The organism is Acidovorax sp. (assembly GCF_046339755.1).
In the GTDB taxonomy this organism is placed as follows: domain Bacteria; phylum Pseudomonadota; class Gammaproteobacteria; order Burkholderiales; family Burkholderiaceae_C; genus Acidovorax.
Genome location: NZ_JBKDTZ010000145.1, coordinates 1 through 54,282 on the forward strand (window position 1 = coordinate 1; position 54,282 = coordinate 54,282).

A 54,282-nucleotide genomic window follows, 5' to 3' on the forward strand; every position below is an offset into this window, starting at 1 on the left:
GCGCCGCCTTGGCCAGCGCCTGCTGGGCCAGCGGCGCCGCAGCCTCCACCTACCCGGACCGGCCGGTGCGCCTGGTCGTGCCCTTCGCCTCGGGCGGCACGGTGGACATCGTGGCCCGCATCCTGGCCGAACGGCTGGCGCGCACCCTGGGCCAGCAGGTCATCGTGGAGAACAAGCCGGGCGCGGGCGGCACGCTGGGCGCGGATTTCGTGGCCAAGGCACCGCCGGACGGCCACACCCTGCTGCTGGCGGCATCGTCGCACCAGTCGTTCCACCCTCTGCTGTACAAGCGCCTTCCGTACGACGCCAACAAGGCCTTCGCGCAGGTGGCGCTGTTCGCCACGGTGCCCAATGTGCTGGTGGTATCCAACAAGATGCCGGCGCGCAGCGTGAAGGAGCTGATCACCCAGGCCCAGGCGGGCAAGCGCTTCTTCATGGGCTCGTCGGGCACGGGCGGCGTGAACCACCTGATCGGCGAGATGTTCGAACTGCGCAACCAGGTGGAGTTCGAGCATGTGCCCTACAAGGGCGCCGGCCCCGCCAACAACGACCTGCTGGGCGGGCAGATCGACCTGATGTTCGTGAACCTGTCCACCGTGCTGCCGCACATCCAGGGCGGCAAGCTCAGGGCCCTGGCCATTGCCGGGGCGGAGCGTTCGCCGTCGCTGCCGAACGTGCCGACCATGGCCGAGGCGGGCGTGCCCGATTTCGTGGTGGATTCCTGGTCGGGCGTGCTGGCCCCTGCCGCAACCCCCAAGGCCATCGTGGACAAGCTGTCGGCCGAGATCACCCGCATTGCCCGCGACAAGGCCACGGCCGACCTGCTGGCCGTGCAGGGCGCCGTGCCCCGGCCCGGCACCAGCGAGGAGTACGCCGCCCTGGTGCGCCTGGAGACCCAGCGCTGGGCCGAAGTGATCCGCAAGGCCAACGTCAGCATGGACTGAGCAAAGTCCTCGTCCCTTCCCCCAAACAAGCTTTCCGCTCGGCGCGCTGCGCCGCCCTCGCCGACCTTCCGCAAGCAGGTCCGGCTGGCGCAGCCCTGCCCCCTTCCCCATCCACCCAGACACCACCATGAAGATGAAACACGCAATGACCCCGCTGGCACTGCTGGCCACCTGCGGCCTGGCGGCCGCCCAGTCCTCCGTCACCCTGTTCGGCATTGCCGACGCCACCGTGCAGGTCGGCTCGGGCAGCACCGCCAACCGCACGCAGCTGGGCTCGGGCGGCAACTCCTCGTCGCGCATCGGGGTGCGCGGCACGGAGGACCTGGGCGGCGGGCTGTCGGCCGGCTTCTGGCTGGAGGCCGGGCTGACGCTGGACAGCGGCACTTTCGGCACCACCAATACCAGTAACCAGACCGCCGGGACCAGTGGCGGTGGTGGCCTGGTGTTCGGGCGCCGCTCCACCGTGAGCCTTTTAGGCACCTGGGGTGAGCTGCGCCTGGGGCGCGATTACTCCGTGCAGTACTACAACCGTTTCGAGTTCGACCCGTTCGGCAACAACGGCGTGGGTTCGTCGCAGACCAATGTGGGATCGCTGGGCGGGCCGGTGTCCTCGCGCGCTTCCAATGCCCTCATGTACTTTCTGCCGCCCGGGCTGGGCGGCTGGTATGGCGAGCTGCAGCACTACCGCGGCGAGAACCCGGGCAACGCGGGCGCCATAGCAGACGATGGAACCGGCAGCGGCGCGCGCCTGGGTTATCGCGCAGGGGCGCTGAACCTGTCGGCCGCCCATGCGCGCACCCGCTATGCACGCACCGCGACCACGGGGGACATCACCTCCAGCAACCTGGGCGCACGCTACGACGCCGGCCCCTTCACCGCCATGGGGGGCATCTACCGCGACCGGGTGGCGACGCTCACGGGCACGGTGGGCCGCGGCGTGCAACTGGGCGGCATCTACCGCGTGGGCACGGGGGAGGTGAAGGTGCAATGGTCCCAGTACCAAGCCACCCAGGCCGCAGGCGGCGGCAGCGAACCCGAGACGAAGAAGCTCTCGCTGGGCTACGTGCACCACCTCTCCAAAAGGACCGCGCTGTACGCCACCTATGCACGCGTGCGCAACAGCGGCGGCGCCACCACGGCGCTCAACGGGGCGGCCACTGCTGCCAACCAGGCTTCATCGGGCCTGGACCTGGGGGTGCGGCACAGCTTCTGAGCAGGGTGCGCAGCCGGGCCAGCCTGGCCGCAGGGAGTGGAAGGCGGCACAATGCGGCAGCACCGACCGCATTGCGCCCCCTCCAACCCATGGCCCGTACCCCTACCCTATCCCTGGCAAGGCAGCTGCTGCCTGCAGCCGCCGCCGCGCTGGCCCTGTCCGCCGGCACCGCCTTTGCCACCAACGTGCCCCCGGACATCCTGGAGCTGCGCACCCGCTGCGTCACCGGCACGGCCGGCATCGACCTGGTGTTCGAGCTGCGCAACCGAAGCGAGCGCACGGTCTGGGTGTCGGCCGACACGGCACCGTGGACGCCCGCTTCGCGCAGCCTGCGCATCACGGCAGAACGCCAGGGCACGAATGCGCAGCGGCTCCATGGGCCTGCCGCAGCGACGGCCCCAAGCCCATCGGGTTCGGTCAGGGTGCCGCCCTCGGGCAGCGCCGATGGCGTGGTCCCGCTGTCGCGCGCCTTTGCTGAACTGTCACAGGCAGCGCAGCAGGCGCCCGTGCGCATCCACTGGAGCTGGCAGGGCCTGGTTAGCGATTCGGGCCTGGCCGGGGCCTGGGGGCCTACCGCGCGGTTCGAGGGAGAGGCGACGGTGCAGGGTGGCGGGTGCTCGCAGGTGAGCGCCCGGCGCCTGTAGGCCGCCAGGGGCCTGCGCGCCGAAGTGCGGCAAGGTACTTGAGCGGCCCCGAAAAGATCGCAAACACGTTCTCAGCGCAACAGCGCCTCGTACAGCGCCAGGTCGGCCGCAGAGAAGCAGCAGAAGGTGATGTCCAACGGCATATCGCCCGCGGCATCGCGGCAGGCCTGCACCGCGATCTGCGCGGCCGCCTGCGCGGGGTAGCCATAGGCGCCCGTGCTGATGCAGGGGAAGGCGATGGACTGCACGCCGTGCTGCAGCGCCAGGGCGATGGATTCGCGGTAGCACGCTGCCAGCAGATCGGCCTCGTTGCGGTTGCCGCCGTACCAGACCGGGCCCACGGTATGGACCACGTACCGGGCTGGCAGGCGAAAGCCCGGCGTGGCCTTGGCCTGGCCCACCTTGCAGCCATTGAGCGAACGGCAGGCTTGCAGCAGCTCGGGCCCCGCCGCACGGTGGATGGCGCCGTCCACCCCGCCACCGCCCAGCAAAGAGGTGTTGGCGGCATTGACGATGGCGTCCACCTGCAGCCGGGTGATGTCGCCCTGGATGGCCTTGAACCTTGCCATGGTGATGCCCTTCGAAAAATCCGTTGACTTAGTTTATCTGTTGAACTTATGATAGTTTCACAACAGTACTAAGTCAAGCGGCATGCTGTTGCAAACGGTGAATGGCGCCATGCCGGGCACCGTACATGACAACAACAAGAAGAAAGGAAACCGTCCATGAACAACAACAACGATCAGAGCAAACGCATCGTGTCCACCAGCAAGTTCCTGAGCCTGGTGCTGCGCCACGAGCCCGGCCGCATCGGCATCAGCCTGGGCGAAGGCGGCTGGGTGCCGGTGGCCGAGCTGCTGGCCGCCTGCGAGCGTGCAGGCAAACGCATCAGCCCTGCCCTGCTCGGCGAGGTGGTGGCCAGCAACGACAAGCAGCGCTTTGCCTTCAGCGACGACGGGCTGCGCATCCGCGCCAACCAAGGGCACTCGGTGCAGGTGGACCTGGGCCTGGTGCCGCAGGTGCCACCGGATCGCCTGTACCACGGCACGGCCTCGCGCTTTCTCGCATCCATACTGAAGCAAGGCCTGCTGCGCGGCAGTCGCCACCATGTGCACCTGACCGAGAGGCAGGATGTCGCGGTGTCCGTGGGTACAAGGCATGGGCTGCCCGTGGTGCTGGTGGTGGACGCCCTGCGCATGCAGCAGGAAGGTCATGTGTTCTATCGCTCGGAGAATGGCGTGTGGCTGACGGACCAGGTGGGTGCGCAATACCTCACCCGGCTGCAGCAGGAGGGCACAGCATGAAGCTGACAATCGAGTTGCACAGCCTTCAGGACGCCGGGTGGCCCGTATCGGGTGAGCACATCCTTGCCCACTTCGATGACGAGAGCATCGTCGTCTACCAGGCGTACCGGCCCGAGACGGCGCTGTATGCGTTGCAGCATGGCCATTTCGGCGGCCCCACCTACAGCTTCAACCGCATGAGCTGGATCAAGCCCAACTTCCTGTGGATGATGTACCGCTGCGGTTGGGCCACCAAGCCCGGGCAGGAGATGGTGGTGGGCTTGCGCATCCGGCGTGCGTTCTTCGACCGCATATTGGCCAACGCCGTGGCATCCACCTGGCAGCCGGCGCAGTACGCCAGCCGCGAGGACTGGAAGGCCGCAGTGGAGGCATCGGACGTGCGCCTGCAGTGGGACCCCGACCACGACCCGCTGGGCGCGCCGCTGGAGCGCCGGGCCGTGCAACTGGGCCTGCGCGGCCAGACGCTCAAGGCGTTTGCCACCAGCGAATTGCTCGAAGTGATCGACATGACGCCCTTTGTGCATGCGCAGCGCCCGCTGGCCATGGCGCGTGATGCCCGCCTGCTCATGCCGCGTGAGCAGGTCTATTCGCCCCAGGCTTGTTGACCCAGGGCGGGAGGCTCAGGCCCCCGCCCTGCCCGGCTGCTCCCCGCGCGCCAGCCGCGCGGCAATCGCATCGAGCACGGGCGGCAACTCAGCCACCGAGTCGATGACGTAGTGCGCGCCGGCAGCGCGCAGCTTCGCCTCGGCCGCCGCGCGGCGCTCGGCCTGCTCGGCCGGGCCGAGCGCCTGCCATTCGGCCAGGGGCAGGCCCATGGCGTTGCCGCTGACGGCCAAGCCAATGGCCCAGGTGCCTGCGGCCAGGCCCTCCTGCACGCCGACCTCGGTGTCGTCGACCTTGACCACGGTGGCGGGCCAGCAGATGCCCAGGTCGGCAAAGCACTGCCACATCATCAGCGGGGTGGGCCGGCCGGTGGCCTGGTCGCCGGCGCAGACCAGGTTGTCGGGCACATAGCCGCCCCGGGCGGCGATGGCGCTGACGACTTCCATGATGGGGCGGTTGTAGCCGGTGGTGGAGCCGACCTTGAGGCCGCGTGCGCGCACGGCGGCCACGGCGCCGAGCGCGCCGGGGATGAAGTCGCAGAAGTCGGGCACCACGGCGGCGTTGAGCGGCGTGAACACTTCGTACAGTTCATCCACGTCGGCGTCGGTCAACGCACGGCCGTACTTGGCCTGCCACTGCGCGGCGACCTCGGGCAGCCGGCCCAGGGCCTGGATGTGGTCCCACTTGGCCATGCCCATGGGGCCACGCGCCTGGGCGATGCTGATGGTGATGCCGAACTGCTCGAACAGGCGCACGAAGGCGCCCATGGGCGCGCAGGAACCGAAGTCGAGGATGGTGCCGGCCCAGTCGAAGACGACGGCGCTCAATTGATCGCGCGCGGACGATACGGCGGGGACGGACGGGGTGGTGTTGCTCATGGTTCTGTTGTGATGGATGGGGGGCGCGTCACCAGGCGGCGAAAACGTCTTCTGCAATGCCAAAGGCGGTGCTGGCGCCGGTGCCACTGGTGACCAGCACCACGCGGGTGGCGTCGTCGGGGGCGTCGATCAGGCAGTCGGTGCTGGCCGACGAGGGGTAGGTGCCGACCCAGCGCGCGGTGACGGTGGCCTCCCGCAGGCGCAGGGTTTCGCGCAGGTGGCGCAGGATGAGCGCGTCCACGCGCTCGCTGGCAAAGGGCTCGGGCGCGGCGCCGTAGTGGTGCGAATCGCCCACCACCAGCGAACCATCAGCGCTCTGCACCACGATGAGGTGGATGCCGTGGTCCAGCGATTCGCCCTCTTCGCGGCGAATCTGCGTGAGCAGCGGCGCGGCCTCGGGCAGGCGGCTGTAGCCGTGGTAGCGCACCAGGCTCAGGTCGGCCATCACGGAGCCGGGGAGCTTGAAACCGGGCTCGGGCATTACGCGCAGCATCTGCAGCTGGCACAGGCGCAGGTCGTGTGGCGCCAGGCGCTCGGCGAACAGGCCATGCAGCTCGGTATTGGTACACACGGCCACGCGCTCGGCATGCAGCACGGCGCGCGACGTGCGCACGCGCGGTGTGGCCACTTCGAGCACGGCTTCGCCGAAGCGGAACTGCACGCCATGGGCTTCGGCCAGCCAGCGCGCCAGCAGGCCAATGGCGGTGCGCGATTCCACGCGCATCTCGTGCGGGCTGTAGAGCACGGACTGGGCGCCATCGAGCTGCAGCGCGGGCGCGCGGCGTGCGGCTTCGGCCGTGTCCAGCAGCTCGCAGCCCTCGGCCATCTCCGTGCGCATGAAGGCTTCGAGCACGGAGTGCGCCAGCGGGCGGAAGGCGCTGAGGTACAGGCCGTGGTGCACGGCGGCTATGCCGGCCTGCGGGGCGACAGTGCCCCACACCTCGCGCGCACGCTTGGCGCGGCGCCAGGTGTCGCCCGCGCCCTGGCCGGTGACGGTGATGAAGCCGAAGTTGCGGATCGATGCGCCCACGCAGGCGGCATCGCGCTCCACCACGCAGACCTTGAGACCGCGCTGTGCCGCGGTGTAGGCATGGGCCAGGCCGACGATGCCGGCGCCGACCACGATGAGGTCGAAATGGGGTTCAGAAGGGTTGCTTGTCGTCATGTTGTCTCGGTGGCAAGAAAATTGCGCGCCAGCCGCAGCACGGGCCAGGCGCGTGCCTGGGCCTCGGCCAGCAGGCGCGGGTCGGGGTCGACCACCACAGGGTGGCCCGCGGCCTGCAGCAGGGGCAGGTCATTGATGGAATCGCTGTAGAAGCTGGCGCTGGCCAGCGCGGCATCGGCATCGTCGTGGCGCGCGACCAGCCACTCACGCAGGCGGATCACCTTGCCTTCGCGCATGTTCAGCGTGCCCTCCGTCCAACCGGCGAAGCGGCCATCGGGCAGCAGCGCGAGTTCGGTGGCGATCAGGTGCGCAAAGCCCAGCGCCTGCGCGCTGGGTTCGGCCAGGATGCGGCTCGATGCGGTGCTCAGCACCAGCACATCGCCCGCATCGCGGTGGCGCTGCACCAGGGCGTGCGCGGCCTCGGGGATGCGCGGGGCGATCACATGGCGGAACCACCCGTCCAGCAGCGGCTGCCATTGCTGCGGCGTGCGGCCCGCGAACAGCGCGGCGTAGAAGCTGCAGAACTCATGGGGCGCCACGGTGCCGGCGTGGTAGCGCCGGTCCATGTCGGCATTGCGCTCGGCCATGGCGGCATCGAGCAGGCCCTGCTCGCGCAACCAGGCCAGCCACAGCACCTCGCTGTCGCCGGTGAGCAGGGTGTTGTCGAGGTCGAAGATGGCAAGGCGGTGTGTCATCGTCATCTTGCCGGAGCGCGCCAGGCCTGCGTGCGCTTGTCGACGAGCTTGCCCAGGCCCAGGTACGCCAGCGTGACCACGGCCGAGGTGGCGGCGATGAGCACGGCCATGGCGGCGGCAGGGCCGGTGTCGCCGGCTTCGTCGAGGTTGAGGATGGCCAGCGAGGCCAGGCGCGTGTCGGGCGAGTACAGGAACACCACGGCCGAGATGGTGGTCATGGCGTTGATGAAGAAGTAGCGCGACACATCGAGCAGCACGGGCAGGCAGATCGGCAGGGTCACACGCCAGAAGGTCTTGTACTGCGGCACCTTGAGCGAGGCCGAGACGGCGTCGAACTCCGCGTCGATGGACTTGAGCGCGGTGACCATGGTGATATGGCCCGTGGTGTAGAAGTGCACCACGGTGCACAGCACCATGAGCGGCAGGGTCTGGTACAACCCATTGAGCGGGTTGCCCGGCGCGTTGAAGAAGAAGATGTACCCGAGGCCCAGCACCAGGCCCGGCACGGCCATGGGCAGCGTGGCCAGCAGGCGCACCACGGGGCGCAGCGCGTCCATGCCGCGCGTCTTCTCCAGCAGGTAGGCCCCCACGAAGACCACCACGGTGCCCACCACGGCGGTGCCGGCGGCGAGCTTCAGGCTGTTGAACAGCGCGGTGGACACGCCCGCATCCACCAGGCCTGCGACATAGTGGTTGAGGCTGGGCGCCAGGTTGTAGGGCCAGAACTTGGCGAAGGAGGCGAACACCGCCATGCCGAACATGGCCAGCACCAGCGCCGCGATGGCCAGGCAGTACAGCAGCATCAGCGTGTCGAAGCCGCGCCGGCGCCGGGGCACCAGGGCCACGGCACGCGCAGTGAGCGTGGCGGTCTGCTTGCGCTGCACCAGCGCATCAACGCCAAAGGTCAGCACCGCGGGCAGCAGCAGCAACAGGGCCACCACGGCACCGCGCTGAAAATCCTGTTGGCCGATGACGAGCTTGAACACGTCGGTGGCCAGCACGTTGAAATTGCCACCCACCACCTTGGGGATGCCGAAGTCGGTGATGACCAGGGTGAAACAGACCAGCGCGGCCGAGATCAGCCCGTACTTGGCGCCTGGCAGCGTGATGGTGAAGAACTTGCGCACCATGCCCGTGCCCATGGCGTCGGCGGCCTCGTACAGCCGCGCATCGGCCAGCGACAGCGCCGTGACCAGGATCATAAGCTCATGCGGAAAGGTGGCGAAGCTCTGCGCCAGCTCAATGCCCGGCGCGCCGTAGATGCCGGTGAAGCCCAACCCCTGCCAGAAGTCCTTGGCAATGCCCTGGTTGCCGAACCAGTAGATCATGGAGATGGCCGACAGCAGCGAGGGCGCCAGCAGCGGCAGCAGCATGGTGGTGCGCAGCAGGCCTTTGCCCGGCATGCAGCTGCGCGTGAGCGCGTAGGCAAAGGTGAAGGCCAGCGGCACCACGATGGCCGTGACCAGCAGCGACACCCAGACGCTGTTCCACAGGCTGCCCAGCAGTGCGGGAGAAGCCAGGTAGGCGGTGAATGCCGAGAGGCCGGCGTTGGCCCCATTGCCCTGCAGCGACTGCGACAGAATGGCCACCAGCGGCGCCAGCAGGCCCAGGCAGAGCAGCAGCACCACGGCCAAGAGGCCCGCGTGGGCGATGCGGTCGCTCCAGTGCAGGCGCTGGCGCAGCGGGGGCGCGGCCACGGGCAGAACCATGGCGTTCATGCGCCCTCCCCTGCGCCCTGGGCCGCGAACACGCGCAGCCGGTCCATGCGCAGCGCAAAGCGCAGTGTCGCGCCTTCGCGCACGCCGAATTCGTCCATCTGGTTGAGCGAGTACTGCAGCTGCAGCGGCTGGCCGGGCAGGCCATCGACATCGACTTCGGCCAGGCAGTTGCCGCCCAGGAACTCGATGCGCAGCACGCGGCCCATGCACAGGCCCGGGGTTTCGTCGGCCAGCGCGCCGACCACGCGGTCCTCGGGCCTGAGGAACAGCTCCACCGGCCGGCCGGCCCGGAAATCGGCGCCCGCGCCAGGCGCGCACTGCAGGCGCTTGTTGCCGCAGCGAAACCAGTGGTCGCCTTCGGCCACGGCCTGTAGCCGGTTGACCTTGCCGATGAACTGCGCCACGAAGGGCGAGGCCGGCTCACGGTAGACCTGCGCGGGCGTGCCCACCTGCTCGATCACACCGTGGTTCATGACCACGATGCGGTCGGCCACGGACAGGGCCTCCTCCTGGTCGTGCGTGACCATCACCGTGGTCACGCCCAGCTCGCGCTGCAGCGCGCGGATCTCGTTGCGCAGGCGCACGCGCACGATGGCGTCGAGCGCCGAGAGCGGCTCGTCCAGCAGCAGCAGCCCCGGCGATGTGGCCAGTGCCCGCGCCAGCGCCACGCGCTGCTGCTGGCCACCGGACATCTGCGCCGGGTACTTGGTGCCGCTGCCGGGCAGGCCCACCAGCGCCAGCAGCTCATCCACGCGCGCAGCGATCTGCGCGCGCGGCTGGCGCCGGTTGACCAGGCCGTAGGCGACGTTGTCGGCAATGCTGAGGTTGGGGAACAGCGCGTAGGACTGGAACACAATGCCGTAGTCGCGCTGCGCGGGCGGCAGCACGGAAATGTCGCGCCCGGACTGCAGGATGCGGCCGGCGGTCTGCGTCTCCAGCCCGGCGATGGTGCGCAGCAGCGTGGTCTTGCCGCAGCCCGAGGGGCCCAGGAAGCACACGAACTCGCCGCGCGCAATCGCCAGGTCGATGCTTTGCAGTGCGGTGAAGCCGCCATAGCGCTTGTGCACGCCCTGCAGTTCCAGGTAGGTGCCGCTGTCAGGGGTGGTGGTGGTGTGCATGGTCGCCTTTGCCGGCAGCGGCTCGCCGCCGCGGCCCTCCATGGCCTCTCGGGGGGCAAACATCACTTCTTCGCTTCGCTCTTGGTGTCGTAGCGGCGCGTCCATTCGGCCAGCACGCGCTCGCGGCTGGTGGCCGACTGCTCGAAGTCCATCTTGATCAGGCGCGCCTCGTAGTCGGCCGGGATGTGGGCCAGCTTGGGCGCCACGCCGGGCTGCGCGGTGATGGCGAAGTTCTTGCCGTACAGGACCATGGCGTCCTTGGACGAGGCCCAGTCGGCCAGCTTCTTGGCGGCGTCGAGCTTCTTGGTGCCCTTGTAGACGGCAAAGCCCTCTAGGTCCCAGCCCAGGCCTTCCTTGGGGAACACCAGTTCGATCGGCGCGCCCTTGGCCTTGTTTGTGTAGCCACGGTACTCGAAGGAGATGCCGGCCACGAACTCGCCGGCCGCCGCCATGTTGCAGGGCTTGGAGCCCGAGTGCGTGTACTGGGCGATGTTCTCGTGCAGCGCGTCCATGTACTTCCAGCCGCCGCCCTTGCCGTTGTCATCGCCCCACAGCTGCAGCCATGCCGCCACGTCGAAATAGCCGGTGCCCGACGAAGCCGGGTTGGGCATCACTACCTGGCCTTTGAACTCGGGCTTGAGCAGGTCCTTCCAGGTGGTGGGCAGGGCAATGTTCTTCTTCTTGGCCTCGACGGTGTTGAAGCACACCACGGCGCCGAACACGTCCATGCCCCACCAGGCGGGCACCTTCTTCTTGTCGCGGTACTGGGGCATCAGCGCGTCGAGGTTCAGAGGCGCATAGGGCTCGAGCATGCCGCTCTTGTCGAACAGGGCCAGGCTGGAGGCGGCCACGCCCCAGATCGCGTCGGCCTGGGGGTTGGCCTTTTCGGCGAGCAGCTTGGCGGTGATGACGCCGGTGGAGTCGCGCACCCACTTGATGGAGATGTCGGGGTGCACCTTGTTGAAGGCCTCCTGGTAGGCCTTGAGCTGGTCCGTCTCGAGCGCGGTGTAGACCACGAGTTCGGTCTTTTGCGCATGGGCGGCAGCGGCAACAACCAGCCCGAGGGCTGCGGCGATGAGGTGTTTTGCAATTTGCATGGAAGAACTCCGGGTCAGAAAAACGGCGAATATGCCGACGCGACAAGTCATCTTCATGACACATTGCTGATGCAAAATGCAGGCCAACCCGGTTGATTGTCTATTGCATATCGCAGATTGTAGACAATCTGCACTCTGCAACGTACCATTGCATCCCATGGCGACACCCTCCTCCAGCACCCGCACCACCATTGCACAGCTTCAGGGCAATTCGCTGCCCAAGCTGGTGCAAAACGAGATCGAACGCATGATTCTGGACGGCGCCCTGCTGCCCGGCGCCAAGCTCACCGAGGCCACGCTGGCCGACCAGTTGGGCGTATCGCGCGGGCCGGTGCGCGAGGCGTTTCGCCTGCTCGAAGAGGCGGGCCTGGTACGCACCGAGAAGAACCGCGGCGTGTTCGTGCGCGCCGTGCCGATCGAGGAGGCGCTGGAGATCTTCGAGGTGCGTGCCGTGATGGACCTGTACGTGGGCCGCAAGCTCGCGCAGACGGCCACCGCCACCGAGGTGCGCGAGCTGCGCCAGTTGGTCGATGCCATGGATCAGGCCGTCAAGGGCGGCAACGCGCAGGACTACCACCGCTTCAACCTGCAGTTCCACGACCGGCTGCTGGAGCTGGCGGGCAATGCCAAGCTGGTGGCCACCTACCGCAAGCTGGTCAACGAGCTGTCGCTGTTCCGCCGCCAGAACCTCACCGAGGAATCCATGGCCGTGTACTCGCGCGAGCACAAGGCCATCGTCAAGGCCCTTGCCGCGGGCGATGCCGAGGCCGCCGGCCAGGCCATGCACGACCATGTGATGAACAGCCGCGAGCGCACACGCCTGAACTACGAGGCCCGGCACGGCAATCCGCAGTTGGCTGCAGCCGCCGCCACCCCAGGTACCCGGCGCACCGTCGCGGCCTGACCCCATACGAGGAGCACGCCATGGCACTGACACTGGACGATATCGGCAAACTGTTCGCCCGCAAGGGCGGTGCGCAGTACAGCGGCGAGCCGGTCACGCAGCTTGAGCATGCACTGCAGTGCGCGCACCTGGCCGAGCAGTCCGGTGCCGACGACGAGCTGGTCACCGCCGCGCTGCTGCACGACCTGGGCCACCTGCTCAATGAGCAGGGCGAGTCGCCCACGCTGCGCGGCATCGACGACCTGCACCAGTTCTACGCCCTGCCCTTTCTGCGCGGCCTGTTTTCGGACCGGGTGCTGGACGCGATCCGCTGGCACGTGGATGCCAAGCGCTACCTGTGCGCCGTGCAGCCGCACTACCTGGCGGCGTTGTCCGAGGACTCCCGGCGCAGCCTGCAGTTGCAGGGCGGCGTGTTCACGCCCGAGCAGGCGCAGGAGTTCCTGAGCAGCCCCCACGCCCATGAGGCGGTGCGCGTGCGCCTGTGGGACGACCTGGCCAAGCAGACCGACTTCACCACCCCGCCCATGGCCCACTACCTGGCACGCGCACGCCGCTGCATGCTGGAAAGCACTCCCGCGTGACGCTGGCCGCGCCCGTGGTGGCGGCCGTGCTGTTCGGCGCGCTGCTGCACGCCAGCTGGAATGCGCTCATCAAGTCGGCCGCAGACAAGGAGCTCGACACCGCGCTGATCCACAGCCTGGGGGTCTTCATCGCCGCACCGCTGCTGCTGGCCACGGGGCTGCCGGCGGCCGCGGCCTGGCCGTACATCGCCGCCTCCAGCGTGATCCACATCGGCTACTACCTGGCGCTGGCGGGTGCCTACCGCCATGGCGACCTGGGCCTCACTTACCCCGTGATGCGCGGCTGCGCACCGCTGCTGGTGGCGCTGGGCAGCCACCAGTTGCTGGGCGAATCGCTGTCGCTCCTGGCCTGGGCCGGCGTGGCGGGCATCTGCGCGGGTGTGCTGCTGCTGGGGCTGTCGCGCGCCAGCGCGGCGCCGCAAGGGCAGCGCGGCCGGGCGCTGCGCTTCGCACTCGTGAATGCGCTCATTATCGCGGCCTACACCGTGATCGACGGCCTGGGCGTGCGCGCCGCAGGCGACGCGGGCGCCTATGTGGCGGCGCTGTTCCTGTTCGACGGCATTCCCTACCTGCTGGTGGTGCTGTACCAGCGCGGGCCGCGGGGGCGCCGCGCCGCACTGGCCTACATGGCCGGGCGCTGGCGCATTGCCAGCCTGGGCACGCTGGCCTCTTTGGGCAGCTATGCCATCGCCCTGTGGGCCATGACGCGCGCACCCGTGGCCGTGGTGGCAGCGCTGCGCGAGACCTCGGTGCTGTTCGCCGCACTGCTGGGCACGCTGTGGCTGCGCGAGCCGTTTGGCGCGGGCAAGGCCATGGGGGTATGCACCATCGTCGCCGGCATCATGGCGCTGCGGTTCGGCTAGCCAGGAGCAAGGACCCCACGGCCAGCAACGCCACCCACGACAGGTGCTTGCCCCGTGTGAAGTACAGGGGAAACACGGCGGACACCAGCGCGGTGACGCCGATGGCCAGCAACAGGTGATCCCGTGACAACGGTCCGTTGCCCAGCGACAGCACCACATAGGCCAGGCCCCACCACACAACCGTGAGGAGGTGCCACACGAAGCGCAGCGTGCCTGCGGTGAAGGCGGTGCTGCCCAGCAGCCGGGGCAGAACCTCCTCGCGCCTGAACAGGCGCATGAGCAGATAGCGCTCGCCCAGCACGGAATGGGCAAGCCCGGTCAACCAGATCAGGGCGGCGGCAGTTACAAGCATGGCGGACATCTCGATCTCGCAGGAAGCGCGGTGGATCATAGTTGCTTACGAAATCAGCCCCTGGCTTGAACCGAAGCGACATGCCACGCGCACATAATGCCGGCTAAGAGATGGATTGCATACCGTCGCGACCATTGCAACTAGGAGGAACGAGACCATGACCCAACACCCGACCCGCATGCGGCGCAAGGCCTGGCTGCTGTGCGTGCCGCTGATGCTTGCCCAGACGCACCCGGCGGTGCAGGCACAGCAGCCACCGGACCAGATCGTGGAGCTGCGCTCCAATGGCGGCTACACCTCGGCCCGCCTGGCGGACGACGTGACCCAGGTGGACCTGGCCGAGCAGGTGCAGGGCGCCTGCCGCTTCAACCGCAGCTGGGGCTATGACCTCACCAACCGCGAGCTGTGGACCAACGATGGCTGCGGCGGGCGTTTTCGCATCACGCGCAGCTATGCGCAGGGCGGCGGCAACAACAACAGCTCCAACAACGCCGGCGCCGCCGTGGCGGCCGTGGCAGCGATTGCCGGCATTGCGCTGCTGGCCAACCAGCACAACCGCGACGACGACCGCAGGCCCGGCTACCCGGACTATGGCAATGGCGGCGGTGGTGGCCGGGGCGGCGAGATCCGCGTGGACGGCCGCCTGTGCCTGGACGTGAGCAAGGGCAACTTCCGCCCCGGCAATGCGCTGCAGGTGTATGAATGCAACGGCACGGATTCGCAGCGCTTTCGCGTGGGCCGCGGCGGCGAGATCCGCGTGCGCGATTTCTGCCTGGACGTGGAGCGCGGCGACCCGCGCGACGGCGCCCGCGTGGTGCTGTGGTCCTGCTCGGGCTCGCGCAGCCAGCAATGGACGACGCGCGGCGGCCAGATCGTGAGCCAGCTCAATGGCAAGTGCCTGGACGTGGTGGACGGCCGCTTGCGGCCGGGCAACCCGACCATGGTGTATCAGTGCAACCGCAGCCCCAGCCAGCGCTGGTGGTTCTGAGAGCATGTGAAAAATCTCTTCTGGCGTCGTTGCTGCGTCTTGTCGTACTACCCGTACTGCCTGCGACGCAGCGCCTAGCCAGAACCGCTTCGCTGAGATTTTTCACACGCTCCAAAGCACATTGATGATTCTGGAACACAGCCCAAAGGACCACCCATGACACAGATGAGCCGAGCCATCCCCCTGCTCTGCGCCGCCGCCTGCGGCCTGGCGCTGGCGATGCCCGCCACCGCGCAGACGACCGCCAGCACGCCGGGCGCCGCCCCGCCTGCCAAGCCCGCCCCCGGTGCCCAGCAGCAACGCCCGGCCGGCAAGCGCTCGCTGGACGAGCGGCTGCAGGCCATCTGCGCTGCCGCCGACCGGGACCACGACGGCAATGTCTCGCTCGACGAGTTCCACCAGGACATCGTGCAGAGCTGGCACAGCCTGGGCCCGGACGCCAGCGGCCACGTGGTGCTGGCCGAACTGGCCCAGGTGCCCGGCATGGGCAAGGGCCGCACCAGGCGCCTGGCCGCCGCCGACAAGGACGGCGACGGCAAGCTGTCGTTCAAGGAGGTCGTGGAAACCCGCATGGCCTACTTCGACGCGGCCGATGCGGACAGCAACGACCTGCTGTCGGTGCCGGAGTGCGTGGCTTACGAGAAGCAGCGGCGCAAGAGCAAGCAGTAGACAGCCAAGGCCGCAGCGCCAGTGAACGGCGGGGCCTCAGGGTCCCGTTTTTCATGGCGAAACTCGCATGGCTCTGCCGCCAGATGAAAGCAACGCCCGTCACCCCCGCCCCGCGATCTCCGCCAACACCCATATCCCCCCCGGCCCGGACAACAAAGCGCAGCCCGCAAATGCCATGTAGCCCCATGGCACCGGACGCGGAGACCTCCATGCCCAAAACAGGCCTACCGCGAATGTCGCTGCAGCCAGGACAGCCGCACCGGCCCATAGCGAACCCGCTCCCATGCCGAGCAAGCCGCCCCACACCATGCCGGTCAGGCACAGCCCCAGCGCCGCGAAAGGCCTTGAGATGCGTTCCCCTCGGGGGCGCTCCCCGGCAACGGCAGCCGAAGAAACCGCAGCAGGTGTGGCGCCTGCAAAAGCATCGCCATGCCACAGCATTCCGATACTGAGTGCCAAAAGCACCATCCAAAGGCCCATGCCCCCGGTGAACCAGGAAATTTGCTGGGCAAGCACCACGGCAGCCAGCAAACCAGCGGCCAAGCAGACCACCAGGCGCCAATGGCACAAGGCAACCAACGCGGAGAAAAGGCCGACCAGCAGGTCCATGATCCAATACGTCTTTCAGGTGGTGGCCGTTGGCTTCAATAGGCTCCGCACCAGCGTCACCGCATCCCCGGCACTGTGCCAGAACGCTTCATCCCGCACCGGCACGCCCCAGGCCTGCAGATAGTCCAGCACCGCCTCGCGCTGCAGCCGGTCGCGCACCCGCCGGGCGGTGTAGGCATGGACCGCTTCAAAAGGGAGTGGCGCCCCCTCCTGGTAGAAGTCCCAGCGCGGCGAGTCCTGCATCGCGCGCACGGCGCGCTGCATGCGGTTGTCGGCATAGGTGATGAACTCGTTGATGGGCTCCTCGGCCGCCTGCGTGGTGCTGCGCACGGCCACGCCATCGTGGCCAAAGCGCTTGCAAGCGTACTCGAGCACGAAATAATCACCCGAACCGACGCTGGGCATGACGGCCGTGAGCCCCGGGCTGCAGGCAGGCGACCACAGCAGCAGCGGCAAGCCGCCAGGAGCCCTGCCATAGGGCTGCGCAGGAAATGCCAGCGCCGTTACCTCGGCCCGCGACGCCACCAGGGGTGGCAGGCTGGCGAACTGATCGATCAGCTCAGCCAGCGGCGCGCGCACCACGGACAGGTTGAAGAACGGGCGCTCGAGTACGTGGGTCATGGAAGGGCGGCGCGCGCGGCTTGCGCAAGGCCAGCGCGCGCCGCACCCTGGCACCAGCAAGCGCCGCCGATCACCGCGCCGCGGTCTGCTTCCACCAGTTGGGCGTGGCGGCCAGCACCTCGCCGCCCGCCTGGAGGCGGTTGGCCAGCTCCAGCGCGGCGCTGCCGGGGGCAGTGGCAATGAGGTACCAGTTGTCCGTGGTGCCCAGGCGCTGGGCCACCGTGAGTCCCTTGGCCTGCGCCCAGGCACGCACCTGGGCGTCGCTCCAGTCGGGCTTGAACTTCACGACCACGCCGCCGGGCAGGGCCATGAGCCGCCCTGCGGGGGATGTGCCTTCGCGGTAGACGGGGGAGACGTGCGTGTCGGCCGACCGGGCCATGGGCGCGGATGCAGGCTGCAAATGCACCAGGGGCGCGGGGCTGTTGCTGCCACTTGCTGCGATGCTGCGGGACTGCACACCGCCGGCCTCGGGGATGGGGGTGATGATGGCCACCTGGCTGGTGTCCAGCGTGATGGTGCGCTGGGCGCTGCCGTCGAAGTAATGGGCGGTGGTGGCGGCCAGGGCGCCCGTGGCGATGGCGCTGGCGGCCAGCGCCGCTGCGGCAAGGCGCAAGGGAGAGATGATGGTGATGCGCTTCATGGTGTGAGGCCTCGGCAGGTATGCGGTGGAATGGGGTGGCGTGCGTGCGGGCAGGTGTGCGGCGCTGTTGTTGTTGTTCAGCCCATCAGTAGCCATAGGCCTTGATGCTCCAGGCCGAGACGCTGCCGGTCTCGCCCGTGCGGCCATCGCGCACGGACAGGGTCCAGTTGCCGTCGGCGGCCTCGCCCATCAGGCGCACGATGCCGAAGGTGAAGCCCGATTCCAGCGCAGTGCCGCAGGTGACGGCGCCGCCCGCGGTGTCCTTGCAGTCATGCACCACCGACACGGTGCTGCGTGTGCCCGCGGGGCTGGTGAGCGTGATCTCCAGGTCGCCGACGTTGGTGTGGTTGGAGGTGATGGACAGGTCCACGAACTCCAGCTTGCCGATGCCGCTGCCCTGCAGCGTGAGGCTGCTGGTGGCTGCGGTGCCGTTGTCGGCAATGGCCAGCGGGCTGCCCAGCGTGGCGGCCTGCGTGGCGGTCTTCTGCGCGGGCAGCGGGGCCCAGCCGGGAGCGGCACGCACGGGGGCCAGCGCGTCGATGGCGCCGTAACCATACTCGTGGTTCACGTGCAGGCCGCCGCCGTTGGTCACCCAGCCGGCGTTGGCGGGGTCGGTCTTGCGCGCGGTGCGGGCGAAAATGGCGCGCACGTCGCGCCAGGTGAGTGCGGGGTTGGCCTCCAGCAGCAGCGCGGCCACACCGGCCGCCTGGGGTGTGGCGGCCGAGGTGCCGTTCATGCAGCGCGTGTAATTGGGGCTGCCGGTGATGTCCTCGGGCTTGTTGCCGTCGTTGTAGCCGGGCGCACCCGACACGTCGGTGGTGGTGGTGGTCTGCGTGCCGCAGAACTCCCCGCCATAGGCCGTGACCAGCACGTTGGAGCCGGGCTCGGAGTAGGAGGAGCGCTGGCCCTGGTCGTTGAGCGCACCGATGGCCAGCACGCCCTGGAAGTTGGCCTGGCCGTCGTAGTCCGAGCGGTCCTCGGGCGCGCCGTTGCCGGCCGCCCAGGTGTAGATGGCGACCTTGCCGCCGCGGCCGGTGGTGATGCCGGTGCGGATGGCGTCGCGCCACAGCTCGTCGGCCGGCGCCAGAAGGCCGTTGCTGTCGGCCGCGCCGTAGCTGTTGGTGTAGATGTGGTTGCTGGCCAGGTCCCTGTTCACGGCATCGGCGCCAAAGGCGCCGGTGGTGGCCGACAGCAGGTTGTAGCCCACCAGGCGCGCGTTGAAGGCCACGCCCGTCACGCCCAGGTTGTTGTTGCCGATGGCCGCAGCCAGGCCACCGCAGCTGGTGCCGTGCGAGCTGGTGGAGGACGAGGGGTCGCCATAGGCATTGGTGCGGTAGTCCCAGCTCTTGCCGGCCACCACGCGCAGGTCTTCGTGGAAGATATCGAGGCCGTCGTCGACCACCGCGATCTGCACGCCCGTGCCGGTGGAAAGCTGCCAGGCCTTGCCCACGTTGAGGTCCTCGCCAGCCAGGGCGGCGGGGCCGCCGGCGCCGCTCTGGCCGGTATTGCGCAGGTGCCACTGGCGGCTGAACAGGGGGTCGTTGGGTACCAGGGCTGCCAGCGGCGCGGCGCCCGCCACGCTGACCAGGCCGCCCAGGGTCACGACCACGTCGTAGAAGGTCTGGCCGCCCACCGTGAGCGATGCGATGGTGATCTGCCCGTTGGAGGGGTTGAAGCTGTCGTAGGTGCGGTTGGGCCCCGTGGCGCTGAAGCCCACCACACCGGCGATGTTGATGACGACATTCTCGTAGCGATTGTCCCCCACCACCAGGCTGCCGATGCGCAGCTCGGTGGGGCGGTCTGGCGACCAGGTGGTGGCCGCCCCGGCGAGGCCGCAGGCAGCGGCCCACAAGGCACAGGCGAGCGCCAGGCGCGCAGGCCTGGGAATGGATCGTGAACGCATGGAAACACCCCTTTTTTGGATTTTGGACTCATGGCGGCGGCGCCCGAATTGCGTTGGCCGCAGCGCGATTATCGAAACCGCCCCCGCTTTGCGCCAGCGAAATATGGCTGAGCGGTCATCCGCCCCACGGCATGGGGCCCCGCGCGGCATGCCTTGCGTGCGCACATCTTCAAGTCAATAATATTGACCGAAGCCAGCCAGCCTGCGACCCACACCGCCTCCGGCCCCACCGGCCTGCAGATCCTGCAAGCCATGCAGGCCGGCCGCATCCCGCCCTCGGGCATTGCCACCACCATGCCGATGCGGCTGACCACGGTGGAGCGCGGCCACCTGCCTGGATGGCGCGGCCGCGCTGGCCCTGCTCTCGGCCTTGGGCCAGGGTGCGCAGTATTCGACCGTGGACCTGAACGTGAAGTACGTGCGGCCCCTGGCCGAGGGCGCGGCCTACACCGCCATAGGCCGGCTGGTGGAGCAGACGCGCAGCCTGGGCATCTGCAGTGCGGAGATCCGCGGGGCGGATGGCAAGCTGCATGCCATGGCATCGGCCACGCTGATGATCAAGGCGGGTTGACCTGAAGTGCTCAGAGGCTGAGCGTTTTTTGGCGGCCGTGTCCGAATGGCGCGTCAAAACGCAATGGATCTAGGCGCAAAGCACAGCCATAGCTCGGGCTATGGCGAGCATTTGTAACGACGAGCCGGGGTGTTTTGGCGTGCAAGGCGGGCACGGATGAAAGACTATCAGCCTCTCAGGCCATGCGCGCCAAGGCAGTCATCACCTCGGTCCACGCCGCCTGCCCGCTGGCGGGCACGCTGCGCATCGCGGCTTCCATCGCCTCGCGTTCATGGCGCGATGCAGTCGCCTCCACCTCGCGGCCGCGCTCGGTGAGCGACAGGCGCTTGGTGCGATGCTGCACCGGGTCGCGCTGCGCAACGAGGTAGCCCTCGTCCTGCAGGAACTTGAGCGGCCGGTGCAGCGCCTGCTTGCTCACGCCCAGGAGCTCGACGAGCTGCCCGACCGAGATACCCTCGGCCCGCGCCACCGCGTACAGCAGCCGGTGGTGCACGCGCGAGAGGCCCTTCCCGGCCAGGAATTCATCGGCCTTGACCACCAGCCCGCGGAAGGCGAAGTGCATGAGCAGCAGCGCCCCATCCAGCGGCTGCAGTGGGCGCATGCCGGCATTGGCGGCGCGCGGCAGGTCGAAGGCGGGGTGGTCGGCGGGCGGGAGGACGGCGTGCGGGTCGGCCGCGGCACGGGGGTTGGACTGGCGGGGCATGTGCGCAGTCTACCGACGGGCCGCAACTGCGGGAATGGCTCAAGGACAGAAGACGTCAGCCCAGCACATCGGCACTGCGGCCCCGCAGCCGCTGGACGATGAAGTACAAGCCATGGGCCGCCATGCAAAGCCAGCACGAGACCATGAGGCGCAGCACGAAAACGGCGTGAAAGCCGCCCCAGCCCGGGAAGTCCACGCGCAGATTCATTTCACTCGCCGCCCAGTGCACCAGAGCCTGCGCCAGCGGAAACATGATCAAGGCGGCGACGGCGGTGTGTTTGAGAAAGCTTTTCACTGCATGGCGACGGTGATTGACGGCAATACCGCCCCAGGCGGTACGATGCCCATCCGCCTTCAAACCCAGGAGCACCCCCGCATGAGCCAGCCCGCCCCGGCCCCCTCGCAAGCCCCGCTGCCCGTGCTCTACGGCCACCCCTTCTCGTCGTACACGCAGAAGGTGCTGATCGCGCTGTACGAAAACGCCACGCCTTTCGAGTTTCGCGTGCTGGGGCCCGATGCGCCGCAGCATGCGGCACAGTGGCAGGCCAAGTGGCCGCTGCGCCAGTTTCCGCTGCTGGTGGATGGGGCGCGCGATGTGGTGGAGACCAGCATCATCATCGAATACCTGCAGATCAAGTATCCGGGCCCCGTGCGGCTGATCCCAAGCGACCCGGTGGAGGCGCTGGACGTGCGCTTCATGGACCGCTTTTTCGACCTGCATGTGATGAACGCCATGCAGCTGGCGGTGAACGGCGCGCTCACGGGCGATGCAATCAAGCGCAAGGATGGCATGGCCCTGGCCGTGGAAAAGCTCGACCGCGCCTACGCCTGGCTCGAAGGCCGGTTGGCCGGCAGCACCTGGGCCTGCGGCGAGCATTTCACCTTGGCCGACTGCGCAGCGGCGCCCTCGCTGTTCTATGCGGACTGGACGCACCCGATTCCCGAAACCTGCCCAGTGCTGCGAGCCTACCGTGCGCGGCTGCTGGCGCGCCCTTCATTCGCGCGTGCGGTGGAAGAGGCGCGGTACTTCCGGCCGCATTTTCCGCTGGGCGCGCCGGACCGCGATTGACCCGGCTCTTGCCTGGTGACGCTGCGCAGCAGCCGCCGCACCGACAAGGCCCCTGTCCAATGGGGCAATGGCTGGCCCACCCTGACAACCGAGCCGCTTAGGGGGTTCGGCACAGAGGTGATGGCCGCGATCCAGGCACCGGGCCTGAGCGTCTACGGGCTGCTTGCGGGCCGCGCTCGGAGAACAGGCGTCAGCGCCCCCGCCCCAGCCACAGCGCCATAGGCAGCGCCAGCAACTCGGCCACAAAGCCCACCGGCGCCCAGAAGGTCTGCCAGCCCAGGATGCGGATGTCGCGCAGCCCCAAGGACCGCGCCGTTTCTGCAGGCGCATACACCAGCAGTACCGCTGCCAGGGAAATGCCGAACACCACCAGCAGGCTGGCCGCCCGCCAGGGGCGCAGGCCCATGCGGGCCCCGAAGCGGGCATGCACGGCATACAGCACCAGCAGGCCCAGCGCCAGCGCGGGCGCCAGCAGCCACAGGCCCAGGGCGATGAGTTCGGTGGGGTGGATGATCATGCGGCAGCCCGCACACGGGCTTGCCGCCGGCACACCGAGGGTGCACGGCGGCTAGAACGCATCCTTGTACATCTCGGTCGCCAGCTCCAGTGCCAGCGCCTTGCCGCCCACGGCGCTGAGCACGTTGACCATGTCCTCCGAAGTGTCGGTGTAGAACCAGTCGATGGTGAAGCGCAGGGAGCGGCCCAGTTGCTGCTCGCCCGCCACCATGGGGGGCTGGCCCAGGGTGCGCAGCTGCATGTTCTCGCCCAGGCGCGACTGCTCGCGCACCCACCACGAGAGGAACTCGGCCGCACGCAGACCGGCCTCGTTGCGCTGGATGCGGAATTCCAGCGACAGCAGCACTTCGTTCGCCAGCGCGCCATTGGAGCGGCGCAGTGCGGCGATCGGCAGGTCGGCATGCGGGCCGTTGGGCAGCGACAGGTCGGCCAGCGCCACGTCGGGCAGGTAGCTGTTGTCCAGCTGTGCCTGGGTCACGCCCGGTATGGCCGTCAGCGCGGCGATCAGGCGTACCACCTCCGCCGGGGCGTCGTGGTCCTGCCCTGCGGGCCCCCCATCGTCGGCGAGGTGCGCGGGTTGCGTGGTTTCCGCGTACCCGCTCAGATCCGCAGGTTGGGTGGTTTCAACAAGGTCGTGGGGGTCGATGGGCTCGGTCATCGCAAAGTCTGCTGGGTAAGGAAAAAGTACAGGGCGTATTGTCTTGTCAACCCGGTTGGCGGCGGCCCACGGCCTTCAGCCGCCCCACTCCTGCGCCTCGATGCCAAAGGCATCGGCCGCAAAGGCCTGGGCCTCGCCCTGCGTAGCACCCCCGTGGTCGGCGGCGGCCAGGCGGCCATCGAGCGAGGCATAGGCCAGCAGCACGCCCCGGCCCTCTTCGCCGCTGATCTCGAAGCGCAGGTCCGCATCCTCGGCGCCGGGCGTGCCCTCGTCTGCGCCGGACCAACTGCCATCGGGGTTGACGGAGACCAGCAGGGTGCGGCGGGGAATGGCGGCAAGAATGGGCATGGGCTTCGGTAGTCGATGGGGCCGGAGTCTACCTTGCGGCGCCGGCCACCGGCCGCCCCAGGCAGCCCCAGGCAGCCCCAGGCAGCCCGGCCGTGGCTCAACCGCCCGTGGCCGACGACTCGATGTCCTGCACGATGGCGTCCACATACGGGTCATGCAGGCCGCGTTCGTGCAGCGCCTGGTGCAGCGACAGCACGTAGTCGATGTTGGGCCCGAACGCGCCCTTGGCCACCGCCACCAGGCGGGCGACTGTCTGGGCACAGGCGTCGTGCTCGTGCTGGGGGTGCTCGGGGTTGGCCACAAAGGTGATGGCCGTGACGCTGCGCCCATCCTCCAATTGCACCGCCTGCCAGCGGGGCAGGTAGCCACCGCCGGTCATCTCGCGCGTCCAGAGCATGCGCACCTCGTCCTGCGCCTCGGCATCGGGCAGCTGCAGCGCCACGCCCTGCACGAAGCCGCCCGGCATGAGCGACAGCACCCGCCCCGGCCGCTCGGGGCTGCCCCGGCCCGAAATGGAACGCAGGCAAAAACTGCGGTGCCAGCCGTGCAGCGTGGCCGTGTGCTGTTGCGTGAAGGGCATCAGCGGGTTCCAGATCAGCGAGCCGTAGCCAAACACCCAGGTGGGCCCCTGCGGCCGGCTGGCCCAGGTCTCGGCAAAAGAGGCGTCTATGCGCTCGTTGGACCAGGCCGAGCCCTCGGGCATGGCCATGCGGCTGCGCAGCGTGCCGTTGCGCAGGTTCTCGCGGGTCAGGATGGTCATCTTTTGTTAACACTGCCCAAGGTGGTGGCCCAAGTTTGCCATGGCAAGCGCATTTGCACGCCAAGCCCCCCGGCGCAACCGGCAACCGGCTGCGCCCCTACGGCCTACGTGAATGGCCAGCAGGAGGACAGCGAGGTACCGCCGCAGCACTTGGCATTGCGCAGGGTGAACAGCGGGCAGGGTTCGTTCAGGGGCTCGCTACCAGGCGCCTGCGGCTCGCTGGCCATCAGGGCCTGCCAGGACGCAGCACAGGCCACCAACCTGCGCCGCAACAGCCTCAAGCCTACCAGCAGGCCACAGCGCTCGATGGCACGCCTCGCAAACTGCGAGCACGATGCATGCCCGGTGCGCGCGCGGTGGGCACAGCAAAAGCCCTTGTATGGGGAAACATAGCGCTGGTAGACACCAATGGCCGCCACTGCGGCCAATGCCGCAGGCGTTGGGCGGCTGAACACCAAGGTGCTGCGCATGAAGGCGAACATGCGGCACATGGTAACGCGTCGGCTCGGCCCACCCAGCGACCATACCAACGGATACCTTTCGACTCTCCGGTGCGCAGGTGCCACTGGCGCATGCACAGATAATCACAGGGCTCGTCGGCAGCAGGCAAGCAAACCATGCGGGCTACCCGTACCCCGGCCGACGCTGCCTCATTCTGTTCTCCCAATACCCGACCCGTTCTTCATGCCCCAGGCCCTACGCAACACCTTCCTCACGCTGCGCGACCTGATCGTCTCGGCCGGCCCGCTGGCGTTTCTGGCTGTGGGCCTGCTGATTGGCGCCTACTGGTGGCTCAACCCCAATCCGCCCAAGACCGTCACGCTGGCCACCGGCCCCGCGCAGAGCGCGTACGAAGAGTTCGGCAAGCGCTACCAGAAGGCGCTGGCGGCCGATGGCATCGAGGTGGTGCTCAAGCCCAGTGCGGGCTCATCGCACAATTTGCAGCTGCTGCGCGATGGCGAGGCCGACCTGGCCTTTGTGCAGGGCGGCACGGCCGAGCTGCTGCCCGATGACCCGGACAACCTGGCGTCGCTGGGCAGCCTGTTCGTGGAGCCGATCTGGCTGTTCTACCGCGCCGACTCGGCCCTGCGCGTGAACGCTGCGGGCCGGCTGGACAGCCTGCGCCAGCTGCGCGGCCTGCGCGTGAACGTGGGGTCCGAAGGCAGCGGCGTGCCGCGCCTGATGGAGCAGCTGCTGGAGGCCAACCGCGTGGAGCCCAAACAGGTGCGCCTGTCGCAGCTGGAGCAGACGCCGGCCGCCGTGGCTTTTCTCGACGGCAAGCTCGATGCCCTGGTGTTCGCCTCGGCCCCCGAATCGCTGATGGTGCAGATGCTGCTGCAGACCCCCGGCGTGCACCTGATGGACTTTGCCCAGCACGAGGCCTACGCGCGGCGCTTTCCGTATCTGACGCCCGTGACCCTGCCGCGCGGCGTGGTGGACCTGGCCAGCAACATCCCGCCGCTGGACGCGCGCCTGGTGGCCACCACCACCTCGCTGCTGGCCCGCGACGGCACCCACCCTGCCCTGCTCACGCTGTTTGCACAGAACGCGCAAAAGCTGCACGGCGGCGCCAGTTGGTTCAACCGCGCGCGCGAGTTCCCCAGCACCCGCCACAGCGAGCTGCCCATCGCCAAGGAGGGCGAACGCGCCATCAACGAGCCCGTGCCCATGATGCAGCGCTATCTGCCGTTCTGGATCGCCAACCTCATCGACCGCATGTGGCTGGTGATGGGCCTGTTGATCGCCGTGCTGCTGCCCCTGTCGCGCATCGTGCCGCCGCTGTACCAGTTCCGCGTGCGCTCGCGCGTGTTCCGCTGGTATGGGCGCCTGCGCGAGATCGAGGACCGGCTGGAGACCACCAACCCCGCCGGCCATGCCGACACGATGCTCAAGGACCTGGATGCGCTGGAGGCGCAGGTCGAGAAGATCAGCGTGCCGCTGTCGTATGCGGACGAGCTGTATGCGCTGCGCAACCATATCCAGATGGTGCGCAGGAAGTTGATGCGGGTGCAGGCGGGGGGTGGGGTGGAGGAAGTGCCTGCGGCGCCCCAACCTGCAGAGCAGGCGGGCTGACAGAAGATGCCCGACCAGGCAACCATCGCCCATGTGGAGGGAGCGCTGCCGCTATCGACCCCGTTCCACCTTCGAATAGATTTCTCCGGTGGCCTTGTTGATCACAGCGACCATGTCGAGCTTGCCGTAAAGCGCGAAGTAGTTGTCGGTTTCGTCGATCGGATCGCTGCGCGTGGGACTTGTGCGCTCCTGGTACGTCACTACCCACGGCGCGGCGAGCGATGCGACATACAGACAGCCAATGTCCTTTTCCAGCGACCGGGCCATATCCCTCGGCATCTTCACGGACTGCCGGTAGTAGTAGAAGTCGTGCAGATAGCCCGAGAGCACGGAAGAGCTGGCACCCCGCGCCAAGGCCGACGACGGCTCATTGCCAGGGATTCCCGAGAGCACCAGGGCATAGTTGTCACTGGTATTTCGCAAGACCTTGGTGATGGCGCCATAGGCATTGCTGGCCTCGTACGAATCGGTTTTTTCATTCGCCTTGCCCAGCGTCACCCGACGCAGATTCAGCGCCTCGGGCTTGCTATGGGAGCCGTCGATATCGCTTTTCACGGGCGCGGCAAGCGCTTTGACTTCGTACGTCTCATAGGCAATGTTGTAGTCCAGAATGCAGCGGCCGATGATGGGAATAGTTCCGAGCCCTCCCATTCGAGCAGCAAGCGCAGCGTCGTAGGCGCTGCGTTCGTCCAGGCTGGAAAACTTGTCGGGCTTGCCAGGGACCGACACCAGTTGCTCCACCACCCAGTCGTAAACCTTCCTGGGTTCATTTTGAACGTATTGAAGAACAGGGGCTGCGGGGTCAAAAAACACCGGCGCAAAAGGCTTTGGCATGGCTGCGGGTGGCGCAACCGGGGCTTCTGCGCGAGCCTCCACCGGAGCAGCAGGCTCAGCCACTTTCTCAGCAGGCTTTGGCACGGCCTTCACGGCTTTCTTGGCGGGTGGCTGACTTTGGGCAAAAGCAGAAACGGACAATAGCGCAGACAGTAAAAGCAGCGCCGCATTGCATTGACGCGAGCGCGTGGCAGTATTGAATTTCATCGATGGTTTCAAGATCAAAATTGACGGGAGCTGCTGCTTCGGATGCGGTGCCTCAGTGCATTGAGATGCTACCTCGGCAGGGTTTTCTGACACTCTCCCGGCTTCGTCATCATATCGGCCATGCACAGCATTTATTTCAGGCGCCTGCTGCTTGGCAGCCCTTGCCACCACGTCCAAACGATCCCAACTCCACCCAGGGCCAAAAGAAAGCCGGCTGCAGTCTGACTGTAAAACCACACAGCGTACCCAGCACTGCCCCGATCATGGAATGACGCGATCCAAAGCGTTTGCATGGCCCACGAAAAGAAGAAAAGGCTTGCAGCGATGCACCCCAGCAACGCTGCGAGAAATCTAAAGTCCCGTTGCGTCATGATTGCCAATCAAGTGCATGAATTCATCTCGAACAGGCCGCCAAGCGAGCCCCGCGTAGCATCCGCGAATGGACTCTGGCAGACACATGCGGGCTAGCGAGAGGTGCATGCCTGAAACGAGCCGAACTTTTCACGGGTCTCCGCCAGAAAATCCTTGCGCCAGGTCTCGGTCAAGCTGGCCTTGAGTTTTTCAAGAAGCGCGCTGGTGGTGTTGCAGTTGTGCAGCAAGGCGATGACTGCCGCGCGAAACCGGCTCTCTGCAATGTTCTCTGCCAAGCTCTCCAGCAGTGACATGTCGGCAGCACTGCCCGCGATGCCGAGCACCAGCATGGCCTGGTTTGCGACCTGCGTGTCGTTGGAGGAAATCAAGCCACGCGCGTACTGGGCGAAAGCGGCTTTGTCCAACCCCTGGTACCCGTTCTTTTCCTGCTGTGCGAGCACATCCGCGATTTCGAGCCGAATCCGCGGGTGGTTCAGGAAATTCTTATCGACTCCGTGCAAGTCCGTCCCATTCCAGAAGTCGATAAAGATGGGCGTCAAATGGCCTGCATACCGAGCACCTTTGACATCATTCATGGTTCGGACAACGCGATCGAAATCCTGGGATCGAAGATCGTCCAGCAAGCGCGCTTCGCTGATGCTGGACGCCGTTGGCGCGTGACTGGGGTCTGACACCGATGCGGTCCGGGCGGGAGCCGCAGGTGTGTGTTTGCTCGGTGCCGCGGTGTCGGATTGATCACAGCCATATAGCGCGCAAAGCGCAATAACAAGCATGCCGAGCAGTAGTTTTTTCATACGTATTGGCGATCAACGGGCCGCTACACAATGACCAAAAGCACATGACCCCAAAATAGATTCGCAATTCCAATCTGCGTTGGCTTATTTTATTTCAGCCAGTCCGCTGCGCCCCAGATAGGCAGCAAGCTCCTCAAGATCGAACGATCCATCCGCCTCTGTTTCTCTTTTCAATTGCGGGATCCCGACGGTCAGCAGCAGATGGTGAAATCGCTCTTTCAAGCGATCCTTGCGAATTTCATCCAGACAAACGACGTGCGCTGCTTTCAAGACAGAACATACCGCACCATACAGAATCCAGTCCAGTTGGATCAACAGCCTGCTGCCCGAGGCCTCAGCGGCAGGCGCTATTTGCGAGTCATAGAATTGCTCGATGAACTCCATGTCAATCTTGTTGCTGCCTAGGCCATGTGCGGACGCCATGGCTCTCAGCCATATCGCATAAAGCTGCTCCAAAAGCTCTTCGAAATGAGAGTTCATTCCGTCGCCTGGGCTATTCATGTTTGCTGCGCCCATTAACGAGATGAGCAACGATTCGAAACCCCACATATCCAACGAATGCACCAATTGCCAGGCCTACTCTTAAATCCAAAAAATTATGCTCTCTTACGGGGATCAGCCAAGCCATGGCTGCGGCCCCAACCAGCGCACCACCGACCATAAACAGGGCAGCAGCAATGTTCCTTGAATTGCGATTCACGATGGCTTTCATAGAATATTTTTACAAAATATCCCGAACTATATCTCGACGCTGAAGGCATTTCAGCACTGGAAAGGCGACCAAGCCAGTCAAGGCAAATGACACACCAGATAGAAGTGGCACGATAAAAGTCATTATTATATCCAGCCAAATATAAGACTCTGAATGATCGAAGCCGCCCCAAATGGCTTGTATACCATAGAGCACTGGCATCAGTGCCAGCGTTCCGATGAATCCAATGCAGAACTGAAGCTGGCGCAATAAAGAGAGCGATTTCAAGGGACCTCACCAACGGGATTTTTCATGTTTTGGACAGAATCCTCCCGTCTTGCGCAAGCGGATCGGAGGTTGATTGCGCCAGTGTCCTCCAGCAAGGCCACAGGTGCAAGGAAGGCATTCGGCTGCACCGCAACCCAGTTGGGCGATTGACAGTGACGCCGGAGCCAACGGCGCCGCAATCGACCCGCCAAGTGCGCAGCGCAACCATATCCAGATGGTGCGCAAGAAGTTGGTGCGGGTGCAGGCGGGGGATGCGCCGGTGCCAGACCCTGCCGCATTGGTCTCCGACAAGGTGCAGTCCGCCAGCTGATGGGCTTGGCGGCCCCTCTCCTGCCGACAATGCGTTGGCGGGCGAAGCCGGCCGGGACCGGCCGGCGGGAGGTCACCCCGGCACACCCAAGGCATTGTCGATGCCATTGCTGCGCAGCCAGACCGGGTCGGTCTTCCACAGGTGCTCGCGGCCTACATAGGCCTCGTCTTCGCGCAGTTCCGCACCGCTGCCTTCGCGCCAGTTCAGGTGGCCCAGGTGCATGAACCAGGTCTGCACACGCGGGGCCTGCACTCGGCCCTGCACGCAGGCATAGCTGCGGCCCTCGTAGTCGGCCCTGTCCGGGTCGTCATGGCTGGCCGTGGCCAGCACAGCGCGCGAAGCAACCAGGTCGCCCGTGATCCAGGCCAGGTCGCCCTGCCAGAACTCGAACGCGCCGCAGCGCACGCTGCCGAACACGAACAGCGCCTGGCAGCCGCGTGTGTCGATGCGCGGCGCCTGCAGGTCGCCGTTGACGACCACGGTGCAGGCACGCTCCAGCAGCTCCTCCAGGGGCGTGGCGGTGCCGTCCATGTGGCCGCGCCGCTTGGCGCCAGCGGCCATGGCGTCGAAGGGCTCGTCCAGGCGGGTGTCGCCATCGAACACCAAGGCCATCAGCGGGCCGTCCGCATGGGGCGAACCGAACGGGTGGACCATCGTGTCTTGCATCGCATCGAAGCGGCCATCGCGATGGAACAACGCCTCCAGGCCAAACTCGGCGATGGCTGTGCTCAGGGGGATGAGGCGGTGGTGTGCGGGGATCATGGGGCACCTGGCAAAACAACTGGTCGAGTGGATTGGGTTGGGTTTCAGCGCTGATCGTCGCTGGCTTGGATCAAGCATGTGTTGTAGCGCACCCCCTGGGCGGGCAGAGCCTCCAGCGCCTGCGCCCGGGCACCGTTTCGTGAAATAGTCGCCTGTTCCACGCTTGGGGACATGGCGCCCCCTGATGGTGAAGGCACCCGATGCGCGCGCCATGGCTACGCCTGCGCGAGATCGAGGATGCCCTGGAAACAGGCCCTGCCAGCACCCGAGATATTCAAGGAGATGGATGCGCAGCTAAACCCACTTTCCTCTCGCCTTCGACAACTTCGGAAAGCCAGACTCTTTGGCTCGTTGAATAGCCCGATCAATCTCAGTGGGCAGAGCCAGTAGATCAACTATCACTTCGCCTATCTCGCTAGCCTCATGGGCCTTAGCATTTTTTGCAAATCACTCCACCGACTTATTGCGGCGCACAATTAAGGACCAAACAAGTAGTACAAAAAAAGACAAAAGACCAATCATCAAATCAAAGCTCTTTCCCAAAATAATATCCATAGCCCACGGAAAATCAACAAAGAAAAAAGAAAAAATAACAAGAAATGAATAAAAAAACAAAGAAAATAATGAAAATAATGAGATTCCAATAAAATTGAATTTTACAACACCCCTCAAAGCACTTAAAACAACAACCCCAAAAATAGGAATTATTGTCATAAAAAGTATCACAATCGCAGCAAAAAATTTATCCATCGCCCCCAGCAATAGCCCATCGCGATATATCCACCAATTAACAGCCACCAAGCCCGCACCAAAAGCTTCAAGCAAAAGAATTGCCAACAACACGCCTTGCGCAGTCGATGCCACTAAACTCCATTTTTTATTCATCAAAAGCCACCCTCTATTTTATCATGATGTAATTCGTAAAAACATCCAAAATAACATTCGTCAACGTACATTTAGCCTTACAGTTCGCAACTCGGCGCAGTCTATCCCCATCAAGAATATCCTGTCTTTCGGGGTCGCCGCAGGCTTTAACTGAATCACCTTGTGTAAGTTCACAAGTTCTTTCACACTGTTTAACAGCGGACAGAGTGGAGTACGCTCCAACTCCTGTGCCTACGATTCCAACAACCGCAACTACTGGGAAAAGGCCTTGAGGGTCCATGCTCAGAAGCGGGTTGCCTCCCACATACCCAAACCGATTGAACCCACCATCCAGCCCAATCGGATCGGCCTGCGTGTACCGCCCCCGCTCCGCACTGTAGCTCCTGAAGTAGTTGTAGTGCCTAACCCTGGATCCGGCAGTTGACCGCGCCAGTGTCCTCTGGGCAGGCCATGCATGCAAGCGATCTATGGGTACGCCGGGCACCCCGGTTGGGCGATTGACAAGGCGCTATGCACCCGACGGCACCGCGCTCGCCGCAGGCTGCGTTGCTCGTCCTTGCGCACAACGGTGCGCCGCGTCCTCACGCCTTGCCTGGCACGCCGATCACGGCACCCTCGGGCGCATTCAACTGCCGCATCCAGGGTCGCTCTCTTTGTCGTAGTACTGCCCCGGGTAGCGCAGGTTGAAGGTCACCTCGGGGATGGTGGTGCTGCCCGTGGTGGGACTGGTGGTTGTGTCGGTGAAACGTTTGGGGCTCAGGGGGCTGTTCGTCGCCAAAGGCGCCGTAGGTAGGCCCATTGCCAAGCTAACTAATCGTCTGGGGGCAAAAGGCAAGACCTGCCCCTCCACCCATCGTGCGGGTGCAGGCGGGGGGGTGTGGCAGAGGAAGCGCCTGCAGCGCAGCCTACGGGGCAAGCGGGGTGAATTCTGCAGGGGAGACAGGGCAGTTTGACATTGCTTGATGGCCGAGAATGCTATTGCCCCCTCGGTTCCCCAGCTATAAAAGCTCCCTTTTACACTGATTCAAGGAAAATTGGGGCCTAAAATTCTCAAAATCAGAAAATGGTGCCCACACCGAAACAGAGCCAGGAGATACTCCAGAGCAAACATAAATTTCGTCACCCCCCTCATCCAAAAAGACGATCCCCGTATGAACAACAACTTCATTATCCTCATAAACCACTCGCTCTATTTTTCGAACATTAAATGTCGAAGCGAAATTATGCCCCCCTTCAAGAACAAGCGTGCCCTTAGCAATTTTTGCGGAAATATTTAGGCTACCGACCTCATCCCATCCCACCACGACACTACAAGCCGAGGAAAACTCAAAAGCCACACCATTGTCAAATAGAAAAATCAACTGCCAAGCAGAATGCAGAGTATGACCCTCCGGCAACCAATAAGACAACAATCTTGCACCATTAAGGGAACTCCATAGATCATTAAAATAGCCTTCCAGTTGAAATTTATACACCTTCTTTCCTGCCGAATTTAGCTCAGGGATAATGTAGGGTTTCATGAGGTCTACTTCCATTTGCCGGTATGCCAATACTCTGTCCGCCACCGCTATTGCTTGGCCGACCAAATATACCATTATCCCCTACCAAACTTCCCGGTGGAGCCTTGTCTCCAGGCCGCCAAGGACGCGCTCCTCCAGTCAAAACATCCAAATCATGAAGAAAGTCCCCGTTTCCGCCACGATCCGGCCGAAGAGGTCCACTGGTATGTTTCCCCCCACCTCGATTAGGTCCTGCTCGCGGGTCACTCTGATCTCCGACTAGATCATTCGGCAGAGGAGGTGCTGATCCCCCTCCCTGACTAAGCATCCAATTCCAGCCATCTTTGACGACATCTACGCATTGCTTCGCCATCTCCTCGCAAGCTTTTGGATTTGCCGCGCAAAAGAGAATTGGCCAGATGACCCAGGTCCGCGGGTCTCTCCTTGAAATTTGGAGCCCCCGAGGGTCTGAATATTTGAGCGAATTTCCATTCACATACCCAAACCGATTGAACCCACCATCCAACCCAATCGGATCCGCCTGCGTATACCGCCCCCACTCCGCACTGCAGCTCCTGAAGTAGTTGTAGTGCCAAACCCTTGATCCGGCAGTTGACCGCGCCAGTGTCCTCCGGACAGGCCACGCATGCAAGCGATCTATGGAGCCGCCGGGCACGCCGGTTGGGCGATTGACAAGGCGCTATGCACCCGATGGCACCGCGCTCGCCGCGCCATGCGGCGTTGCTCGTCCTTGCGCACAACAGTGCGCGGCGTCCTCACGCCTTGCCTGGCACGGCGATCACGATACCCTTGGGCGCATTCAGCTGCCGCATCCAGGGTCGCTCTCTTTGTCGTAGTGCTGCCCCGGGTAGCGCAAAATTCACCTCGGGGATGGAGGTGGTGCCCGTAGTGGGGCCTGGTGGTTGCGTCTGTGAAGCGGTCGATTCCAGCGTGGGCTGTGTTCGTCGCAGAAGGCGCTGTTGGCCCATTGGCAGACCATTGGACCCTCTAAAGGTAGATGGCCCCTGGAAAATCGATTCGCAATAGTCTTGAACTTTCAGAACCTCCGCAAAATCATGGGCGATGCGTTCTTTCGCGGGGTCGAGTCGCACGAGGCGGCAGCGCCGGTGTGGGCGCAGCACAATGATGATTCGATATGAGGCAGCGCGGCGCCTCGCCTTGCGCACTGCTCAGAGCGCGCAAGCCGCCCGATGAACTCCCGCGCCTGCGCCGGCCTGGTGATCTCGACCCACTGCAGGTGGGCATAGGCCGGGTCGCGCCGCAGCCCCGCAAACTTGACCCGGTTGCGCGCAAAGGTCGAGAACGAGCACCACAGAACCGAGTCGCGCCCCGGCCTGGGGGCTGAATGCAAGGCCCTTGCCGGCGCGCCACCTGTCGTTGCGCTCCTTGCGTGAGCAAGGGCACACGCTGCGTCACGCGCCTGGACTGGCACGCCGGCAAGGGCCTTCGCGACCCCGAAAACAGTGTGAACAGGCCCTACTCGGAAGGTGGGGGTGATCACCGTCACGCATGACCTGTGCCGCTTGCTGCAGCCAGCATGCCGCATGGTGTATCTTCAAAGATTCGCGCACTGCACCGCCCGCAACACTTTGTGACACCCTGGGCATGCTACCCCTGAAGTCCCATTGAACGACACCACATTTTCTTTCCCTTCGCCAAGCCGGCCTGCGGTTGATCGCAGCGGCGCCCCTGCCCTGTTGTCCGTGGTCTGCCCCATGTTCAACGAAGAGGCCACGCTGGACCTGTTTTTTGCGCAGTTGCTGCCGGTGCTGGCGCAGACGAACATGGCCTTCGAGATCGTGTGCGTGAACGATGGCAGCCGCGACGGCACGCTGGCGCGGCTGCAGGCGCTCACCGCCACGGTGCCCGGGCTGCGGGTGATCGACCTGTCGCGCAACTTCGGCAAGGAGGCGGCGCTGACCGCGGGCATCGACCATGCGCGGGGCGCGGCGGTGGTGCCCATCGATGCGGACCTGCAAGACCCGCCCGAGCTCATCCTGGAGATGGTGCGCCTGTGGCAGCAGGGCTTTGACGTGGTGCTGGCCCAGCGCACGGACCGCAGCGCCGACCATGTGCTCAAGCGCAAGACGTCGGAGTGGTTCTACCGCCTGCACAACCGCATTTCCGACTCGCCGATACCACCCAACGTGGGGGATTTTCGGCTGATGGACCGCCAGGTGGTGGTTGCGCTCTAGGGCCTGCCGGAGCGGCGCCGTTTCATGAAGGGCCTGTTCGCCTGGGTGGGGTTTCGCCAGGCGACGATTCCCTATACCCGGCCGGCGCGCGCGGCCGGAGACACGAAATTCTCGGGCTGGGGCCTGTGGAACCTGGCGCTGGAGGGGCTGACCTCGTTTTCCACCGTGCCGCTGCGCGTGTGGACCTACCTGGGCCTGGTGGTTGCGCTGCTGGCGTTCTGCTATGGGCTCTTCATCGTGGGCCAGGTGCTGCTGTTCGGGCGCGATGCGCCGGGCTATGCCTCGATGATCACGGTGGTGCTGTTCCTGGGCGGGCTGCAGCTCATCGGCCTGGGCGTGCTGGGGGAGTACCTGGGACGCATCTACATGGAATCCAAGGGCCGCCCCATCTACATCGTGCGCGAGGACGGATCTCCGGCGCAGCAAGACACACCGAAGCAACACCACCATGCGCCCTGAACTCCTTGCCCAGATGGCCGCGGTGCAGCAGACCCACTGGTGGTTTGCCGCGCGGCGCGACATTCTCTCGGCCGTCATCGACGGCCTAGCCCTGCCTGCCGGCCAGCCGCGGGTGCTGGAGATCGGCTGCGGCCCCGGCGGCAACCTGGCCATGCTGGCGCGCCACGGCACGCTGAGCGCCATGGAGTACGCGCCCGAGGCCCGCGCTGCCGCGGCCAGCCTGGGCCTGTGCCCGGTGGAGGCCGGCGGCCTGCCCGAGCCCGTGCCCTTTGCCGATGGCAGCTTCGACCTGGTCTGCCTGCTCGACGTGCTCGAGCATGTGGAGCAGGACGATGCGGCCCTGGCCCGCATCGCCCGCCTGCTCAAGCCCGGCGGCCGGCTGCTGGTCACGGTGCCGGCCTACCAGTGGCTCTGGTCGGACCACGACGTGGACCACCACCACCACCGGCGCTACACCGCCGGCCGGCTGCGCGCCAAGGCAGAGCGGGCCGGCCTGGCGGTGCACCGTGCGGGCTATTTCAATACCGTGCTGTTCCCGCTGATCGCGCTGGCCCGGCTGGCGGCCAAGCTCACCGGGCGCAAGGGCGGCGATGCCGACACGGCCTTGCCCGCGCCCTGGCTCAACACCACGCTGCGCGCCCTGTTCGGCGCCGAGCGCCCGCTGGTGGCGCGCATGGGCCTGCCGTTCGGCACCTCGGTGATTGCGGTGCTGGGGGTGCGTGCGTGAGCCTTGCGCGTTCTGCCATCAGCTTTGCTGCCGTGGGCGTGCTGTCCACCCTCACCCACGTGTGCGTGGCCACGCTGCTGATCGAGTGGCTGGGCACGCGCGCGCCCGTGGCCAATGGCGTGGCCTTCGTGGTGGCCACGCTGCTGTCCTATGTGGCCAACACGCGCTTCAGTTTTGGCGCCCGCCTGGGCGCTGCGACGGCCGGGCGCTTTGCGCTGGTGGCCTGCACGGCCGGCCTGATGAGCATGGCCATTGCCTGGCTGGTGGAGCGCGCGGGCGGCCACTATGCGCTGGGCATCGCGCTGGTGGTGGTGTTCGTGCCGGCCTTCAGCTTCATCGGCCACCGGACTTTCACCTATCGATGACCCCTTCTCAGAGCCTGCCCCCACCGGCATGGCGCATGGGCCTGCTGGCCCTGGCCCTGCTCTGCGCCCTGACGCTGCTGCTGCATGGCAGCGCGCTGCAGGCCCACTGGCGCTGGGACGATGGCACGCACCTGTTCAACGTGACGCAGTACACGCCGTGGTCCGTGTTCCTGGACCCTGAGGTGACGCGTGCGGTCTCGGGCAACCAGCTGGCGCCGTGGAACCTGTTCATCTACCAGGTGAACATCGCCCTGTTCGGCATGCGGCCGATGCCGTTCTACCTGCACCACCTGCTGTCGCTGGCCCTGGCTGCAGCCGCGCTGTACCTGCTGCTGCGCCACTGGCTCAGCCTCTGGAGGGCGCTGCTCCCCGCCGCCCTGGTGCTGCTGGGGGCTCCAAGCGTGCACATGGCCCAGCAGCTGATGGTGGGGCACTACGTGGACGGGCTGGCGTTTGCCTGCCTGGCACTGTGGGCCCACGTGCATGCCGTGCGCCGCGGGCAATGGCGCTGGGCGGTGCTGGCCGCGGCCCTGTACCTGATGTCCACGCTGTGCAAGGAGGTGTACGTGCCGTGGATCGCGCTGACGCTGTTCGTGCCGCTGCCCGCGGGCTCGCCGCCTGGCATGGTGGCGCGCTGGCGCTTTGCCCTGCCCTCGCTGGCCGTGGCGCTGGGCTACGCGGTGGTGCGCATCCAGGTGTTCGCGGGCGCGGGCGGTTACCACGACAGCTCGCTCAAGGGCTGGCAGGACGTGCCCGGCGTGCTGCAGACCGTCGCCCGCATGCTGACCGAAGGCCTGCTGGGCGCGGGCGTGCTGGGCTGGGTCGCAACGGCCCTGTGCCTGGCCTGCGTGGCCGCCACGCTGGCGTCGCAGTCCGCACCGGGGCAGCGGCTGCGCGCCGCGGTGGGCCTGGCGGCTGCGGCCACGGTGGTGGTGTTTCCGCTGCTGTTCGTGGCGCGCCCGGGTTTTCAGTGGATGCTGCACGGGCGCATCCTGTTCATTCCCTGGGTGGCCCTGTGCGTGCTGTGGTGCCTGCCCTGGCCGCAGCGGCTGGCGCGCTGGCACACGGCGGCCCTGCTGGTTTTCGTCGCGGCGGCGGCGCAGCAGTCCTTGGCGCAGCGCCAGCACGACCGCCCGATCGAGGCCATGCTCGACGCGCACTATGGTTTCGTGCTCCAGCCCCCGGCCGGCCAGGTGCTGCTGCCCGCCGAGTTCAACTCGCCCGGCTACCTGAGCGCCGTGGCCATGAGCGCCTACGCGGCGCGCCAGCGGATGGAGCCCCTCACGGCGCACCCGGCGCCGGCGCTGCTGCGCCAGGAGCCTGCGGATGCGGCCGAGCGCGCCCGCATCCAGGTCTGGCAGGACGGCTGCCGCTGCTTTGCTCCCCTGGCCAGCCTGGCGCCCGCAGACCAGCAGGCGGCGCTGCAGTCGCAGCTTGCGAGCCAGGCGTTTGGCGTACCCGTGCGGCGCCCCCTGCCCTACCTTGCCAACGCATGGGGTGGTGCCATCGATACCCTCACCGTGGCCGACCGGCAGGTGCGCGTGGCGGGCTGGACGCCGACCACCGGGCCGGGGCGCAAGCTGTTCTTCACGGGCTTTGCCGAGACGCCCCAGGTCACCATCACCGGCGTGCAGCGCCCAGACGTGGCCGGCGCGCACCAACGCCCCGACATGCTGGGGTCGGGCTTTCAGGCCACGCTGGATTTTTCGAGCGCCCAGGCCGCGCAGGCCGCCAGCACCGCGCTGTGCGCCATCGTGCCCGGGCAACTGCCGGGGCAGGAGCACCAGTTTCTGCTGCTGCCGATCACGGGCCGACCGCAGCAGTGCGCCGGCGTGCTGATGCCCCCAGCCACCCGGCGCATGTAACAGGATAAAAATGCAGAATCAGGCCACACCCCCACCAAGTCCCTGGAGGCGCAATCTGGCAGTGCTGGGCACCCTGTGCCTGCTGAGCTTCGCGCTGCACAGCAGCGCCCTGCAGGGCTACTGGCGCTGGGACGATGGCCTGCACCTGTTCAACGTCAGCATGTACAGCCCGTGGTCGGTGTTCTTCGACCCGCAGGTGACCCGGGTGGCGTCGGGCAACCAGGTGGCGCCTTGGAATCTGTTCATGTACCAGGTCAACCATGCCCTGTTCGGCCTGGACCCGTTTCCCTACTACCTGCACCACCTGCTGTCCCTGGCCGGCGCAGCGGGCGGCTTGTACCTGCTGCTGCGCCACTGGCTGGGGCGCTGGCAGGCGCTGCTGCCTGCGGCCCTGCTGCTGCTGGGCGCCCCGTCGGCCCACATGGCGCAGCAGCTGATGGTGGGGCATTACCTGGACGGGCTGCTGTTCGCCTGCCTGGGCCTGTGGGCCTATGTGCATGCCGTGCAGCGGGCCCAGTGGCGCTGGGCCTTGCTGGCCGCGGCGTTCTACCTGCTGTCCGCGCTGTGCAAGGAGATCTATGTCCCCTGGGTCGCGTTGACGCTGCTGCTGCCGCTGCCTGGGCGTTCGCCGCCTGGGGCTGCCGGTGCGCCTGCCGTCTCGGGCCCGCCTCCCGTTTCGGGCCCGCCTTCGGCGTGGGACCCGTCCTGGAACATGGCGCGCTGGCGTTTCGCGCTGCCCACGCTGGCCGTGGCCGGGGCCTATGCCGTGCTGCGCATCGGCGTGTTTTCCGGCATGGGGGGGTACCACGGCAGCGCACTGGGGAGTTGGCCGGATCTGCCCGCATTCGCAGCCAAGCTGCTGCACTTGCTCGTCAGCGGTCTGGTGGGCGACGGGGTGCTGGGCATCACCGCGGCCTTGCTGTGCCTGGCATGCCTGGTGGCTGGCCTGGCCGCACAGCCGGCACGCGGGCGCCTGGCCATGCTGGTGGGGGTGGGCGCCGTCGCCGTGGTGGTGGTCTTTCCGCTGCTTTTCGTGGTGCAGCCTGGCGTGGACCCGGTCGGCCATACGCGCTACCTGTGGGCGCCCTGGGTGGCCCTGTGCGCTCTGTGGAGCCTGAAGTGGCCCGCCGCCCTGGGGCGATGGCACGCCGCGGCCTGGCTCGTCTTTGCCGCGGCAGTGGGGATGCAGTCCCTGGCGCAGCGCGAGGAGGACCGTGCCGCCAACACCATGTTCGACACCCACTATGCCTTTGCGCTGAACCCGCCGCCCGGCCAATTGCTGGTGCCTTACGAACTCGTCTCCGCGACCTCCACCAGCATCCAGATCATGTATGCGTACGCGGCGCTCAAGCGCCTGGAGCCTGGCAAGACCCACCCCGAGCCGGCGCTGGTGCGCAGGGAACCGGCCGATGCGGCCGAGCGCGCCCGCGTCCGCGTATGGGACGAAGGCTGCCTGTGCCTGGTGCCGCTGGACAGCCGGCCGACCGAAGAGCAGGAGTCCATACTGCAAGCCCACCTGGCCAATGCCACGCATGCCTTCCCCATCGACGCCCCGCCCCCGCGCGTGGCGCATGGCTACGGGGGCTCGATCGACTCGATCACCGTCGAAGGCCGCCACATGCGGGTGAAAGGCTGGACGCCGACCCTGGGCACCGGCCGCAAGATGGTGATGGGCGTCGCCTCCCCGGACATCAAGGTCCGCCTGCAGTCGCTTGTGAGCACCGAGAGGCCGGACGTGGTGCAGGCTTTTCAGCAACCGGGTCTGCTGATGTCGGGCTTCGAAGCCACCCTGGAGTTTGCGGACGAAAAGATGGCGCAGACGGCCAGCAAGATGCGCTGCGCCGTCGTGCTGGGCCACTTGGCGGGCCAGCAGCACCAGTACCTGCTGCTGCCCGTGAAAGGCCACCAGGAATGCGACGATGCGCTGATACCCGAGGCGACCCGGAAGGAGAGTCAGGCCGGATAAGCAGCCTGCGGCAGGCTGGCTTCGGGCAATAACCCAAGCGTTCTTCCGGCGCCGCTGGGGCTGGTGCCCATGCAAGCAGCCGGGGCGCCAAACATTCCGGATACATCGGCCCGATTTCGCTCCAACCCGAAGGGCAGCGGCTTTGGCGGCCAGTCTGCGGCGTTGCGGCGCTTTCCAATAGCCGAGTTACCGCGCCTTGCACACCACCCGCCAAGACCGCCGCGCCCCCTGGGAGATCACAAACAGGTTCTGAAGGCCTACCGCCCCTTGGACGACGACGGCTTGCCCGATGACAGCGGCGCCTGCTTGCTGCTGGGCGCGCCGCCGAGCTTGCCGCGCGCGGTTTCCAGCGGCGCGGGCAGGCTGCCGCGGGTGGTGGCGATGCCGCCTGCGCGCGTGGCGGCCGGGGCGGGGGGCCGGGCCTTGGGAGCGGGCACCACGCGCAGGGAGCCCTCATCGGCCAGCTTGTCGCGCATGCGGCGCGTCATGGACTGGGTGCTGTTGTCCGGTGCGGTAAAGAGGAACAGCGTGCCGTGCGGGCTGGTCCAGGTGAGCTGGGTGCGCACGGCGCGGCCGTTGGTGATGAGCTCGACCCATGCGCCCACGACAAATTCGGCATACGGCTCGGCCGGGGCCGCTGGCGCCACCGCCGGGGCAGCGCTGTCCACGGGGGCCTGGGCGCTGTCGTCGTAGCCAGCGACCGCTGCCACGGAGTCCATGGGGTCGCGCGAGTCCGGCGCGCGGGAGTCCTCGGGGTCGAGGGTAATCTTGGCGAAGTTGGCGCGCTCGAAGGCATCCTGGTGCAGGCCCACCAGGCGCTCCAGGAAGGCACTGGTCTTGGCGGCCGGGTGCTCGATGGTCTGCAGGCCCTCGCGCAGCTTGACGAGCAGGCCGGGGATGGCTTCGGACAGGCGGTCGGGCTCGGTGCGGGTGAGCTCGGGCTGGGCGCTCCACAGCAGCACGGGCACCAGGGCCAGGTAGCCGCCGGGGTCGTCCTCGCCGCCATCGGCCTGCGAGACCTGGGCCAGGGCCACCACCTCGGCCCAGGGGCCGGCGGCGAAGTCGAGCACGTCGGCGGGCACGCGCTCCAGGTCGGGGAGCTTTCGGATGTCGGCGGCGATCTTGCCGGCCAGCATCTGGCGCTGCTCGGCCTGCAGCTGGGCCTTGTCCTTCTCGACCTGGCGGGCCTTGGCCTTTTGCGCCTGCGAGTTCCAGGCGGCCTGCAGGGCCTTGAGCACGGTCTCGAACGGCGTGGCGTCCTTGATCTCGATGCCGGCCAGGTAACCCACGGATTCGTTGAGCAGGCGGCTGAAGCGGGCGAAGCCGGGGGCCTTCTCGTCGGGGAAGGCCAGGCTGCGCTGGGTCATCTCGTCGAGCAGCACGCGCGCAGGGTGCCCGGGCTCGGTGAAGAAGCTCTGGTCGCGGCGCACCAGGTGCTTGAGCGCGGGCTCCAGGTTCTGCACGGCACGCTGCACCGACGGCAGCAGGCGCGAATCGCGGGCGATGTTCTCCATCATGCGGCCCACCACTTCGGCGGCCATGGCCGGCGGGTCGTGCGGGGCCACCACGGGCACGGTATAGATCTGCTGGTAGGGCCGGCCCGGCACGGTGTACAGCTGCTGCGGTGCGGTGCCGGGCACGGTGGAAGCCCAGCCGGCCTGGGGCACCACCTGGGGCACGGCCGCCACGGCGGCGACCTGCGGCCCGCCAGCCAGGCGGCCGACCAGGCGCTCGAGCTGGGCCATGTCCTCGATGGCCTCGGCCGCTGCCGCAACCGCCGGGTTGTTGTAGCCGCTGCTGCCGCCCAGGCCCGAATGCATGCTGGCGGGCTGCGAGGGAACCACGCCGGCCATGCCAGGCATGCCACCACCGCCGCCATAGGAGCGCGGGTCGAACGGGTCGCCGCCGGCCAGCATCTGGCGCAGGATGCCCACGGTGAGCAGCGCCTCTTCGGCGGCTGCGGCCTGCGGCGACATCATGGGGGGCATCTGGGGCTCGCCGCTCCAGTTGTTGTTGGGGTCGCCACTCCAGTTGTTGTTGTTGCCGCCGCCATAGCCGCCCCGGCCATAGCCGGTGTTGCCATATCCAGTATTGCCGTAGCCCGGGCTGCCATAGCCGCTGGGGCCGGCCATGGGGCCGCCGTGGCCATGGCCGACATAGCCGCCACCATTGCCACTGTGGCCGCCGCCCTGCAGGCCGCCGTAGCCGGTACGGCCACCGGGTGCACCGACGACGGCGTAGCCCACGGGCTCCACGCCGTTGTCGCGCAGGCTTTTGACCATGCCCTTGTATTCGTCGACCAGCAGTTTGCCCAGCAGGTCGCGCATGTGCTGCATCCACAGCCCGCGCACCTCGGCGTTCACGCCGGTCTCGCCCACCACCTGCTGGAGGGCGCGGATATAGCTTTCGGGCCGCAGCGGGTTGCGCTCGGGCTGCACGCTGCGCAGGCCCTGGGCCGAGCTGACCAGGGTGTTGAGCTCGGCCAGCACCGCCTCGGTGGCGTGCGCGGCCAGTTGCTGGGCACGGGCCAGCTCCACCTGGTTCTGCACCTCGCTCTCGTCCATGAGCGAGAGCTCGCCGAAGTCCATGCCCATGTCGTCGGCAGGCCGCGCCTTGCTGCCGGGCGCGGCGGCCGGGCCTTCGGCGAATATTTCCAGCAGGGCCATGGAATAGCCCTTGACCAGGGCCGCCTCGTGCTGGCCCAAGAGGCGCAGGCTGTCACTGGCCAGGTTGCGCTGCTGGATGTTGCGGACGGTGCTCTCTTCGGCGGTCAGCGCGCTGCGGGTGACCGCGACCAGCTTTTCCATGAGCGCCTCGCCACCACGCACGGCGTTGACCACGCAGGCACGGAAAACGGTTCTCGATCGGGACGCGGACTGGGACATGGGTCGGATGAGGGCAAGCGGAAAGGGGAAAACCGAAAAATCGTTTCCAGCTGCAATCCTACTTGACCTGAAGACCCTGTGCACAAATCCCCGCCGGCCGGTGGCCACAGAGTCACCGGCGGCAGGCAGCGTCTTTACATATCCTTACCCCCCCACGAAAGAAGGCGGGATTCAGGAATGGCAGCGACCAAAACCGGCGCGTCCCAGGCCAGCGCCCCATGCAAGGGCCGCCTCGCCACGGCGGGTAAACCGGCGCGCCCAAGGCCAGCGCTCCCGCGCAAGGGCCGCCCCGCCGCGCTGGGAGCGTCCCCCTCAGGGGGCTGAGGGCCGCGGCTCCAAGCCTGCCTGCGCAGGCTTGGACGTGCCCGAAGGGCTGCCGCCTCTGGCGGAGGCACCGAGGCGCGCAGCGCCTCAGGGGGAGCCTACTTCAACGCCTTGTAGCGCATCCGCTTGGGCTTGGCGCCCTCTTCGCCCAGGCGCTTCTTCTTGTCGGCCTCGTACTCCTGGTAGTTGCCGTCGAAGAAGGTCCACTGGCTGTCGCCTTCGGCGGCCAGGATGTGGGTGGCGATGCGGTCCAGGAACCAGCGATCGTGGCTGATTACCAACACTGTGCCGGCGTACTCCAGCAGCGCGTCTTCCAGCGCACGCAGGGTTTCCACGTCCAGGTCGTTCGAGGGTTCGTCGAGCAGCAGCACGTTGCCGCCGGCGATCAGGGTCTTGGCCAGGTGCAGGCGGCCGCGTTCACCACCGGACAGCATGCCCACCTTCTTTTGCTGGTCGCCGCCGTTGAAGTTGAAGCGCCCGGCATAGGCCCGGCTGGCCATGGTGAACTTGCCGATGTTGATCATGTCCAGGCCGCCGGAGATGTCTTCCCACACGGTCTTGTCGTCCGACAGGGCATCGCGGTGCTGGTCCACGAAGGCCATCTTCACCGTGGCGCCGATCACGACTTCGCCGCTGTCGGGCTGCTCGCGGCCGGCGATCAGCTTGAACAGGGTGGATTTACCGGCACCGTTGGGGCCGATGATGCCTACGATGGCGCCGGCCGGGATGGTCATGGACAGGTTGTCGATGAGCACGCGGTCGCCGAAGGACTTGGTGACGTTGTGGAACTCGATCACCTGGGTGCCCAGGCGGTCGGCCACGGGGATGAAGATTTCCTGCGTCTCGTTGCGCTTTTGGTATTCGTAGTCGCTCAGTTCCTCGAAGCGGGCGATACGCGCCTTGCTCTTGGCCTGGCGGCCCTTGGCGTTCTGGCGCACCCACTCCAGTTCCTTCTTCAGGGCCTTGGCGCGGGCTTCCTCGCCCTTGTTCTCGGACTCCAGGCGGGCCTGCTTCTGGTCCAGCCAGGTGCTGTAGTTGCCCTTGTAGGGGTGGCCGTAGCCGCGGTCGAGTTCCAGGATCCACTCGGCCGCGTTGTCCAGGAAGTAGCGATCGTGGGTGATGGCCACCACGGTGCCGGGAAAGCGGTGCAGGAACTGCTCGAGCCAGTCCACGGACTCGGCGTCCAAGTGGTTGGTGGGTTCGTCGAGCAGCAGCATGTCGGGCTTGGACAGCAGCAGCCGGCACAGCGCGATGCGGCGCTTTTCACCGCCGGACAGCAGGCCGACCTTGGCCTCCCATGGGGGCAGGCGCAGTGCGTCGGCGGCGATCTCGAGCTGGTGCTCGGAGTCGGTGCCGGCGGTGGCGATCACGGCTTCCAGGCGGGCCTGTTCGGCGGCCAGGGCGTCGAAGTCGGCATCGGGCTCGGCATAGGCGGCGTACACCTCTTCAAGCTTGGCCTTGGCGGCGAAGACTTCGCCCATGGCCTCTTCCACGCTCTCGCGCACGGTGTGCTCGTTGTTGAGCTGTGGTTCCTGGGGCAGGTAGCCGATCTTGATCCCGGGCATGGGGATGGCTTCGCCTTCGATTTCCTTGTCCACACCGGCCATGATCTTGAGCAGGGTGGATTTGCCCGAGCCGTTCAGGCCCAGCACGCCGATCTTGGCGCCGGGGAAGAAGCTCAGGGAGATGTCCTTCAAGATCTGCCGCTTGGGCGGCACAGTCTTGGAGACGCGGTTCATCGAATAAACGTATTGGGCCATTGGGTTCCAACCTGCAAGGAGAGTTTGTTTTGCAAAAAATGATTGCGTGCAGGGGGAGATTATCAGGCCATGCGACAATACGCTCCGCGGCGGGCTCCAGTTGCCTGCCGCATCAGCACACTGCTGGGGACGAAAGAAGCAACTTCTGGGCTCCCACCCTTGAACCTCATCGGCTTGAGACTGGCTCGGCAACCTCCCCGGTTGCACGACAGGCCGATACCCGGCGCCCCGGACGGGCGCATTCAACGACATGACATTTGACGAACTGAACCTGGCTCCTGCCATCCTGAAGGCTGTACACGAAACGGGCTACGAGACGCCCACGCCCATTCAGGCCCAGGCCATCCCCGCCGTGATGGAAGGCCATGACCTTCTGGCCGGCGCCCAGACCGGCACTGGCAAGACCGCCGCGTTCACCCTGCCCATGCTGCACCGCCTCTCGCTGGGCAAGGTGCCCAAGAACAAGTTCGGCGGCAAGGGCATCCGCGCCCTGGTGCTGACCCCCACCCGCGAACTGGCCGCCCAGGTGGAAGAGTCCGTGCGCGAATACGGCAAGTACCTGGACATCAACTCCACCGTCGTCTTCGGCGGCGTGGGCATGAACCCGCAGATCGACCGCATCAAGCGCGGCGTGGACATCCTGGTGGCCACCCCCGGCCGCCTGCTGGATCTGCAGCAGCAGGGCTTCCTGGACCTGTCCACGGTGGAAGTGCTGGTGCTCGACGAAGCCGACCGCATGCTGGACATGGGCTTCATCCACGACGTGAAGAAGGTGCTGGCCCTGGTGCCGCGCGACAAGCAGAGCCTGCTGTTCTCGGCCCCCTTCAGCGACGAGATCCGCGAGCTGGCCAACACCCTGCTCAAGAACCCCCAGAGCATCCAGGTCACGCCGCGCAACACCACCGTGCAGCGCATCACCCAGGTGATCCACCCCGTGGGCCGCGGCAAGAAGAAGCAGGTGCTGCTGCACATCATCCAGCAGCACAACTGGAGCCAGGTGCTGGTGTTCACCCGCACCAAGTTCGGCGCCAACAACGTGGCCGAGTTCCTGACCAAGAACGGCGTGAATGCCATGGCCCTGCACGGCAACACGAGCCAGAGCGCCCGCACGCAGGCCCTGGCCGGCTTCAAGAGCGGTGACATCCGCGCCCTGGTGGCCACCGACATCGCGGCCCGCGGCATCGACATCGACGAGCTGCCGCACGTCGTGAACTACGAAATCCCCAACGTCTCGGAAGACTACGTGCACCGCATCGGCCGCACGGGCCGCGCCGGCAACAGCGGCGAAGCCGTGAGCCTGGTGTGCATGGACGAAGAAGGCTTCATGATGGAGATCGAGCGCTTCACCAAGCAGCAGATCCCCGTGCAGGTCATCGAAGGCTTCGGCCCCGAACCCGGCGAGAAGGCCGAGCCCATCGCCATGGGCCGCCAGACCATCTGGGGCGGCGCCGGCAAGCCCCCGAGCCGTGACGTGATGCAGGCTGCCGCCAAGGCCGCCCGCAGCGAAATGATGGAACGCATCCGCACCAACAAGGCCGGCCAGGGTGCTGGCGGCGGTGGTGGCGGTGACCGCGGCCCCCGCGCCGGTGGCGGCAATGGTGGAGGTGGCGGCGGCGGTGGCCGTGGCGGCCGCTCCGGCGGTGGTGCTTCGGCCAATGGCGGTGGCGGCGGCAATGGTCCGCGCGGCGCACGCGCTGGCGGTGGCGGCGGCCAGGGCGGCGGTGCACGCGCCGGCGGCCAGGCCCCGGCGCGCGGTCGCTCCGGCGGCGGTGGTGGTGGCTACGAAGGTGGTGGTGGCGGCAACCGCTACGACGACCAGCCACCACGCCCCAATGCCCACCTGGGCACCCACATGGGCCACGCCAATCCAGGCCACCGCAGCTCCGGCCATGCCGGCGGCGGTGCAGGCGGCCAGCCTGATCCGATGCGCACCAGCGTGGACAGCATGGGCGGCGGTGGCCGCCGTGGCGGCGGCGGTTATCGTGGTGGCAACAACTCTGGAGGTGGCGGCTATGGTGGTGGCGGTGGTGGCCGGGGCAACGGGTCTCGTGGGCCGGGCGGTTCTCGCGGCGGTTACGGAAGGTAATTCCCCGGCGGCGGGGGGTGGTGCGCCGCCCGAGGTGCATGTGCTGCATGCCCAGGGCCGGCGCGCGCCGGACCTGCCACCCCATCCACGGCTGCACCTGCATGCCGTGGACTTCGCCACGCTGTGCACCAAGCCTATCGTGCCGGGCCTGCCCGAGCACGTGGACGACGTGTACATCACCCTGGGCACCACCATCAAGGCCGCCGGCAGCCAGCAGGCCTTTCGCGCCGTGGACCTGGATGCCGTGGTCGCCACGGCACGCACCGCGCTGGCAGCCGGTGCCACCCGCTGCGGCGTGGTCACCGCCATGGGCGCCGACGCCCACTCCCGCATCTTCTACAACCGCGTCAAGGGCGAGGTCGAGCAGGTGCTCAAGAGCCTGGGCTTCGCCACGCTGGTGATCGCGCGCCCCTCCCTGCTGCTGGGCGAGCGCCAGGCACTGGGCCAGGCGCCACGCGCGGCCGAGTCGCTGTCCATCCGGGCCTTCAAGCTGCTCGACCCGATCATCCCCGCCAACTACCGCGCCCGCCCGGGCGCCGACGTGGCGCGGGCGTTGGTGCGGGCCGTGCAGGCGGGGCAGACCGAGGGGGTGCCAAGGGTGCAGGTGTTGATGGGGCGGGGGCTGGAATAGCCGTCGCTTTGACGAGCCGGCTTTTGGTAGCCACCATGGATAGTCACCGTCCGAAAGGGGCCCTCCATGGACACTGCACGCCTTTTCCAGTCAGGCCGAGCTAGGCTTTGTGCTGGAGCGCCAGCAGCCTGACGACCAGATGCGCGCAGAGATCACCCCATGATCCTGCTGTACACCAACATCTGCATCACCAGTGCCAGGCCGCCTGCGGTGCTGGAGCGTTTTCGCCAGTACCGGCTCGGCGACGCCCTTGGCCGCCCTACTGCTTGCCAGCCAGCGACTGGCGCACCGTATCCGTCTTGGCCACCACCGCCTCGGCGCACGCCGCGATGCGCTCCACATCGCAGGTGGCCAGTTGCCGGTCGATCAGGGTGTCCTTGCCGGTGGAAACCCAGCTTGCTGAATAGACGATGGAGCCCGCGTCCTGCGCCGACATGGTGGCGATGCGCACGGTGAGCTGCGCCTTGGCCGCAGGCTCCTTGTAGCGCATGGAGCTGCTCTTGCGGATGCCCTCGGTCACCAAGGCACCGAGGCGCGCGGCCTGCGGGCCGTCGGCCTCGGCCACGACAGCGACGTCGCGCACGGCTGCAGCCGTTTGCGCATGGGCCTGCGGCAGTGAGCCGGCGATGGCGGCGGTGATGGCAATGGCGGCTGCGATTGCATTCTTCTGGATCATTGTGTTCCCTCCCTTTCGAGTCAGGAAGGATAGGCCCCACAGAGCCGTTCACGCGTGGCGCAGGCGCCCTCATTCGTGCAAGTCTTCGTAACAGGCAGCGTTTGCCCCGGCGGCAATCCAGGCCACCCTGCACGGCCCTTGCAACGGCGCGCGGAGAAAGAAGGTCGGCACTTCTGCGCGCGAAGGGGATTCAAACCAGGTGCAGCACTTGATCCACCGCCTGCCGGGGCTTGCGCGGCCAGTTGGTCGGCATGGCCTTGCCGACGGCCAGCAGCAGCACAGGTACCTCATCCGCCTGCAGGCCGAACTCGCGGGCAACCGCCTCGGCATCGAAGCCGATCATCGGGGCCGTGCCCAAGCCTTTGGCCTGGGCCGCCTGGATGAGTGTCGCGGCGCCGAAGGTGGCGGTGCGCACGGCTTCGTCGCGGGAGCGCTGGGGCTGCCCGTCGTAGAGGCTTTTGGCGGCCCCCTGCCAGCCCGGCACCATGTCGGCCGGAAAGAAGCCCGCAGACACCGCCGGAGCCAGGCGCTCGGCGAGGCTCTGGAAGTCGGGCATCTTGCCGACGACGATGAAGGTCACCGCCGCGTCGGTGATCTTCGCCTGGTCCCAGGAGATCTTGCGCAGGCGGGCCTGCGCGTCGGGGGTTCGCACGGCGATGAAGCGCCAGTTCTGCAGGTTGAAGGAGCTGGGCGCCAAGGTGGCGAGCCGCACGAGTTCAGTGATCTCCGCGTCCTGGAGGCGGTGGGTGGGATCGAACAGGTTGGTGGTGCGCTGGGCTTCGATGGCGCGGATGACGGCTTCAGACATGGTTTTCTCCATTGAAAGGACGAAGGAATACCGAAGCGCGCCCGGTGCGCCGCTTCGATGGCGTGAGAAAGGGGTGGGAGCTAGACAATGCTGTCGACGACACCGCCGTCGACGCGCAGTGCAGCACCTGTCGTGGCCGAGGCCTGCTCGGAGCTGACGTAGATCACCATGTTGGCCACCTCGTCCACATGGGCTGCGCGGCGGATGATGGAAGAGGACCGGTGGGTCGCAATGAAGTCGGCCGCGACCTGTTCGAGGGAGGCGCCGGTGCGCTGCACTTCGGCCTGGAACATCTCTGCAACCCCCTCCGACAGGGTCGGCCCTGGCAGGACGGCATTGACCGTGACCCCCGTGCCGGCCAGGCGCTTGGCCAGGCCGCGGGACACGGCCAGTTGCGCCGTCTTGGTGAAGCCGTAATGCACCATGTCCGACGGAATGTTGAGCGCGGACTCGGACGATATGAAGACGATGCGGCCCCAGCCGCGCTGCACCATCCCCTGCGCATACTGCCGGGACAGCCGCACGCCGGACATCACGTTGGTCTGGAAGAAGCGGTCCCACTCGCTGTCGGGTGTTTCAAAGAAGTCCTGGGGTCCGAACACCCCCAGGTTGTTCACCAGGATGTCGAAATCCGCATGTTCTTGCCGAAGGCGATCGGCAGCCTGTGGCTGGGACAGGTCGCCCACGAAGCCAGAGGCCCGCGCGTTGCCCCCCAGCCGCTCGAGCGCCGCGTCTACGCCCTCCTGGGTGCGGCCATTGATGACCACCGTGGCCCCGGCATCGAGAAAGCCGCGTGCAGTGGCCAGGCCGATGCCGTGGGTCGAGCCGGTCACCAGAACCTTGCGGTTTTTGAATTGGATGTGCATGTTGTGGACGCCAGGGGCGCTATGGGTAGAAGGTGCATCCATGGTATTTACCTGCCTTCTGGCGCACAATCCATCCAACTTGCAAATTACTTTTTGAGAAAATCAAAAAATGGATCGCATCGATGCGCTGCGCCTGTACGTGGCGGTGGCCGAGAGTGGTAGTTTTTCGTCCGTCGCCCGGCAGCGGTCGATTGCCGTGTCCACGGTGAGCCTGGCGGTGAACCAGTTGGAGCTGGAATTCCAGACGCGGCTCATGGCGCGCTCGACCCGCCAGCTCGCGCTCACGCATGAGGGCGAAGTGCTGCTTGGCGATGCACGGCGCATCGTTGCCGAGTGGGATGCAAGCCTGAGCGGGCTGGGGCAGGACCGCGTGCTTTCAGGCCCCATTCGACTGACGTCGACCAACGACTTCGGCCGGGCGCAGTTGCTGCCGCTGCTGGACGCCTTCCAGGCCCAGCATGGCGAGGTGTCGCTCACCCTGCTGCTGAGCGACAGCAACCTCGATTTGATCGAAGACCACATCGATGTGGCCCTGCGCTATGGCCCCTTGCCGGATTCGGGCTACCGCGCGCGGCTGCTGATGCCTGGCAGGCGCCTGGTCTGTGCCACCCCGGCCTACTGGGACAGCAGGGGCCGCCCGCGCCACCCCAGCGAACTGGCCGACCACAACTGCCTGGTGCTGGCGCGCCCCGGCGCGCCGCTGGTGGCCTGGCCGTTCCGGGAGGACGGCCGCCTGTTTCACGTCAAGGTGCGGGGCGACCGCCAAGGCAGCGATGGCGACCTGCTCAGGTACTGGGCCAACCAGGGCATCGGGGTGACCTTCAAGAATTCCTGCGACGTGAAGAAGGAGCTTGAGGACGGTACGCTGGAGCGGGTGCTGGAGGATTTCGACGCCGGGCCGGTGGATCTGTACGCCGTGCACCAGGGTGGATTCCCAAGCCGCCGCGTGACTGCCCTGCTCGACTTTCTGGCCCAGGCGCTGGCATAGCCTCTGCCATGGCGGAGCAAGGCGTAGCGGATGGAAATGCCCTGGGGCCACAACGGCAATTTTCCATACTATTCAGTCTGCAAATTAATTGCTAGACTTTACAGTCTGTTAAATCAACTTGCCTATCGCCATGACAACCCTTGCATCTGCTATCGTCGACAGCCCCCTCAGCGCACTTCTGGCACGCACCGTCCTCAACAAGTTGTTCTGGATGGCGGGCTTGTATGGGGTGTTCAACTTCAGCGCCATCGTGCAGGAAATGGTCAACGAAAAACTCCCCGTTCCCATGGCATTCGCAGTGGCGACCATTGCGACCCAGATCCTGGGCTCTGCCCTGGTCATCACCAATTTCCAGGGCCTTGGGTGGGTGGGCGCCATGGGACTGGCGGTGTTCACGCTGCTGACCATTCCCTTTGGGCATGCGTTCTGGACGTTCGACGAGCCCCGCAAGACCGCCGAGTTCCACATTGCGCTGGAACACATCACCGTCGCTGGCGGGCTGCTGCTGGCGGCGATCTACCTGGCCAAGCGATGACCGAACCTGTCGGCAAGCGAGGGCGCCCCAAGGACGGAGCCAAGCGGCAAGCCATTCTGGACGCCGCCCGACGGCTGTTCCTCGAACGCGGCGTGGAGGTCACGACCGACGAGGTGGTGGCCAGCGCGGGCGTGGCGAAAGCGACTCTGTACGCGAACTTTGCCGACAAGAACGAGCTGATCGAAGCGGTCATCCAAAGGGAATCGGCCGCCATCATTGCCGACAGCATCGTTCACGAGGACCTTGGGTTCACCGAGCGGCTGGAGTTGTTTGGCGAGCGCTATGTACGCTTTGGCCTCGACAAGGACATCGCCGGGTGGGACCGGCTCATCGCACACGGTGCGCGCAACGACCCGACACTGCCCAACCGGTTCTTCGATGCAGGCCCGGGCCGTTGGCACGCCCTGCTGATGCAGCTCCTGGAGTCGCCAGACGCCAGGCGGGAGCTGTCGATATGCGACACGAGCCAGGCGGCTGCCGACCTGTCAGGGCTCTGGCTGGGATTGATCGGCCTGCAAGTGCGGCTGGGTGCCGCGGCGTTGCTGAGCCCCACCGACATCACGCGGCGCGTGCGGCACGGTATCGCGGTCTTCCGCTCGCACTACCGGCGGGCGTAGGCGAGGCCTGCCCTGGGGTGGCAGTGCCGCAGCCTGAGGCGCCGGTGACGTGGATGTGCCGGCCAGTCCACTGAACCGGCCTTCGGCAAAAACTTCACACCCACTTCATAGGGATGGCGAGACGGCACGCAACAATCGTGCACCATCCACGGAACATTCGCCGCCTCGCAGCCATGCCAGCACTGCCCCGCCCCTTTCTTGCCCGTTTCACCCAGGCCGTGCTGGCAGGATCGGCCGTGGCGCTGCTGGTGCCCTTGCTGGCCGTGGTGATCGAGTTCGCCTCGCTGCCCTTGCTGCTGCCCGACGGCACACCCGACGACGGCTACACGCGCACCATCTCCACAACCCTGATGGCCTGGCCTGTGCTGTACCTGGCGGTCGCGATACTCCATGCGGCGCTGTTCTACCTGCTGGCACGGCTGGGCCTGCTGCGCTGGCCGGTGGCAACAGGCCTGCCGGCGGCCCTGGTGGGCGCAGGTCTGCTTGCCCTGGGGGCCGGGGTGCTGGCATCCACGGCGGTTGCGGCGTCGTTCGCAGCCGGGGGCCTGGTGGTGTGGCGGATCGCGGTGCCCAGGGTGCGGGGAGCAAGGTAGCAGGCCACAGGCAGGTCAGCGGGTAAGCAGGCAGGCTATCGGGGCACAGCGGACCTGGCCCGAAGCCTGGGTGCGACAGCTTCCACACGGCGCGCGCCGGGCACTGGCGGCAGCGCCGCCCCAGTCCAGTACCACGCCCGTCAGGTCGCAGAGGTAGCCACGCGCGTCGATGGCCCTCGGTACAGCGGACAGCAGCCTTGCATTGCCGAGCGCTTGGAGCCGCGCGATCTGCTCTGCCAGAAATGCCTGCTCGCGCAGGCGCTCCAGGATCGCTGGCTCCAACAGAGCTACTCGGTGGATTGATTGGTATCCAAAAGTGTCCAGCGGCCCGCTCAGCCAGGGCCTGGCGCAGTTGCGCAAGGGCAGGATCGCGGCAGAAAGGCGCGGGCATACGGTGTCTGCGGTGGGTTGCACACGGTCCCCGAAGGGTCGCCGCATCACCCATTTGCGTGCTGCCCTTGCGGCCCGAATCTCGCCACAATGGCCCGCACATCCACTTTGGCCCTTGCGCTGGCGCACTCTGTCCATGCTGTCGATCACCCCCGCCGTCCCTCTGGCTGCCCCGCCCGCCACCATGCACTGTCGAAGGCCTTGCGGCAACGTGAGCGGGGGCCTGCGCTGCGTGCCGGGCCTGGACTGTGCCCGCCATGGAAGGTAACGACATGTACCACTGCAAGACCCTTGAACTTCGCGGCCTCGCCTGCGTGGCTGTGGATGCCGCGGCCCGACTGGTGGGCGCCGCGGCTGTCCGTGGCGCTGGCGTTCGGGCTGGCCTGCGCAGCCCTGCTGGCGCCCAGCCTGTGGCACCTGCTGTCCATGCTGACATCCATGAGGCCGCTGGTGCTGGCGTCCACCGTGCTGGATTGCGCCAAGTTGCTCTTCATGCTGCCGCTGCTGACCTGGCTGATGCTGCAGGTGCGGCGACAGCAGCCGCCGCCCCCACCCGCTCCGCCAGCCGAGGCCTTCGCCACCTGAACACGTGCAGGCGCCTGCGCCCAGGCGCGCCTGCTCACCGTTGGAACCGAACACCATTCGACCCGCACCCATGAAGCTCTCCGAACTGCGA

The 54,282-nt window shown here is 66.7% G+C and carries 60 protein-coding genes and 1 pseudogene (1 of these 61 only partly in view); 26 read left to right on the top strand and 35 right to left on the bottom strand.

Translation table 11 applies throughout. From position 1 onward, the window contains the following. The 3 genes from ACK59X_RS11800 to ACK59X_RS11810 form a co-directional block, all read left to right on the top strand. Window positions 1-944: Bug family tripartite tricarboxylate transporter substrate binding protein (locus tag ACK59X_RS11800; protein ID WP_409957509.1), on the top strand; the 944-nt coding region annotated here is incomplete at its 5' end. A gap of 127 nt (window positions 945-1,071) precedes the next feature. Then, window positions 1,072-2,157: a porin gene (locus ACK59X_RS11805; protein WP_409957510.1), complete on the top strand. Its 1,086-nt coding sequence runs from the start codon at window positions 1,072-1,074 to the stop codon at window positions 2,155-2,157. Window positions 2,158-2,246: 89 nt separating this feature from the next. Further along, window positions 2,247-2,801 (top strand): hypothetical protein, encoded by a 555-nt coding sequence (locus ACK59X_RS11810; protein ID WP_409957511.1) that lies wholly within the window; start codon window positions 2,247-2,249, stop codon window positions 2,799-2,801. Window positions 2,802-2,872: 71 nt separating this feature from the next. Here ACK59X_RS11810 and ACK59X_RS11815 read toward each other — a convergent pair whose 3' ends face one another. Next, a complete protein-coding gene (locus ACK59X_RS11815) occupies window positions 2,873-3,370 on the bottom strand; it encodes an O-acetyl-ADP-ribose deacetylase (protein WP_409957512.1) in 498 nt (165 codons plus the stop codon). Between the two features lie 156 nt (window positions 3,371-3,526). On the opposite strand from ACK59X_RS11815, the gene ACK59X_RS11820 reads away from it, so the two are divergent. Then, complete coding sequence (locus tag ACK59X_RS11820; RefSeq protein ID WP_409957513.1) at window positions 3,527-4,105, top strand: RNA 2'-phosphotransferase; 579 nt, start codon at window positions 3,527-3,529, stop codon at window positions 4,103-4,105. Beyond that, the gene (locus ACK59X_RS11825) at window positions 4,102-4,710 is read left to right on the top strand and encodes a DUF4291 domain-containing protein (RefSeq protein WP_409957514.1); all 609 of its coding nucleotides are present in this window, start codon (window positions 4,102-4,104) and stop codon (window positions 4,708-4,710) included. Before ACK59X_RS11820 ends, ACK59X_RS11825 begins: the two co-directional genes overlap by 4 nt. Before the next feature lie 15 nt (window positions 4,711-4,725). Here ACK59X_RS11825 and phnX read toward each other — a convergent pair whose 3' ends face one another. Genes phnX through ACK59X_RS11855 form a run of 6 tightly spaced genes read right to left on the bottom strand, consistent with a single transcriptional unit; the run spans window position 4,726 to window position 11,379 of the window. Next, on the bottom strand, window positions 4,726-5,586 hold the full coding sequence (gene phnX, locus ACK59X_RS11830; protein WP_409957515.1) for a phosphonoacetaldehyde hydrolase: 861 nt from the start codon (window positions 5,584-5,586) through the stop codon (window positions 4,726-4,728). 28 nt (window positions 5,587-5,614) lie between these two features. Beyond that, window positions 5,615-6,751 (bottom strand): TIGR03364 family FAD-dependent oxidoreductase, encoded by a 1,137-nt coding sequence (locus ACK59X_RS11835; protein WP_409957516.1) that lies wholly within the window; start codon window positions 6,749-6,751, stop codon window positions 5,615-5,617. After that, the gene (locus tag ACK59X_RS11840; RefSeq protein ID WP_409957517.1) at window positions 6,748-7,446 is read right to left on the bottom strand and encodes an HAD family hydrolase; all 699 of its coding nucleotides are present in this window, start codon (window positions 7,444-7,446) and stop codon (window positions 6,748-6,750) included. The genes ACK59X_RS11835 and ACK59X_RS11840 overlap by 4 nt, the downstream gene beginning before the upstream one ends. 2 nt (window positions 7,447-7,448) lie before the next feature. Beyond that, entirely contained in the window at window positions 7,449-9,164 is a 1,716-nt protein-coding gene (locus ACK59X_RS11845; RefSeq protein WP_409957518.1) for a putative 2-aminoethylphosphonate ABC transporter permease subunit, read from the bottom strand. Then, on the bottom strand, window positions 9,161-10,345 hold the full coding sequence (locus ACK59X_RS11850) for a putative 2-aminoethylphosphonate ABC transporter ATP-binding protein (protein WP_409957519.1): 1,185 nt from the start codon (window positions 10,343-10,345) through the stop codon (window positions 9,161-9,163). The genes ACK59X_RS11845 and ACK59X_RS11850 overlap by 4 nt, the downstream gene beginning before the upstream one ends. Beyond that, entirely contained in the window at window positions 10,345-11,379 is a 1,035-nt protein-coding gene (locus tag ACK59X_RS11855) for a putative 2-aminoethylphosphonate ABC transporter substrate-binding protein (protein ID WP_409957520.1), read from the bottom strand. The genes ACK59X_RS11850 and ACK59X_RS11855 overlap by 1 nt, the downstream gene beginning before the upstream one ends. A 157-nt stretch (window positions 11,380-11,536) precedes the next feature. On the opposite strand from ACK59X_RS11855, the gene ACK59X_RS11860 reads away from it, so the two are divergent. From ACK59X_RS11860 to ACK59X_RS11870, 3 genes are read left to right on the top strand one after another with little or no spacing between them, the layout of a single operon-like run. Continuing rightward, window positions 11,537-12,283: a phosphonate utilization associated transcriptional regulator gene (locus tag ACK59X_RS11860; RefSeq protein ID WP_409957521.1), complete on the top strand. Its 747-nt coding sequence runs from the start codon at window positions 11,537-11,539 to the stop codon at window positions 12,281-12,283. 20 nt (window positions 12,284-12,303) lie between these two features. Next, window positions 12,304-12,864, top strand: a complete 561-nt coding sequence (locus ACK59X_RS11865; RefSeq protein WP_409957522.1) for a phosphonate degradation HD-domain oxygenase — start codon at window positions 12,304-12,306, stop codon at window positions 12,862-12,864. Beyond that, the gene (locus ACK59X_RS11870) at window positions 12,861-13,727 is read left to right on the top strand and encodes an EamA family transporter (protein ID WP_409957523.1); all 867 of its coding nucleotides are present in this window, start codon (window positions 12,861-12,863) and stop codon (window positions 13,725-13,727) included. The genes ACK59X_RS11865 and ACK59X_RS11870 overlap by 4 nt, the downstream gene beginning before the upstream one ends. Here the strand turns inward: ACK59X_RS11870 and ACK59X_RS11875 are convergent. Further along, entirely contained in the window at window positions 13,705-14,088 is a 384-nt protein-coding gene (locus ACK59X_RS11875; protein WP_409957524.1) for a hypothetical protein, read from the bottom strand. The two genes, ACK59X_RS11870 and ACK59X_RS11875, sit on opposite strands and share 23 nt — an antisense overlap. 148 nt (window positions 14,089-14,236) lie before the next feature. On the opposite strand from ACK59X_RS11875, the gene ACK59X_RS11880 reads away from it, so the two are divergent. Next, window positions 14,237-15,067, top strand: coding sequence for a lectin (locus tag ACK59X_RS11880; RefSeq protein WP_409957525.1), 831 nt, complete (start codon window positions 14,237-14,239; stop codon window positions 15,065-15,067). A 156-nt stretch (window positions 15,068-15,223) separates the two neighbouring features. Further along, window positions 15,224-15,736, top strand: coding sequence for an EF-hand domain-containing protein (locus ACK59X_RS11885; protein WP_409957526.1), 513 nt, complete (start codon window positions 15,224-15,226; stop codon window positions 15,734-15,736). A gap of 99 nt (window positions 15,737-15,835) precedes the next feature. Here the strand turns inward: ACK59X_RS11885 and ACK59X_RS11890 are convergent, their stop codons facing one another. The 4 genes from ACK59X_RS11890 to ACK59X_RS11905 form a co-directional block, all read right to left on the bottom strand. Next, window positions 15,836-16,345, bottom strand: a complete 510-nt coding sequence (locus tag ACK59X_RS11890) for a hypothetical protein (protein WP_409957527.1) — start codon at window positions 16,343-16,345, stop codon at window positions 15,836-15,838. A 15-nt stretch (window positions 16,346-16,360) separates the two neighbouring features. Next, window positions 16,361-16,966 (bottom strand): hypothetical protein, encoded by a 606-nt coding sequence (locus tag ACK59X_RS11895; RefSeq protein WP_409957528.1) that lies wholly within the window; start codon window positions 16,964-16,966, stop codon window positions 16,361-16,363. A 70-nt stretch (window positions 16,967-17,036) separates the two neighbouring features. Then, on the bottom strand, window positions 17,037-17,606 hold the full coding sequence (locus ACK59X_RS11900) for a S8 family serine peptidase (RefSeq protein WP_409957529.1): 570 nt from the start codon (window positions 17,604-17,606) through the stop codon (window positions 17,037-17,039). A gap of 85 nt (window positions 17,607-17,691) precedes the next feature. Further along, a complete protein-coding gene (locus ACK59X_RS11905) occupies window positions 17,692-19,509 on the bottom strand; it encodes a S8 family serine peptidase (protein WP_409957530.1) in 1,818 nt (605 codons plus the stop codon). Window positions 19,510-19,879: 370 nt separating this feature from the next. On the opposite strand from ACK59X_RS11905, the gene ACK59X_RS11910 reads away from it, so the two are divergent. Then, a complete protein-coding gene (locus ACK59X_RS11910; protein ID WP_409957531.1) occupies window positions 19,880-20,080 on the top strand; it encodes a PaaI family thioesterase in 201 nt (66 codons plus the stop codon). 175 nt (window positions 20,081-20,255) lie between these two features. Here the strand turns inward: ACK59X_RS11910 and ACK59X_RS11915 are convergent, their stop codons facing one another. Together ACK59X_RS11915 and ACK59X_RS11920 are read right to left on the bottom strand one after the other, a co-directional pair. After that, window positions 20,256-20,783 carry a MarR family winged helix-turn-helix transcriptional regulator gene (locus ACK59X_RS11915; RefSeq protein ID WP_409957532.1) on the bottom strand — a complete coding sequence of 176 codons (528 nt, stop codon included), beginning with the start codon at window positions 20,781-20,783 and terminating at the stop codon, window positions 20,256-20,258. A gap of 55 nt (window positions 20,784-20,838) precedes the next feature. Next, window positions 20,839-21,153, bottom strand: a complete 315-nt coding sequence (locus ACK59X_RS11920; protein ID WP_409957533.1) for a hypothetical protein — start codon at window positions 21,151-21,153, stop codon at window positions 20,839-20,841. Window positions 21,154-21,159: 6 nt separating this feature from the next. On the opposite strand from ACK59X_RS11920, the gene ACK59X_RS11925 reads away from it, so the two are divergent. Continuing rightward, window positions 21,160-21,852 carry a glutathione S-transferase family protein gene (locus ACK59X_RS11925; RefSeq protein WP_409957534.1) on the top strand — a complete coding sequence of 231 codons (693 nt, stop codon included), beginning with the start codon at window positions 21,160-21,162 and terminating at the stop codon, window positions 21,850-21,852. Between the two features lie 190 nt (window positions 21,853-22,042). Here ACK59X_RS11925 and ACK59X_RS11930 read toward each other — a convergent pair whose 3' ends face one another. The 5 genes from ACK59X_RS11930 to yidD form a co-directional block, all read right to left on the bottom strand. After that, window positions 22,043-22,369 (bottom strand): hypothetical protein, encoded by a 327-nt coding sequence (locus tag ACK59X_RS11930; protein ID WP_409957535.1) that lies wholly within the window; start codon window positions 22,367-22,369, stop codon window positions 22,043-22,045. Window positions 22,370-22,420: 51 nt separating this feature from the next. After that, window positions 22,421-23,026, bottom strand: a complete 606-nt coding sequence (locus ACK59X_RS11935; protein WP_409957536.1) for a hypothetical protein — start codon at window positions 23,024-23,026, stop codon at window positions 22,421-22,423. Between the two features lie 75 nt (window positions 23,027-23,101). Beyond that, window positions 23,102-23,374 (bottom strand): hypothetical protein, encoded by a 273-nt coding sequence (locus ACK59X_RS11940; protein WP_409957537.1) that lies wholly within the window; start codon window positions 23,372-23,374, stop codon window positions 23,102-23,104. Between the two features lie 97 nt (window positions 23,375-23,471). Then, entirely contained in the window at window positions 23,472-24,134 is a 663-nt protein-coding gene (locus tag ACK59X_RS11945; protein WP_409957538.1) for a gamma-glutamylcyclotransferase, read from the bottom strand. Between the two features lie 104 nt (window positions 24,135-24,238). Further along, the gene (gene yidD, locus ACK59X_RS11950) at window positions 24,239-24,625 is read right to left on the bottom strand and encodes a membrane protein insertion efficiency factor YidD (protein WP_409957539.1); all 387 of its coding nucleotides are present in this window, start codon (window positions 24,623-24,625) and stop codon (window positions 24,239-24,241) included. A gap of 193 nt (window positions 24,626-24,818) precedes the next feature. On the opposite strand from yidD, the gene ACK59X_RS11955 reads away from it, so the two are divergent. Further along, window positions 24,819-26,207: a TAXI family TRAP transporter solute-binding subunit gene (locus ACK59X_RS11955; RefSeq protein ID WP_409957540.1), complete on the top strand. Its 1,389-nt coding sequence runs from the start codon at window positions 24,819-24,821 to the stop codon at window positions 26,205-26,207. A 51-nt stretch (window positions 26,208-26,258) separates the two neighbouring features. Here ACK59X_RS11955 and ACK59X_RS11960 read toward each other — a convergent pair whose 3' ends face one another. From ACK59X_RS11960 to ACK59X_RS12010, 11 genes are all read right to left on the bottom strand, one after another. Continuing rightward, window positions 26,259-27,248: a hypothetical protein gene (locus ACK59X_RS11960; protein ID WP_409957541.1), complete on the bottom strand. Its 990-nt coding sequence runs from the start codon at window positions 27,246-27,248 to the stop codon at window positions 26,259-26,261. A 464-nt stretch (window positions 27,249-27,712) separates the two neighbouring features. Next, window positions 27,713-28,414, bottom strand: coding sequence for a hypothetical protein (locus ACK59X_RS11965; protein WP_409957542.1), 702 nt, complete (start codon window positions 28,412-28,414; stop codon window positions 27,713-27,715). A gap of 84 nt (window positions 28,415-28,498) precedes the next feature. Then, a complete protein-coding gene (locus tag ACK59X_RS11970; protein ID WP_409957543.1) occupies window positions 28,499-28,894 on the bottom strand; it encodes a hypothetical protein in 396 nt (131 codons plus the stop codon). A 13-nt stretch (window positions 28,895-28,907) separates the two neighbouring features. Further along, a complete protein-coding gene (locus ACK59X_RS11975; protein ID WP_409957544.1) occupies window positions 28,908-29,126 on the bottom strand; it encodes a hypothetical protein in 219 nt (72 codons plus the stop codon). A 9-nt stretch (window positions 29,127-29,135) separates the two neighbouring features. Beyond that, window positions 29,136-29,393 carry a hypothetical protein gene (locus ACK59X_RS11980; RefSeq protein WP_409957545.1) on the bottom strand — a complete coding sequence of 86 codons (258 nt, stop codon included), beginning with the start codon at window positions 29,391-29,393 and terminating at the stop codon, window positions 29,136-29,138. A 382-nt stretch (window positions 29,394-29,775) separates the two neighbouring features. Next, window positions 29,776-30,465, bottom strand: a complete 690-nt coding sequence (locus ACK59X_RS11985; protein ID WP_409957546.1) for a hypothetical protein — start codon at window positions 30,463-30,465, stop codon at window positions 29,776-29,778. A 447-nt stretch (window positions 30,466-30,912) separates the two neighbouring features. Beyond that, window positions 30,913-31,350 (bottom strand): hypothetical protein, encoded by a 438-nt coding sequence (locus tag ACK59X_RS11990; protein ID WP_409957547.1) that lies wholly within the window; start codon window positions 31,348-31,350, stop codon window positions 30,913-30,915. A 13-nt stretch (window positions 31,351-31,363) separates the two neighbouring features. Then, the gene (locus ACK59X_RS11995) at window positions 31,364-31,834 is read right to left on the bottom strand and encodes an RHS repeat-associated core domain-containing protein (RefSeq protein ID WP_409957548.1); all 471 of its coding nucleotides are present in this window, start codon (window positions 31,832-31,834) and stop codon (window positions 31,364-31,366) included. 141 nt (window positions 31,835-31,975) lie between these two features. Then, a complete protein-coding gene (locus ACK59X_RS12000; RefSeq protein ID WP_409957549.1) occupies window positions 31,976-32,128 on the bottom strand; it encodes a hypothetical protein in 153 nt (50 codons plus the stop codon). A gap of 220 nt (window positions 32,129-32,348) precedes the next feature. Further along, a complete protein-coding gene (locus ACK59X_RS12005) occupies window positions 32,349-32,870 on the bottom strand; it encodes a hypothetical protein (RefSeq protein ID WP_409957550.1) in 522 nt (173 codons plus the stop codon). Continuing rightward, window positions 32,848-33,525: an RHS repeat-associated core domain-containing protein gene (locus ACK59X_RS12010; protein ID WP_409957551.1), complete on the bottom strand. Its 678-nt coding sequence runs from the start codon at window positions 33,523-33,525 to the stop codon at window positions 32,848-32,850. Before ACK59X_RS12010 ends, ACK59X_RS12005 begins: the two co-directional genes overlap by 23 nt. Before the next feature lie 1,039 nt (window positions 33,526-34,564). On the opposite strand from ACK59X_RS12010, the pseudogene ACK59X_RS12015 reads away from it, so the two are divergent. The 5 genes and pseudogenes from ACK59X_RS12015 (at window position 34,565) to ACK59X_RS12035 (ending at window position 40,447) form a co-directional block, all read left to right on the top strand. Then, window positions 34,565-35,524 (top strand): annotated as a pseudogene (locus ACK59X_RS12015) (glycosyltransferase family 2 protein). Beyond that, on the top strand, window positions 35,514-36,251 hold the full coding sequence (locus tag ACK59X_RS12020) for a class I SAM-dependent methyltransferase (protein WP_409957552.1): 738 nt from the start codon (window positions 35,514-35,516) through the stop codon (window positions 36,249-36,251). Before ACK59X_RS12015 ends, ACK59X_RS12020 begins: the two are co-directional and overlap by 11 nt. Continuing rightward, window positions 36,248-36,616: a GtrA family protein gene (locus ACK59X_RS12025; protein WP_409957553.1), complete on the top strand. Its 369-nt coding sequence runs from the start codon at window positions 36,248-36,250 to the stop codon at window positions 36,614-36,616. The genes ACK59X_RS12020 and ACK59X_RS12025 overlap by 4 nt, the downstream gene beginning before the upstream one ends. Next, a complete protein-coding gene (locus ACK59X_RS12030; protein ID WP_409957554.1) occupies window positions 36,613-38,481 on the top strand; it encodes a hypothetical protein in 1,869 nt (622 codons plus the stop codon). The genes ACK59X_RS12025 and ACK59X_RS12030 overlap by 4 nt, the downstream gene beginning before the upstream one ends. A 61-nt stretch (window positions 38,482-38,542) precedes the next feature. Further along, window positions 38,543-40,447, top strand: a complete 1,905-nt coding sequence (locus ACK59X_RS12035) for a hypothetical protein (protein ID WP_409957555.1) — start codon at window positions 38,543-38,545, stop codon at window positions 40,445-40,447. A 257-nt stretch (window positions 40,448-40,704) separates the two neighbouring features. Here ACK59X_RS12035 and ACK59X_RS12040 read toward each other — a convergent pair whose 3' ends face one another. Continuing rightward, complete coding sequence (locus tag ACK59X_RS12040; protein ID WP_409957556.1) at window positions 40,705-43,332, bottom strand: DUF1631 family protein; 2,628 nt, start codon at window positions 43,330-43,332, stop codon at window positions 40,705-40,707. 422 nt (window positions 43,333-43,754) lie between these two features. Further along, window positions 43,755-45,416, bottom strand: a complete 1,662-nt coding sequence (ettA, locus tag ACK59X_RS12045) for an energy-dependent translational throttle protein EttA (RefSeq protein ID WP_409957557.1) — start codon at window positions 45,414-45,416, stop codon at window positions 43,755-43,757. 250 nt (window positions 45,417-45,666) lie between these two features. On the opposite strand from ettA, the gene ACK59X_RS12050 reads away from it, so the two are divergent. Both ACK59X_RS12050 and ACK59X_RS12055 read left to right on the top strand, forming a co-directional pair. Beyond that, window positions 45,667-47,502 (top strand): DEAD/DEAH box helicase, encoded by a 1,836-nt coding sequence (locus ACK59X_RS12050; protein ID WP_409957558.1) that lies wholly within the window; start codon window positions 45,667-45,669, stop codon window positions 47,500-47,502. 34 nt (window positions 47,503-47,536) lie between these two features. Next, on the top strand, window positions 47,537-48,133 hold the full coding sequence (locus ACK59X_RS12055) for a nucleoside-diphosphate sugar epimerase (RefSeq protein ID WP_409957559.1): 597 nt from the start codon (window positions 47,537-47,539) through the stop codon (window positions 48,131-48,133). Between the two features lie 259 nt (window positions 48,134-48,392). Here ACK59X_RS12055 and ACK59X_RS12060 read toward each other — a convergent pair whose 3' ends face one another. The 3 genes from ACK59X_RS12060 to ACK59X_RS12070 all read right to left on the bottom strand — a co-directional run bounded on the left by ACK59X_RS12060 (window position 48,393) and on the right by ACK59X_RS12070 (window position 50,483). Next, window positions 48,393-48,809 carry a hypothetical protein gene (locus tag ACK59X_RS12060; RefSeq protein ID WP_409957560.1) on the bottom strand — a complete coding sequence of 139 codons (417 nt, stop codon included), beginning with the start codon at window positions 48,807-48,809 and terminating at the stop codon, window positions 48,393-48,395. Between the two features lie 190 nt (window positions 48,810-48,999). Then, the gene (locus ACK59X_RS12065) at window positions 49,000-49,617 is read right to left on the bottom strand and encodes a nitroreductase family protein (protein ID WP_409957561.1); all 618 of its coding nucleotides are present in this window, start codon (window positions 49,615-49,617) and stop codon (window positions 49,000-49,002) included. Window positions 49,618-49,697: 80 nt separating this feature from the next. Further along, window positions 49,698-50,483: an SDR family NAD(P)-dependent oxidoreductase gene (locus ACK59X_RS12070; protein WP_409957562.1), complete on the bottom strand. Its 786-nt coding sequence runs from the start codon at window positions 50,481-50,483 to the stop codon at window positions 49,698-49,700. Between the two features lie 109 nt (window positions 50,484-50,592). On the opposite strand from ACK59X_RS12070, the gene ACK59X_RS12075 reads away from it, so the two are divergent. From ACK59X_RS12075 to ACK59X_RS12100, 6 genes are all read left to right on the top strand, one after another. Further along, complete coding sequence (locus ACK59X_RS12075) at window positions 50,593-51,471, top strand: LysR family transcriptional regulator (protein ID WP_409957563.1); 879 nt, start codon at window positions 50,593-50,595, stop codon at window positions 51,469-51,471. A gap of 130 nt (window positions 51,472-51,601) precedes the next feature. Continuing rightward, complete coding sequence (locus tag ACK59X_RS12080; protein WP_409957564.1) at window positions 51,602-52,006, top strand: DoxX family protein; 405 nt, start codon at window positions 51,602-51,604, stop codon at window positions 52,004-52,006. Continuing rightward, on the top strand, window positions 52,003-52,623 hold the full coding sequence (locus ACK59X_RS12085; RefSeq protein WP_409957565.1) for a TetR/AcrR family transcriptional regulator: 621 nt from the start codon (window positions 52,003-52,005) through the stop codon (window positions 52,621-52,623). Before ACK59X_RS12080 ends, ACK59X_RS12085 begins: the two co-directional genes overlap by 4 nt. A gap of 173 nt (window positions 52,624-52,796) precedes the next feature. Then, window positions 52,797-53,216, top strand: coding sequence for a hypothetical protein (locus tag ACK59X_RS12090; RefSeq protein WP_409957566.1), 420 nt, complete (start codon window positions 52,797-52,799; stop codon window positions 53,214-53,216). Window positions 53,217-53,897: 681 nt separating this feature from the next. Further along, window positions 53,898-54,191 carry a hypothetical protein gene (locus ACK59X_RS12095; protein WP_409957567.1) on the top strand — a complete coding sequence of 98 codons (294 nt, stop codon included), beginning with the start codon at window positions 53,898-53,900 and terminating at the stop codon, window positions 54,189-54,191. Window positions 54,192-54,261: 70 nt separating this feature from the next. Next, window positions 54,262-54,282: the 5' end (the start) of a hypothetical protein gene (locus ACK59X_RS12100; RefSeq protein WP_409957568.1), read on the top strand. The gene runs 372 nt beyond the window's last position; the window shows 21 of its 393 coding nt (coding positions 1-21); the start codon lies at window positions 54,262-54,264; the stop codon falls past the right edge of the window.

Bases quoted from the DNA above. Each gene is read 5' to 3' on its own strand.
- ACK59X_RS11900 (WP_409957529.1), bottom strand. From the start codon at position 17,606: ATGAAGCGCATCACCATCATCTCTCCCTTGCGCCTTGCCGCAGCGGCG.
- ACK59X_RS11890 (WP_409957527.1), bottom strand. From the start codon at position 16,345: ATGGACCTGCTGGTCGGCCTTTTCTCCGCGTTGGTTGCCTTGTGCCAT.
- ACK59X_RS11805 (WP_409957510.1), top strand. From the start codon at position 1,072: ATGAAGATGAAACACGCAATGACCCCGCTGGCACTGCTGGCCACCTGC.
- ACK59X_RS12030 (WP_409957554.1), top strand. From the start codon at position 36,613: ATGACCCCTTCTCAGAGCCTGCCCCCACCGGCATGGCGCATGGGCCTG.
- ACK59X_RS12040 (WP_409957556.1), bottom strand. From the start codon at position 43,332: ATGTCCCAGTCCGCGTCCCGATCGAGAACCGTTTTCCGTGCCTGCGTG.
- ACK59X_RS11970 (WP_409957543.1), bottom strand. From the start codon at position 28,894: ATGAACTCTCATTTCGAAGAGCTTTTGGAGCAGCTTTATGCGATATGG.
- ACK59X_RS12080 (WP_409957564.1), top strand. From the start codon at position 51,602: ATGACAACCCTTGCATCTGCTATCGTCGACAGCCCCCTCAGCGCACTT.
- ACK59X_RS11865 (WP_409957522.1), top strand. From the start codon at position 12,304: ATGGCACTGACACTGGACGATATCGGCAAACTGTTCGCCCGCAAGGGC.
- ACK59X_RS11840 (WP_409957517.1), bottom strand. From the start codon at position 7,446: ATGACACACCGCCTTGCCATCTTCGACCTCGACAACACCCTGCTCACC.
- ACK59X_RS11955 (WP_409957540.1), top strand. From the start codon at position 24,819: ATGCCCCAGGCCCTACGCAACACCTTCCTCACGCTGCGCGACCTGATC.
- ACK59X_RS12070 (WP_409957562.1), bottom strand. From the start codon at position 50,483: ATGCACATCCAATTCAAAAACCGCAAGGTTCTGGTGACCGGCTCGACC.
- ACK59X_RS11880 (WP_409957525.1), top strand. From the start codon at position 14,237: ATGACCCAACACCCGACCCGCATGCGGCGCAAGGCCTGGCTGCTGTGC.
- ACK59X_RS11905 (WP_409957530.1), bottom strand. From the start codon at position 19,509: ATGCGTTCACGATCCATTCCCAGGCCTGCGCGCCTGGCGCTCGCCTGT.
- phnX (WP_409957515.1), bottom strand. From the start codon at position 5,586: ATGAGCAACACCACCCCGTCCGTCCCCGCCGTATCGTCCGCGCGCGAT.
- ACK59X_RS11930 (WP_409957535.1), bottom strand. From the start codon at position 22,369: ATGATCATCCACCCCACCGAACTCATCGCCCTGGGCCTGTGGCTGCTG.
- ACK59X_RS12050 (WP_409957558.1), top strand. From the start codon at position 45,667: ATGACATTTGACGAACTGAACCTGGCTCCTGCCATCCTGAAGGCTGTA.
- ACK59X_RS11850 (WP_409957519.1), bottom strand. From the start codon at position 10,345: ATGTTTGCCCCCCGAGAGGCCATGGAGGGCCGCGGCGGCGAGCCGCTG.
- ACK59X_RS12085 (WP_409957565.1), top strand. From the start codon at position 52,003: ATGACCGAACCTGTCGGCAAGCGAGGGCGCCCCAAGGACGGAGCCAAG.
- ACK59X_RS11940 (WP_409957537.1), bottom strand. From the start codon at position 23,374: ATGCCCATTCTTGCCGCCATTCCCCGCCGCACCCTGCTGGTCTCCGTC.
- ACK59X_RS12075 (WP_409957563.1), top strand. From the start codon at position 50,593: ATGGATCGCATCGATGCGCTGCGCCTGTACGTGGCGGTGGCCGAGAGT.
- ACK59X_RS11810 (WP_409957511.1), top strand. From the start codon at position 2,247: ATGGCCCGTACCCCTACCCTATCCCTGGCAAGGCAGCTGCTGCCTGCA.
- ACK59X_RS12065 (WP_409957561.1), bottom strand. From the start codon at position 49,617: ATGTCTGAAGCCGTCATCCGCGCCATCGAAGCCCAGCGCACCACCAAC.
- ACK59X_RS11975 (WP_409957544.1), bottom strand. From the start codon at position 29,126: ATGAAAGCCATCGTGAATCGCAATTCAAGGAACATTGCTGCTGCCCTG.
- ACK59X_RS12020 (WP_409957552.1), top strand. From the start codon at position 35,514: ATGCGCCCTGAACTCCTTGCCCAGATGGCCGCGGTGCAGCAGACCCAC.
- ACK59X_RS12060 (WP_409957560.1), bottom strand. From the start codon at position 48,809: ATGATCCAGAAGAATGCAATCGCAGCCGCCATTGCCATCACCGCCGCC.
- ACK59X_RS11935 (WP_409957536.1), bottom strand. From the start codon at position 23,026: ATGACCGAGCCCATCGACCCCCACGACCTTGTTGAAACCACCCAACCT.
- ACK59X_RS12005 (WP_409957550.1), bottom strand. From the start codon at position 32,870: ATGAAACCCTACATTATCCCTGAGCTAAATTCGGCAGGAAAGAAGGTG.
- ACK59X_RS11990 (WP_409957547.1), bottom strand. From the start codon at position 31,350: ATGAATAAAAAATGGAGTTTAGTGGCATCGACTGCGCAAGGCGTGTTG.
- ACK59X_RS11925 (WP_409957534.1), top strand. From the start codon at position 21,160: ATGAGCCAGCCCGCCCCGGCCCCCTCGCAAGCCCCGCTGCCCGTGCTC.
- yidD (WP_409957539.1), bottom strand. From the start codon at position 24,625: ATGTGCCGCATGTTCGCCTTCATGCGCAGCACCTTGGTGTTCAGCCGC.
- ACK59X_RS11825 (WP_409957514.1), top strand. From the start codon at position 4,102: ATGAAGCTGACAATCGAGTTGCACAGCCTTCAGGACGCCGGGTGGCCC.
- ACK59X_RS11945 (WP_409957538.1), bottom strand. From the start codon at position 24,134: ATGACCATCCTGACCCGCGAGAACCTGCGCAACGGCACGCTGCGCAGC.
- ACK59X_RS11985 (WP_409957546.1), bottom strand. From the start codon at position 30,465: ATGATCCCCGCACACCACCGCCTCATCCCCCTGAGCACAGCCATCGCC.
- ACK59X_RS11915 (WP_409957532.1), bottom strand. From the start codon at position 20,783: ATGCCCCGCCAGTCCAACCCCCGTGCCGCGGCCGACCCGCACGCCGTC.
- ACK59X_RS11855 (WP_409957520.1), bottom strand. From the start codon at position 11,379: ATGCAAATTGCAAAACACCTCATCGCCGCAGCCCTCGGGCTGGTTGTT.
- ACK59X_RS11960 (WP_409957541.1), bottom strand. From the start codon at position 27,248: ATGAAATTCAATACTGCCACGCGCTCGCGTCAATGCAATGCGGCGCTG.
- ACK59X_RS11965 (WP_409957542.1), bottom strand. From the start codon at position 28,414: ATGAAAAAACTACTGCTCGGCATGCTTGTTATTGCGCTTTGCGCGCTA.
- ettA (WP_409957557.1), bottom strand. From the start codon at position 45,416: ATGGCCCAATACGTTTATTCGATGAACCGCGTCTCCAAGACTGTGCCG.
- ACK59X_RS11820 (WP_409957513.1), top strand. From the start codon at position 3,527: ATGAACAACAACAACGATCAGAGCAAACGCATCGTGTCCACCAGCAAG.
- ACK59X_RS11875 (WP_409957524.1), bottom strand. From the start codon at position 14,088: ATGTCCGCCATGCTTGTAACTGCCGCCGCCCTGATCTGGTTGACCGGG.
- ACK59X_RS11895 (WP_409957528.1), bottom strand. From the start codon at position 16,966: ATGACCCACGTACTCGAGCGCCCGTTCTTCAACCTGTCCGTGGTGCGC.
- ACK59X_RS11815 (WP_409957512.1), bottom strand. From the start codon at position 3,370: ATGGCAAGGTTCAAGGCCATCCAGGGCGACATCACCCGGCTGCAGGTG.
- ACK59X_RS11835 (WP_409957516.1), bottom strand. From the start codon at position 6,751: ATGACGACAAGCAACCCTTCTGAACCCCATTTCGACCTCATCGTGGTC.
- ACK59X_RS11885 (WP_409957526.1), top strand. From the start codon at position 15,224: ATGACACAGATGAGCCGAGCCATCCCCCTGCTCTGCGCCGCCGCCTGC.
- ACK59X_RS11845 (WP_409957518.1), bottom strand. From the start codon at position 9,164: ATGAACGCCATGGTTCTGCCCGTGGCCGCGCCCCCGCTGCGCCAGCGC.
- ACK59X_RS12090 (WP_409957566.1), top strand. From the start codon at position 52,797: ATGCCAGCACTGCCCCGCCCCTTTCTTGCCCGTTTCACCCAGGCCGTG.
- ACK59X_RS11860 (WP_409957521.1), top strand. From the start codon at position 11,537: ATGGCGACACCCTCCTCCAGCACCCGCACCACCATTGCACAGCTTCAG.